At 51.7% G+C, this 57,671-nt stretch carries 50 protein-coding genes, 1 tRNA gene and 1 riboswitch (2 of these 52 only partly in view); of the genes, 28 read left to right on the top strand and 23 right to left on the bottom strand.

Translation table 11 applies throughout. The annotated features are described in order from the left end of the window. The 4 genes from ACYU8Y_RS19870 to ACYU8Y_RS19855 all read left to right on the top strand — a co-directional run. A protein-coding gene (locus ACYU8Y_RS19870; RefSeq protein WP_460939820.1) for an SPFH domain-containing protein crosses the window boundary here: on the top strand, nt 1-229 show its 3' portion. It extends 605 nt beyond the left edge of the window; only the last 229 of its 834 coding nucleotides appear in the window; its start codon lies off the left edge, out of view; the stop codon is at nt 227-229. A 197-nt stretch (nt 230-426) separates the two neighbouring features. Next, nucleotides 427-1,242 (top strand): alpha/beta fold hydrolase, encoded by an 816-nt coding sequence (locus ACYU8Y_RS19865; RefSeq protein ID WP_460939819.1) that lies wholly within the window; start codon nt 427-429, stop codon nt 1,240-1,242. Between the two features lie 6 nt (nt 1,243-1,248). Beyond that, nucleotides 1,249-2,484: a sensor histidine kinase gene (locus tag ACYU8Y_RS19860; RefSeq protein WP_460939818.1), complete on the top strand. Its 1,236-nt coding sequence runs from the start codon at nt 1,249-1,251 to the stop codon at nt 2,482-2,484. A gap of 314 nt (nt 2,485-2,798) precedes the next feature. After that, nucleotides 2,799-3,212, top strand: coding sequence for a response regulator (locus tag ACYU8Y_RS19855; protein WP_460939817.1), 414 nt, complete (start codon nt 2,799-2,801; stop codon nt 3,210-3,212). A gap of 124 nt (nt 3,213-3,336) precedes the next feature. Here the strand turns inward: ACYU8Y_RS19855 and ACYU8Y_RS19850 are convergent, their stop codons facing one another. Next, complete coding sequence (locus ACYU8Y_RS19850; protein ID WP_460939816.1) at nt 3,337-3,585, bottom strand: hypothetical protein; 249 nt, start codon at nt 3,583-3,585, stop codon at nt 3,337-3,339. A 134-nt stretch (nt 3,586-3,719) separates the two neighbouring features. Next, on the bottom strand, nt 3,720-4,058 hold the full coding sequence (locus tag ACYU8Y_RS19845; protein ID WP_460939815.1) for a hypothetical protein: 339 nt from the start codon (nt 4,056-4,058) through the stop codon (nt 3,720-3,722). 323 nt (nt 4,059-4,381) lie between these two features. On the opposite strand from ACYU8Y_RS19845, the gene ACYU8Y_RS19840 reads away from it, so the two are divergent. Continuing rightward, nucleotides 4,382-4,455 (top strand) — tRNA-Arg (locus ACYU8Y_RS19840). Nucleotides 4,456-4,650: 195 nt separating this feature from the next. Here ACYU8Y_RS19840 and ACYU8Y_RS19835 read toward each other — a convergent pair. The 3 genes from ACYU8Y_RS19835 to ACYU8Y_RS19825 all read right to left on the bottom strand — a co-directional run bounded on the left by ACYU8Y_RS19835 (nt 4,651) and on the right by ACYU8Y_RS19825 (nt 8,638). Then, on the bottom strand, nt 4,651-6,576 hold the full coding sequence (locus tag ACYU8Y_RS19835) for a glycoside hydrolase family 97 protein (protein WP_460939814.1): 1,926 nt from the start codon (nt 6,574-6,576) through the stop codon (nt 4,651-4,653). Nucleotides 6,577-6,847: 271 nt separating this feature from the next. Continuing rightward, nucleotides 6,848-7,735 carry a helix-turn-helix domain-containing protein gene (locus ACYU8Y_RS19830; protein ID WP_460939813.1) on the bottom strand — a complete coding sequence of 296 codons (888 nt, stop codon included), beginning with the start codon at nt 7,733-7,735 and terminating at the stop codon, nt 6,848-6,850. A gap of 84 nt (nt 7,736-7,819) precedes the next feature. Then, a complete protein-coding gene (locus tag ACYU8Y_RS19825; RefSeq protein ID WP_460939812.1) occupies nt 7,820-8,638 on the bottom strand; it encodes an SDR family NAD(P)-dependent oxidoreductase in 819 nt (272 codons plus the stop codon). Nucleotides 8,639-8,864: 226 nt separating this feature from the next. On the opposite strand from ACYU8Y_RS19825, the gene ACYU8Y_RS19820 reads away from it, so the two are divergent. Beyond that, nucleotides 8,865-9,842, top strand: a complete 978-nt coding sequence (locus ACYU8Y_RS19820; RefSeq protein WP_460939811.1) for an HD domain-containing protein — start codon at nt 8,865-8,867, stop codon at nt 9,840-9,842. Nucleotides 9,843-10,002: 160 nt separating this feature from the next. Here ACYU8Y_RS19820 and ACYU8Y_RS19815 read toward each other — a convergent pair whose 3' ends face one another. From ACYU8Y_RS19815 to ACYU8Y_RS19805, 3 genes are all read right to left on the bottom strand, one after another. Then, nucleotides 10,003-11,046 carry a hypothetical protein gene (locus ACYU8Y_RS19815; protein ID WP_460939810.1) on the bottom strand — a complete coding sequence of 348 codons (1,044 nt, stop codon included), beginning with the start codon at nt 11,044-11,046 and terminating at the stop codon, nt 10,003-10,005. Between the two features lie 100 nt (nt 11,047-11,146). Beyond that, nucleotides 11,147-12,850: an alpha/beta hydrolase-fold protein gene (locus ACYU8Y_RS19810; protein ID WP_460939809.1), complete on the bottom strand. Its 1,704-nt coding sequence runs from the start codon at nt 12,848-12,850 to the stop codon at nt 11,147-11,149. Nucleotides 12,851-13,160: 310 nt separating this feature from the next. Next, nucleotides 13,161-14,138 carry an NmrA/HSCARG family protein gene (locus tag ACYU8Y_RS19805; RefSeq protein ID WP_460939808.1) on the bottom strand — a complete coding sequence of 326 codons (978 nt, stop codon included), beginning with the start codon at nt 14,136-14,138 and terminating at the stop codon, nt 13,161-13,163. 112 nt (nt 14,139-14,250) lie between these two features. On the opposite strand from ACYU8Y_RS19805, the gene ACYU8Y_RS19800 reads away from it, so the two are divergent. From ACYU8Y_RS19800 to ACYU8Y_RS19770, 7 genes are all read left to right on the top strand, one after another. After that, a complete protein-coding gene (locus ACYU8Y_RS19800; protein WP_460939807.1) occupies nt 14,251-14,628 on the top strand; it encodes a winged helix-turn-helix transcriptional regulator in 378 nt (125 codons plus the stop codon). An 815-nt stretch (nt 14,629-15,443) separates the two neighbouring features. After that, a complete protein-coding gene (locus ACYU8Y_RS19795; RefSeq protein WP_460939806.1) occupies nt 15,444-15,833 on the top strand; it encodes a hypothetical protein in 390 nt (129 codons plus the stop codon). Between the two features lie 158 nt (nt 15,834-15,991). After that, nucleotides 15,992-19,852 (top strand): PAS domain S-box protein, encoded by a 3,861-nt coding sequence (locus tag ACYU8Y_RS19790; protein ID WP_460939805.1) that lies wholly within the window; start codon nt 15,992-15,994, stop codon nt 19,850-19,852. 291 nt (nt 19,853-20,143) lie between these two features. After that, nucleotides 20,144-20,539 carry a hypothetical protein gene (locus ACYU8Y_RS19785; protein ID WP_460939804.1) on the top strand — a complete coding sequence of 132 codons (396 nt, stop codon included), beginning with the start codon at nt 20,144-20,146 and terminating at the stop codon, nt 20,537-20,539. 172 nt (nt 20,540-20,711) lie between these two features. Continuing rightward, nucleotides 20,712-25,109 (top strand): CusA/CzcA family heavy metal efflux RND transporter, encoded by a 4,398-nt coding sequence (locus ACYU8Y_RS19780; RefSeq protein ID WP_460939803.1) that lies wholly within the window; start codon nt 20,712-20,714, stop codon nt 25,107-25,109. 23 nt (nt 25,110-25,132) lie between these two features. Continuing rightward, a complete protein-coding gene (locus tag ACYU8Y_RS19775; RefSeq protein WP_460939802.1) occupies nt 25,133-26,365 on the top strand; it encodes an efflux RND transporter periplasmic adaptor subunit in 1,233 nt (410 codons plus the stop codon). A gap of 524 nt (nt 26,366-26,889) precedes the next feature. Further along, on the top strand, nt 26,890-27,600 hold the full coding sequence (locus tag ACYU8Y_RS19770) for an outer membrane beta-barrel protein (protein ID WP_460939801.1): 711 nt from the start codon (nt 26,890-26,892) through the stop codon (nt 27,598-27,600). Nucleotides 27,601-27,647: 47 nt separating this feature from the next. Here the strand turns inward: ACYU8Y_RS19770 and ACYU8Y_RS19765 are convergent, their stop codons facing one another. After that, nucleotides 27,648-28,184 carry a hypothetical protein gene (locus ACYU8Y_RS19765; RefSeq protein WP_460939799.1) on the bottom strand — a complete coding sequence of 179 codons (537 nt, stop codon included), beginning with the start codon at nt 28,182-28,184 and terminating at the stop codon, nt 27,648-27,650. A gap of 244 nt (nt 28,185-28,428) precedes the next feature. Between ACYU8Y_RS19765 and ACYU8Y_RS19760 the strand changes: the two genes are divergently transcribed. Further along, a complete protein-coding gene (locus tag ACYU8Y_RS19760; RefSeq protein ID WP_460939798.1) occupies nt 28,429-30,912 on the top strand; it encodes an outer membrane beta-barrel protein in 2,484 nt (827 codons plus the stop codon). A 162-nt stretch (nt 30,913-31,074) separates the two neighbouring features. On the opposite strand, the gene ACYU8Y_RS19755 is transcribed toward ACYU8Y_RS19760, so the two are convergent. Further along, the gene (locus ACYU8Y_RS19755; protein WP_460939796.1) at nt 31,075-31,374 is read right to left on the bottom strand and encodes a hypothetical protein; all 300 of its coding nucleotides are present in this window, start codon (nt 31,372-31,374) and stop codon (nt 31,075-31,077) included. A gap of 268 nt (nt 31,375-31,642) precedes the next feature. Between ACYU8Y_RS19755 and ACYU8Y_RS19750 the strand changes: the two genes are divergently transcribed. The 3 genes from ACYU8Y_RS19750 to ACYU8Y_RS19740 are packed head-to-tail and all read left to right on the top strand — an operon-like array spanning nt 31,643 to nt 35,984. Continuing rightward, the gene (locus ACYU8Y_RS19750; RefSeq protein ID WP_460939795.1) at nt 31,643-34,096 is read left to right on the top strand and encodes a TonB-dependent receptor domain-containing protein; all 2,454 of its coding nucleotides are present in this window, start codon (nt 31,643-31,645) and stop codon (nt 34,094-34,096) included. A gap of 50 nt (nt 34,097-34,146) precedes the next feature. Next, on the top strand, nt 34,147-34,728 hold the full coding sequence (locus ACYU8Y_RS19745) for a hypothetical protein (protein WP_460939794.1): 582 nt from the start codon (nt 34,147-34,149) through the stop codon (nt 34,726-34,728). A 38-nt stretch (nt 34,729-34,766) separates the two neighbouring features. Next, on the top strand, nt 34,767-35,984 hold the full coding sequence (locus ACYU8Y_RS19740) for a helix-turn-helix domain-containing protein (RefSeq protein ID WP_460939792.1): 1,218 nt from the start codon (nt 34,767-34,769) through the stop codon (nt 35,982-35,984). A gap of 115 nt (nt 35,985-36,099) precedes the next feature. On the opposite strand, the gene ACYU8Y_RS19735 is transcribed toward ACYU8Y_RS19740, so the two are convergent. From ACYU8Y_RS19735 to ACYU8Y_RS19720, 4 genes are all read right to left on the bottom strand, one after another. Beyond that, entirely contained in the window at nt 36,100-37,722 is a 1,623-nt protein-coding gene (locus tag ACYU8Y_RS19735; RefSeq protein ID WP_460939791.1) for an amidase, read from the bottom strand. A 65-nt stretch (nt 37,723-37,787) separates the two neighbouring features. Then, complete coding sequence (locus ACYU8Y_RS19730; protein ID WP_460939790.1) at nt 37,788-38,387, bottom strand: YbhB/YbcL family Raf kinase inhibitor-like protein; 600 nt, start codon at nt 38,385-38,387, stop codon at nt 37,788-37,790. A 76-nt stretch (nt 38,388-38,463) separates the two neighbouring features. Further along, nucleotides 38,464-39,288, bottom strand: a complete 825-nt coding sequence (locus ACYU8Y_RS19725; RefSeq protein ID WP_460939789.1) for an SGNH/GDSL hydrolase family protein — start codon at nt 39,286-39,288, stop codon at nt 38,464-38,466. A gap of 361 nt (nt 39,289-39,649) precedes the next feature. Continuing rightward, nucleotides 39,650-40,450 carry a rhamnogalacturonan acetylesterase gene (locus tag ACYU8Y_RS19720; protein ID WP_460939788.1) on the bottom strand — a complete coding sequence of 267 codons (801 nt, stop codon included), beginning with the start codon at nt 40,448-40,450 and terminating at the stop codon, nt 39,650-39,652. Nucleotides 40,451-40,617: 167 nt separating this feature from the next. Between ACYU8Y_RS19720 and ACYU8Y_RS19715 the strand changes: the two genes are divergently transcribed. Together ACYU8Y_RS19715 and ACYU8Y_RS19710 are read left to right on the top strand one after the other, a co-directional pair. Further along, nucleotides 40,618-41,094: a RidA family protein gene (locus tag ACYU8Y_RS19715; RefSeq protein WP_460939787.1), complete on the top strand. Its 477-nt coding sequence runs from the start codon at nt 40,618-40,620 to the stop codon at nt 41,092-41,094. Between the two features lie 3 nt (nt 41,095-41,097). Further along, a complete protein-coding gene (locus ACYU8Y_RS19710; RefSeq protein ID WP_460939786.1) occupies nt 41,098-42,213 on the top strand; it encodes a D-TA family PLP-dependent enzyme in 1,116 nt (371 codons plus the stop codon). Nucleotides 42,214-42,285: 72 nt separating this feature from the next. Here ACYU8Y_RS19710 and ACYU8Y_RS19705 read toward each other — a convergent pair whose 3' ends face one another. Together ACYU8Y_RS19705 and ACYU8Y_RS19700 are read right to left on the bottom strand one after the other, a co-directional pair. Further along, on the bottom strand, nt 42,286-43,059 hold the full coding sequence (locus tag ACYU8Y_RS19705; RefSeq protein ID WP_460939785.1) for a LytR/AlgR family response regulator transcription factor: 774 nt from the start codon (nt 43,057-43,059) through the stop codon (nt 42,286-42,288). Further along, nucleotides 43,056-44,165 (bottom strand): sensor histidine kinase, encoded by a 1,110-nt coding sequence (locus tag ACYU8Y_RS19700; RefSeq protein WP_460939783.1) that lies wholly within the window; start codon nt 44,163-44,165, stop codon nt 43,056-43,058. The genes ACYU8Y_RS19705 and ACYU8Y_RS19700 overlap by 4 nt, the downstream gene beginning before the upstream one ends. Nucleotides 44,166-44,891: 726 nt before the next feature. Here ACYU8Y_RS19700 and ACYU8Y_RS19695 point away from each other — a divergent pair. Continuing rightward, entirely contained in the window at nt 44,892-45,764 is an 873-nt protein-coding gene (locus tag ACYU8Y_RS19695; protein ID WP_460939782.1) for a PfkB family carbohydrate kinase, read from the top strand. Between the two features lie 51 nt (nt 45,765-45,815). On the opposite strand, the gene ACYU8Y_RS19690 is transcribed toward ACYU8Y_RS19695, so the two are convergent. The 4 genes from ACYU8Y_RS19690 to ACYU8Y_RS19675 all read right to left on the bottom strand — a co-directional run bounded on the left by ACYU8Y_RS19690 (nt 45,816) and on the right by ACYU8Y_RS19675 (nt 48,587). Further along, nucleotides 45,816-46,091 carry a hypothetical protein gene (locus ACYU8Y_RS19690; RefSeq protein WP_460939781.1) on the bottom strand — a complete coding sequence of 92 codons (276 nt, stop codon included), beginning with the start codon at nt 46,089-46,091 and terminating at the stop codon, nt 45,816-45,818. A 257-nt stretch (nt 46,092-46,348) separates the two neighbouring features. Continuing rightward, on the bottom strand, nt 46,349-47,572 hold the full coding sequence (locus ACYU8Y_RS19685) for a glycosyltransferase family 9 protein (protein WP_460939780.1): 1,224 nt from the start codon (nt 47,570-47,572) through the stop codon (nt 46,349-46,351). Nucleotides 47,573-47,748: 176 nt separating this feature from the next. Beyond that, nucleotides 47,749-48,261, bottom strand: a complete 513-nt coding sequence (locus tag ACYU8Y_RS19680) for a hypothetical protein (protein ID WP_460939779.1) — start codon at nt 48,259-48,261, stop codon at nt 47,749-47,751. 80 nt (nt 48,262-48,341) lie between these two features. Continuing rightward, nucleotides 48,342-48,587 (bottom strand): hypothetical protein, encoded by a 246-nt coding sequence (locus ACYU8Y_RS19675; RefSeq protein WP_460939778.1) that lies wholly within the window; start codon nt 48,585-48,587, stop codon nt 48,342-48,344. 375 nt (nt 48,588-48,962) lie between these two features. Here ACYU8Y_RS19675 and ACYU8Y_RS19670 point away from each other — a divergent pair, with 375 nt between their 5' ends. The 8 genes from ACYU8Y_RS19670 to moeB all read left to right on the top strand — a co-directional run bounded on the left by ACYU8Y_RS19670 (nt 48,963) and on the right by moeB (nt 56,172). Then, nucleotides 48,963-49,361 (top strand): hypothetical protein, encoded by a 399-nt coding sequence (locus tag ACYU8Y_RS19670; RefSeq protein WP_460939777.1) that lies wholly within the window; start codon nt 48,963-48,965, stop codon nt 49,359-49,361. A 520-nt stretch (nt 49,362-49,881) separates the two neighbouring features. After that, the gene (locus ACYU8Y_RS19665; RefSeq protein WP_460939776.1) at nt 49,882-50,133 is read left to right on the top strand and encodes a hypothetical protein; all 252 of its coding nucleotides are present in this window, start codon (nt 49,882-49,884) and stop codon (nt 50,131-50,133) included. Between the two features lie 125 nt (nt 50,134-50,258). Continuing rightward, nucleotides 50,259-50,350, top strand: a riboswitch (TPP riboswitch). Between the two features lie 123 nt (nt 50,351-50,473). Further along, nucleotides 50,474-50,677: a sulfur carrier protein ThiS gene (thiS, locus tag ACYU8Y_RS19660; protein ID WP_460939775.1), complete on the top strand. Its 204-nt coding sequence runs from the start codon at nt 50,474-50,476 to the stop codon at nt 50,675-50,677. 2 nt (nt 50,678-50,679) lie between these two features. Next, nucleotides 50,680-52,557, top strand: coding sequence for a phosphomethylpyrimidine synthase ThiC (gene thiC, locus ACYU8Y_RS19655; RefSeq protein WP_460939774.1), 1,878 nt, complete (start codon nt 50,680-50,682; stop codon nt 52,555-52,557). Between the two features lies 1 nt (nt 52,558). Continuing rightward, nucleotides 52,559-53,221, top strand: coding sequence for a thiamine phosphate synthase (locus tag ACYU8Y_RS19650; RefSeq protein WP_460939773.1), 663 nt, complete (start codon nt 52,559-52,561; stop codon nt 53,219-53,221). Further along, nucleotides 53,190-53,969: a thiazole synthase gene (locus ACYU8Y_RS19645; protein WP_460939772.1), complete on the top strand. Its 780-nt coding sequence runs from the start codon at nt 53,190-53,192 to the stop codon at nt 53,967-53,969. The genes ACYU8Y_RS19650 and ACYU8Y_RS19645 overlap by 32 nt, the downstream gene beginning before the upstream one ends. After that, the gene (gene thiH / locus ACYU8Y_RS19640) at nt 53,966-55,102 is read left to right on the top strand and encodes a 2-iminoacetate synthase ThiH (protein WP_460939771.1); all 1,137 of its coding nucleotides are present in this window, start codon (nt 53,966-53,968) and stop codon (nt 55,100-55,102) included. Before ACYU8Y_RS19645 ends, thiH begins: the two co-directional genes overlap by 4 nt. Further along, the gene (moeB, locus tag ACYU8Y_RS19635) at nt 55,099-56,172 is read left to right on the top strand and encodes a molybdopterin-synthase adenylyltransferase MoeB (RefSeq protein WP_460939770.1); all 1,074 of its coding nucleotides are present in this window, start codon (nt 55,099-55,101) and stop codon (nt 56,170-56,172) included. The genes thiH and moeB overlap by 4 nt, the downstream gene beginning before the upstream one ends. Here the strand turns inward: moeB and ACYU8Y_RS19630 are convergent. The 3 genes in view from ACYU8Y_RS19630 to ACYU8Y_RS19620 are tightly spaced (at most 55 nt apart) and all read right to left on the bottom strand, a layout consistent with a single transcriptional unit that may run on beyond the window. Beyond that, nucleotides 56,141-56,743, bottom strand: a complete 603-nt coding sequence (locus ACYU8Y_RS19630; protein WP_460939769.1) for a thiamine phosphate synthase — start codon at nt 56,741-56,743, stop codon at nt 56,141-56,143. The genes moeB and ACYU8Y_RS19630 overlap by 32 nt on opposite strands. Nucleotides 56,744-56,757: 14 nt before the next feature. Continuing rightward, on the bottom strand, nt 56,758-57,567 hold the full coding sequence (locus tag ACYU8Y_RS19625; RefSeq protein ID WP_460939768.1) for a class I SAM-dependent methyltransferase: 810 nt from the start codon (nt 57,565-57,567) through the stop codon (nt 56,758-56,760). Nucleotides 57,568-57,622: 55 nt separating this feature from the next. Continuing rightward, nucleotides 57,623-57,671 carry the 3' end of an aldose epimerase family protein gene (locus tag ACYU8Y_RS19620; RefSeq protein WP_460939767.1) on the bottom strand. The gene runs 1,115 nt beyond the window's last position, so the window shows 49 of its 1,164 coding nt (coding positions 1,116-1,164); its start codon lies off the right edge, out of view — the gene reads right to left on this strand; the stop codon is at nt 57,623-57,625.

The raw sequence follows: 57,671 nt of genomic DNA, 5'->3' as shown, positions 1-57,671 counted from the left end.
GATTGCTTCCGAGAAGGCATCGGCTGAAATTGCCGTCACTAAAGCAAACGGGATTGCCCGCGCCAAAGTAATTGAAGCGGAGGCAGAAGCCCGTGCTAACGAATTAAAGCAGCGAACGCTTACGCCCATGCTGATTCAGCAGCAGTGGATTTCCAAATGGAATGGGCAGCTTCCAACCACCCAACTGGGGGCTAATAGCGCGACGATGGTTCAGATGCCCTTGAAGTAAGATCCCTGCTGTGGGGTCAGCTCATCCAGTTTAATCGGATGCTACGCTACTTATTTTTGATTGACATAGTCGGTGGGTTGTCCTGGTTACTATTTTTGTTTATCATAAATAAAATTAGTTAACTTGTTGGCGATTCATTTTCGGAAAAATCACAGGAAGTCCGCTGGCTTCCTATGGTGGACTAAGCCTGAAAGAGCATGAACCAGGATGTTCTGAAACGCAATAACGTAACGATAATTGGCGAGGGAACTCAACCTATGGTGTTGGCTCACGGATTAGGCTGTGACCAGCATATGTGGCGTTATATTACGCCCGCTTTCAAGGAACGGTACCGACTGATTCTATTTGATTATGTTGGCTCCGGTAAGTCAGATCGGGCAGAGTACGACCCAATCCGCTACAACGAACTGAACGGATACGCCCAGGATGTGTTGGAAATCTGTCAGGCTCTGGCACTGACGAATGTGCTATTTGTGGGCCATTCGGTTAGTTCAATGATTGGTCTCCTGGCGGCTATTCAACAGCCGCAGCTATTCGACCAGCTCATCATGATTGCTCCCTCTGCCCGCTACCTGAACGAGAAACCTGATTATATGGGTGGTTTTGAGCTGGCTGACATCGACCAGATGCTGGATATGATGGATCAGAATTACATGAGGTGGGCTACGACGGTAGCGCCCGCTGTAATGGGTAACGCCGATAAGCCAGCTTTGAGCCAGGAGCTAGCGCAAAGCTTTTATGCCGCAGACTGGGTAATCATGCGGCAGTTTGCCCGGATCACCTACCTTTCTGATTTTCGATTTGACTTGCCTAAACTGAACGTACCAACCCTGATTCTGCAATCTTCCCAGGATATTGTTGCGCCTTTGTTTGTTGGTGAATATATTCATAAACACTTGCCCAACAGTACATTGCGCTATATGCAGGCTACGGGGCACTACCCACATGTGAGCGCTTCCGCTGAAACAGTTGCTTTGATAAACGAGTATTTATCCTCTATTCAGCAGAATTAGTTTATTATGGATGAGTTGATCAACCAACTGCCCTGTGGGGTCATACGGGTTCGTGAAGATAGCGCAATCATTTACATTAATTCGACCGCTGAACAGCAGCTGGGCTACGCGCCTTCTGAACTATTAGGAAAGCACATTAGGCTGATTCTGACAAAAGCGAGTTTACTGTTTTACCAGACTAATTTCTACCCGCTTGTCATTCATACTGGGCGTGCCGATGAAGTCGTGTTGACCTTGTTGACCCGGCAAGGTGAGCAAATTCCTGTACTATTGAACGCCGTTGCTCAGGAAGCCGAAAATGCGGGGGCGATTTACTGCGCTTATTTGCCAATCGGGCAGCGACAGAGCTACGAAACGGAGCTGATCCAGGCCCGTACATTGGCAGAGCAGGCGCGGTTTGCCGTCGAGCGAAGCGAGGCCAGGTACAAAGCGTTAGCTACGGCGCTCGAAATACGGGTGGCCGAACGAACCCAGGAGTTGCTTGTCGCTAATACGGACCTTACGGACCTGAATGCTGAATTGAAGCGCTCCAACGAAAATCTGCAGCGCTTTGCCTACGTCGCCAGCCATGACCTGCAGGAGCCGGTACGCAAAATTCAGGCCTTTGCTGAACTGCTCAAAGATCAATACGCCGATCAGCTTGGTGAAGGCATTGGCCTCCTGGAGCGGATGTACTCCGCGTCTGGGCGGATGTCGACGCTGATCAGCGATCTACTGGCTTTTTCAACTATTTCGACTAAACAGGACTCCCGATCGCAGGTTGATCTGTCTGAAGTGGTCAATCAGGTTCTAATCGATCTGGAGGTACGTGTTCAGGAAACGGGGGCCGTCATCCGGGTTGATCCATTACCCACCTTACTGGGTGATGCTAGCCAACTAAGCCAGCTCTTCCTGAATCTGATAAGTAACGCACTAAAGTTTCAGCGGCCTGGCGTAAGTCCGGTTATTCAGGTAAGCGCGCAGCACCTTACGGCGAAACGCTTACCGGATACTGTCAGGCCGGTTCGCACCGCCCGGACTTACCACTGCCTGACCGTGGCGGATAATGGAATTGGCTTCGATGAAAAGTATACTGACCGCATTTTTCAGGTGTTCCAGCGACTGCATCGCAAAAAAGAATACACGGGAACGGGCATTGGTCTGGCTATTTGCGAAAAAGTAGTAACGAACCACGGAGGAGCCATCACGGCGAAAAGCCAGCCTGGGCAAGGGGCTACTTTTTATGTGTATTTGCCGGTATAAAGATCGTTAGCTGTCATCTGGACTTATGGTATGTTAAGGCTGCTTGATCGATCCGGCCCCCGTAATTAGCTACCAGAACCTGGTCAAACTCGCCCAAAGCTATATTGCCAGAAAACAACGTCCTCTTCATCCAGAAGAGCTACCCAATACCTTTGTGTGCTCATTCGTTCGACCAGGTTTCAACAAACACATATACACGTAACAGAGGATAATTGCTTACTTCAGCCAACCCCTGAATTCCATGTAGGTAAAGGATAATTGAGTTGGTTGATGTATCTTGGTTGCCGCAAATACCGTAATGATCAACCAAATCAATGAAAGATTCTCCCTCCCACAGTGTATTTATTGCAGACGATGATGAAGACGACCGGATGCTTTTGCGATACGCGTTTGCTGAGCATAGCCCTGAGTGTCATTTGCTGTTTGCCGAAGATGGGTTAGCCCTGCTCGATGCATTGTCGGAGGCTGAAACGGAACCCTGTTTAATTATTCTTGATCTGAATATGCCCCGCATCAATGGGCTGGAAGCGTTGCAGCTGTTGCGTCATAGTCCTTTATACGCCAATAAACCCATTGTGATTCTCACCACATCCAACGAAACCGTCGATCGCCAACGTGCTTTTGCCCTGGGGGCAAATGAATTTTTGACCAAGCCACTTTCGATGGACCTATTGGGCCAGATGGTTCTGAACCTTCGCAAAACATGGCGGCTGGATCAGTGTATTTAAGCCGTATCGGAGCAACTTCCTGAAGAATTCTAGCCTTGCCGTGTTTACAACAAAGCCTGCCAATTGTTGGCAGGCTTTGATTTGTTATTTCTGGAATAGCTGACTAGGGAGTGTACTTAACCTATTAACCAGCCACAATTGGTGGATTGCTCTGTTTGGCCTTATCAATAATAGAATACACAAAACCCGCGATGTCAGGAGCTCGTTTAAGCGCACTGACAACCTCCTGATAGGTTTGTGCTACGTTGAATGGCTGGGCAATGCCTACTACATAAACATAGCAACCCGCGGCCATATCCATCACGCTCGCGATATGACTTGCATCGAATAAGGTATTTCGCTCACTAACAGTTACTTCAATGAATCTAGCCATAGTTAAGGTGTTTTGCCTAACCTACAAGGTAGCGATTTTTGATGATGAAACACCTTATGTCTATATGAATGTAGTAAACTACTCGTCAGCCTGCGGCAATTTTTCAGGCTTACTACAGCGTCTACGTGTTCGTATCAGGCATGAGTGCCGACTACATTGGGGAATGCTGAGATGACGTTGGCCGACGGAGAAATCAATGAAACCGAGACAACAAGCGTAGCAAGGGCTTCTTTTGTTTGTTCATCAATCATCATCACCCAGTCTGTCTTGACGATTTGGTGGGTTTTGTACCCAATCGGATCATGCACAGCTTCATTGGCTGTCTCTTTGCGGGAGAGGGCAATATTTATTTCGTCGCCTTCTTTAAACGTAGGGACGAAGCTAAAATAGGCATCAGCGATTATACAGCCTGCCTTATTTTCAGAGGCTGGTTCGAAAAAAATAACCTTCAGATTTTCGGAGTTACTGCTCATTGGTTTATCAGTGGGATTAAGAATACCGATGGGTAGATAACTTTCCTGCTAAGCAAATGTTCTTCAAGTACGTTAATTCGGTTCGTCTGCGTTATACATCCTGACTAGTATCTCCAGGCTGTAAGATGACTCGGCTCATTTTGAGAGCTTCGATACTGGCTAATCGGTTACTGGCAAAGTTAAAATGATTTTCGGGAGTCAGTTTTTTGCATTCTAGTGTCAATGAGCGTAATTTTGACGCTTCTAAATGCTCGGTGCAGCATACGTTCTGTAGAGTATTCAGAAAATGGATCGGGTTGCTAGAGCAACTGGTCCGGTAATTTGGTCCCGTAGCTCAGCTGGATAGAGCATCTTCCTTCTAAGAAGGCGGTCTTTGGTTCGAATCCAAACGGGATCACGTTGGTAATCAGCTAGTTAGCTTTATTGCTGGCTAGCTGATTTGCGTTTAGGTACAGCAAACGTTTTATTCCTTACGGTATGAATGAAGAAGCAATACAAAAAAGAGGGTTGACATAACAGAGCACAACATGGTCTCTACCAATGCCGTACCTTATCGATGGTCTGCCCGGGGAAATTACCAACTCGACCAGTCTTATTCATTAACAAACTGAATGATAAAGCCTCCTTTGGGCGCAAAAGCATACTGCCAGGTAGACGTGATGGGGTAGGTTTCCGTCTTGAACGTCATCAGTGCATTTTCGCCTTCCCTGATGATTCTAAATTTGGAAAAACCCTTGGCGTATTTGGCCAGATTTAGCTTGACGGGTACTACTTTATTCGTACCATTTATGCCTACAACGTAAGAAAAACGGTCCTTCTGACGAGCGAGTATGAGTTGTTCCCCCGGTTCAGCGATAATACTTTCCGTTTTATCCCAGGTGGCGGGCATGTCTTTCAATAACTGTCGAACCTGCACCGGCAGGGAGTCAAATATTTCTTTGGAGTCCGCAAAATGAATAATGCCCGATGTATAGATCATCGCCGTCGCCAGCTCATGAACCGCTGTGTTCAACCGGGGGTATTTTCGGATGGTTAGGGCAAACGGTGTGTAGTCTGTGGGGCCAGCTACATTTCTGGTGAATGGCAATATGGTATTCTGTTCAGCGGCTAAATCAGGGTATCTGGATTCATAAAAATAATGTTCCGTTCCTAGAACAGCCTCGGCTGTCATGAAATTGGGCCAGGTTCGATGCCAGCCTCTGGGAACGGTAGTGCCATGAAGGTTGACCAGTAAATGCTCTTTCGCGGCATCCTCAAAAAGTGAGGGCAGACAGGCCATTACCTCCTGCCGGTCTGAGCACCAAAAGTCGATTTTAACCCCTTTGACGCCCATAGCCGCCAATTCTTTAAACCGCGCTCTTCTTTTCTCTGGGTCGAAATACGAAGCCGAATAGCCCCATACCATTGGTTTGATGCCCTGAGCAGTAGCCTTAGCAATAATTCCCCCTTCTCGGTCGGCTTTCTCCCAGCCCGCGTCAAACAGCGTATAGCCGAAATTGAAGGAAGCCGCAAGCGTAGTGAACTGGTTATACATGTCAGGGGAGTGATCCTCGGGATGGGACCACCATGACCAGGTGGCTTTTCCCCCTTCGATCCAGGACGTGTCGTCAAATTTAGAGCCAGGAGCTAAATCGGTGATCAAGGTCGACAGCAGGATGTCCCCCGCCTGTTCACCAATGATGATCACCCGCCAGGGCATAGTCCAGGGAAGACTGAATGCCGGCTGATTCGTTCCGCGCAGGGGAAGAGTATATTTTTCGTCTGTTTCGGCAAAGGCAATTTTATACAGTCCACCTTTCGAATCGGGTTGTAAATGACAGCCTGGAAACGAACCATCCGTTCCCGACTCCGCCAGTAAAACCCAGTTTTTACCTTCATTTACCTGAAATAGGGCAGGCATACACCAACCCACAGACGGGTTACGGGGATTACTGATTGAATCGCCGGGATGTATGTTGACGTAAAAATCTTCATAGCCTGGGGTAACCTTTCCCGCTTTATTATACGGCTGCAACCAGCCCCTCGCCTTTTTCTCAATCTGAAAGCCTGTGCTCTCCAGGCTGATCACCCGTGTCGTTTTATCCAGATCCGGAAACCGGTACCGGAAAGCCACGCCCTCTTTTCCGGCTACCAGATCAATGATCATCAGCGCGCCCGCCCTATTTTTTAGCGTTATGCTCTTCGTCTCAAAAGTATGATCGATCGTTTTGACATTCCCCACCTTCAAGTCGTACTGCTCTCTTCTTGCGCCGATGGGTGAGACAGTAACGACTGCGAGGCCAGACGTAAAATCCTGATCGTCACGGGTCAGGCCCAGGGGAGAGTCGGCGATAATGATTTTATCCTGATGGGTTACGCTGTAACGCAGTTCTCCCTTTTTGGTCAAAGACAATGTGATTTTGTTGGCTCCAAGTTTTGACCGTAGAGCCATCGATTGACTGGCTGCTTTAACGCTCCAGAAAAAAACAAGTACGCCCGCTAAACAGGGAAGAACTTTGTAAATCAATACATTTCTCATATGACTGGTTGTGGTTCATCGTGCTTACGCGGGCAACCCATAAAAAAAACCGCTTGTCACTACAAGCACTTATTTTCATTGGCGTGCGCTGGCTGCGAGCCTTACGTACTCATAAAAAATGGTCAGCATCTTGATGATACTGACCATTAAAGTCGTGCTTATCGAGTTTCTATTGATGGTTGGCAATTTTTGTGAAATAGGTGGCCCCTCTTGACTGAGCAATCTCCCGGTCGGTGTAAAGTTTCCGGCGATATCGGCTATTCGTCCTTTACTATTGAGGTTGCTTTTTAAACAGGAGCGGACTAAGGCCAACTTCTTTTTTGAAGAGTCTTGAAAAATAAGACGGGTTGTCAAACCCAAGCGAATAGGCGATTTGGGAGATACTCAGTTCGTTCAGACGGAGCCGGTTTTTGGCTTCGGCCATCAGGCGCATGTGAATCAGCTCGATGGCCGTTTTGCCCGTTTCCTGCCTGAGCAGATCGCTCAGGTAGCGCGAGGATACGTTGAGCTGAGCGGCCAACTGATTGACCGTAGGTAATCCGTGGGTTTGGCCCGCTCCGTCTTGAAGGTAACTCCCTAAAGCCTGGTTGAACCGGGACACCGTTTTGCCCGATAGTTCGGCGCGGTTGACAAACTGACGCTTGTAAAAGCGCTGGCAATACGTTAGCAGAGCATCCAGTTGGGTCAGGATAATCGGTCGGCTGTATTCGTCGGTATTGCTGTAATACTCGGTTTCGATCTTCATAAACAGGTCCCAAATGATTTGTTCTTCCCGCGGGGAGAGATGCAGCGCTTCGGCCACTTCGTAATCGAAGTACGAATAGTGTCGAATCTGTTCGTGCAGCGGATGGCCGTTGAGGTAATCCTCATGCAGAAACAGCAGGAAACTGTCTTCCTCCACGTCCAGGTTTTGAAACTCGATCCGTTGGCGGGGTTTCACAAAAGACAGCGAGCCATTGGTATGGTCATAGGCCGTACGGCCATAGAGCATGACGCCAGCCTTGAGTTTTTTGAACATGATCCCGTAACAATCGGTGGTGAAGGCCTGCCCATCCAGGGGGCAGCGTCGCAGGCCCCGTTCCAGGGCTAGCTGGGGATGCTCGGGCGGGGTTAGACCCAACTCACGGCGCATCGCGCTAAGGGTATTGAAATGGATCATGTGTCAGGGCAAGGAACATGAGACGATCGTACCCGGTAAAGCTACACCCAAAAATAGTGTAGTTTTACCGGTATGGTTAGTTGGTTAAACGCCATGGGCCGCTCTGGCGACCTGGTCCCAGGCGTCCCACTCAGCAAACCGGCTATTATAGCCTTGTTTAATTAAGGAATAAGCGAGTTTACCCAGTAGCAGCCTAAGCGGTGGTTGTTCGCTTTCAATGAGTTTGAGGATCGCTGCGGTGGTAGCTTCGGGCTGACCCATCGAGAGGTCGGCGTATTGAGCCTGCAAACTCGCCTTTAAGGGGTCATAGGCGGGTAGCGGTTGGGTGCGTACCGCCGAAGAACCGGCATAGTCGGTAGCATAGGGGGCGGGTTCTACCAGACTGACCTGAATGCCAAAGCTTTTGACCTCCGAGGCCAGCGTTTCGCTGAGGCCTTCGACGGCAAACTTGGAGGCATTGTAGAGCCCCACGTTCGGCCAGGTGATCAGCCCCAGCACGCTCGATACCTGGATGACGTGGCCGTGACCCTGCTCGCGCATGATGGGCAGAACGGCCTGGGTCAGCCAGAGCAGGCCAAAGAAATTGGTTTCCATCAGTTCGCGCGCCTGTTGCTCCGAAGTTTCTTCCACGCTGCCGAAGAGGCCATAGCCAGCGTTGTTGATCAGCACATCCAAACGGCCAAACTGCTGATGGGCCTGTTGTACGGCCTGGATGGCGGCTTGCCGGTCGGTTACGTCTAAGGGAAGGGGCAGCAGTTGGCCCCCAAATTCGGCTTTCAGTTCAGCCAGACTGGCCACGTTTCGGGCGGTGGCGGCTACCTGATAACCTTGTTGCAGAAAAGCTTTGGTCCACAGTTGGCCAAAGCCACGGGAGGCACCGGTAATCAAAATGGTTTTGCTCATGACGTTTAGTTGCATCGTTTGGTGAGGCAAAGTTGGGGCCGGGGCGGGGCTCTGGACGGATACAAAAGTGGGGAAAGCTGACACATTTTAACGTAGTGCTGCGCATGAGCGGTCGCTGTCCGATAAGTTAATCATCAGGCATCCCTTCCGTTGGCCAACAAACGCCTGAAGTGCTTAGTTTTGTCCCTGACTAATTACAGAAGACGGTATACCCTGACCAGTCCCTATGCACTATACTGATTCCGTTTACGGCCCGGTTACGATCACCGAGCCCGTGTTGATTGATCTGATGGCCACCCAGGCGGTTCAACGTCTGAAACACATACTACAACATGGCATTACGGGCTTTTTGGGGATCACCCAGCCCATCACCCGCTTTGATCATTCGGTAGGGGTTATGCTGCTGGCTCGGCAGCTCGGTGCCCCTCTGAAGGAGCAGGTTGCCGCTTTACTGCACGATGTGAGCCATACCGCTTTTTCGCATGTGATGGATCATGTCTTTTCCGAACCCACGGGGCAGAGTTACCACGAGCGGATGAAAGCCGCCTATCTGGAGCAATCGGACATTCCCCCCGTTTTAGCCCGGTATGGCTACGACTGGCGGGAGTTTGTTCACGAAGCCGCTTACCCCATTCTGGAACAAGACGCCCCGGCGCTGTGTGCCGACCGGCTGGACTACTTTTTTCGGGATGGACTGGCGCTGAGTTTATTGACCGCTGAGGAAGCCATAAAAGCAGTAAGTCATTTGCGGGTGCAGAATGAGCAGATCGGGGTCGATGATCTTCCAACGGCTCAATGGCTAGCCTACACCTACATGAAAGCCGATGAATCAAGTTGGTCGAATAGCCAGGCGATTGGCTTATATGAATTGATGGCTGGGCTCATTCGAACAGGCCTTCGGCTATCGGCCATCAGCGAAGCCGATGTGTGGCTCACCGATCAGGCGTTCTGGAATAAACTCGTGAGTTGCCCGGATCAGGCCCTGCAGCGTCAAGTAATCCAGCTTACGAGTCCCATTCGGTTTATCGAAGCCAAAACCAACCCCTGGCGCGAACTAAGGCCTAAAATTCGTACGATTGATCCTATCGTGTGGGGTGAGGGGGCGGGCATTCGCTTATCGGATCTGGATGCGGATTATGGTCATGCCTTGGCCGCTTATCACCAGCAAAAGCGAGGGATTCTATCGCTGGCAATCGGTTCGTAGGGTTTTGCCAAGTACACCATCTTCCGTCCAGCTGTGCCTCTGTGGCCATAACGATTGGCAAGTTACACCCCTGATTTTACCCCCTCTTATACTAAAAAAGTGGGTTACTACACCTGGCAGGGCTTTAAACCAAAGCCGCACTAATCCGCGTCCGTATTGCTTACTTAAACCCAATGGTGCTGTAGCTGCCCACTAGTTGTACCTTCGAGCCGGTCCCTTTTCCGACTATGCCCGAATAGCGTTTGATGGCATTTGCTTCACTTGAAACAGTCGATTGAGTTTGTAGCACAATGGATTTATTGGCTGGATAGGAAAACCCGCTATTAGTCAGGCTGGCATTAAAATTATAGTTCGACTTTCGATCCACTGGCAGGACGACGGAGGAATACGAGAGGGCCATATCCAAGTTCGTCAAGCTTTCCGGCCAATGCTCCATATGGAATCGGTTCGAGAAGCTGATCGTCATCAAAGCGGATTGGTGAATCTGACCAATCTCCATCTCCGAGTAGCTCGCCATGGTGGTCAGTTCATCCGCTCGGCCCAGTTGTAGTTTACCCATCTTGTTGTTCAACTTCACCTTTTTAGCCGATTTGACCGCTAGGTTGCCAAAAGATACATCGACTTCCCCATCATCCATCGTCTTGATGGCGACACTTCCATACTCAGCTTTAATGCTTGTTTCGCTGTGAGTCAGCGTGTTCGCAGTGAAGTTTCCATTTTGGACAAAAACCGTCAGGGGAGCCTTAAAGCTGGGAATGACGGTATTGCCGAACTGATTGGTCAGGGTTAGCTTGTTTTCAGCAGGCATCAGGATGGTGTAATCGACCTGTAAACAGCTACTCAGAATACTGTCTCTGCTGGCAGAGAGGGCTGATGGAGTTAGTCCTTCCTGTGACTCAATACTTGTGTGGATGGTAATCTGGTTGTGCTCTCGTTGTTCCCTGATCAAAACCGAATTCAGATACCGGTCAACAACGGCTGGGTCATCTGAGTGAGCCCGTATCCGGACGGTGACTTGAATTTCGGGTCTTCTCCAGAGTTCGACTTTAACCTGTCCAAATTTATTATGGATAGCCAGTTGATCCTGAGCGTAGGCATCATACAGTAAAACAATGGTTTTTTTGCGATCCGGGGGAGTGGTCCACTCACCAGCGAACGAACAAAGGGTGCATAAGCAGATCAGACAGGTAAAGGCTGCTTTCATAAGCGAATCAAGGGTAAGGTGCAATCAGGTCAATGACAGCCAAACCGACAGGAAGTTGCATCAGAGCTTGCACATCCACAATAAATCACATTTCGTTTGATCACCTCACCTGAAATGTTAAGCGGTTGACCCATAAGGCTTGATGATCCAGTTCCTTGTCAAATTGCGCTAGTAAGAAAGCCCGGTTATACTGAACAGGGCCATTGTATACCCGCTTGCCATTGATGACCACCTTAAGTGGTTTACTGAAATCGACCATTTCCGGCGACAGATAAATTGTCAGCGATCCGACCTTTGAGGTTGTCAGGTCAAATTGATTTCGAGCATACCGGCCCTGCACTGCTCCCGATTGGCGAGGGAAGACAAAAGCCTGAGAGGTACTATCCAACACCACCGATGGATCATTTACACTACGCCATCCACGAACGGACACATTAAGGGGAAGTGCCTGGTTCGCCTTCGTAGGCAGGGTATCCAACTCCGTAATGTCAAGCCAGTCGCAGCGCCCATGCTGCACATCATCGCACTCCCAATAGAGAGTAGCCTGGAAAGGGTTACGTTGTTTCGTCAGCATATGGGCAAAAAGCCGACGGTACACTTCCGTTGTGGTACTGTCTTTCGCGGAAATCAAAAAACCATGATTGCGATGGCCTGCCACCTCTTGGTTTTGCCAGTCGATACCCAGCGTTTTGGCTAGGTTGGTTAAAGAACGATGTCCTTCCAGGGGGAAGTAGTAGTCGTAGTCAGTGGCCACATTGTAAAACGAACGATTCGTCGCGTTTTTCAAAAAGCTGCCACCCGTGCGCACCTGGGGTCGATTATTGATGCCCGAAAAGCCCGCAAACAAACTGGGTTGTTTCATCAAATACGAGAAAGCACCGGTAGCTCCATTCGAGTGGCCCGTAACATAGACTCGACGGTCATCAATCGAATACATGTGTTTGATTTCCCGTACCAGCTCAGGTACTATTTCAAATCCATCATCGGGCACCATCCAGTTATACCGACGGGTACTGTAAGGAAAGACCGCAATCAAATCCGATTGAGCCGCTTGTTCCATGAATAAACGACCGAAGAAAGCCGTCGTGCTGTCGGCGACATCCGGCAGGGTCGTTTGGCGGCTAACGGCACCGTGAAGAACCACAACTAGCGGGTAACGTTTAGCGGCATCAAAATGAGGGGGCAATTGAACCAGATAAGGAAATTCGAGCGAATCAGTCAGTCGTAACCAGGCGTATTGATACTGACCCGTTCGCGAATAGGTATGCGTAGGGGGCGCTTTTTGGAACTGCTGGTAAAGCTGACGGGCGGACGCTGTTTTTGCCCACGAAGCCAGTTGCTGATTGGTTTGGGCGACCAACTCTTTTTGATACGAACGAAAGGGGAGATTCGCCTGAATACGCTGTTGGCGTTCCCGCTCGCGCGCCAGCGCCACTTTGCTCATGAGTTGCTTCCAGCGCGGATCGTCGCGCAGCCAATCGAAACTTTTGCCAAAGTAAGCGTTGGTCGCCATGTCGGAATCCACGACCAGGGAGGCATAGTGAATAGCTAACTCGGCGTTCTTGTCGCGGCTGGCGAAATCAGCTGCATTCAGATAACGCCAGAATTTTTCTTTCGGGTCGGCTTCCCCCGCTTTCAAGGCCCATTGGGTAGCGGCTTTCCAGTTTTGTTTGCTTATACTGGCTCCCATGCTGTCAAGAGCCGGGTTTTTCGATTGAGCCTGAGCAGCGTATTCACTTAATATACTAAGCGCTAAGCAGATCAGCCATTGACAGAGCGAGACTGAATGGGTAGAGGTTTTCATAAGGTAGATTGGAATAGTCCTCTATAGAGTATACCAGGCCAGTTAAGTTTAACGGCAAGGCTATTATGTCTGCACTAAAGAGTGTAGTAGGGCTAGAACGTTGCCTGGGTGATTCTCCTTTTTTACTTTATCTGAATATCCCCCGTTCACCCTGAGACAGCAACAGTCAGAGCGATAGCACGTTAGGCTAAGGCGTGGATGTTCGGTTGCAGCGCAATTAGAAACAGGCTGATGGTGAAGGTCGGCGAAACGGATTAATCCAACGGGCTGATGATTTATGGGCCTCGAAACCGCTGCGAAAAGGTTGAATTTAAAACGAACGCTTCTGGCCTAGCCAGCCCGTCGTACGCAAGAACTGCTCCCAGCTAAGGCTGTTCGGATTAATTCGTCGACTCCACAACAAATCGCGGTTGCTGGCGAAATAGCCATAGTCAACGGCATAGTGAGTCATGCCCAGGATCTCATCGACCAAAGGCTCATTCGCTCTGAATTCGGGGAAATAACGTAGCAAATCGTCACGATCGAATGCCGCGTCATAGACTGCTTTTTTGCCGGTAACCTGAACGAAGGTATCCACCATTTCCTGGGGTGAGATAATATCCCCGATTACCGGTAAAGACTTACCCGCGTAGTGGCTTGGATTCGAAAAAATTTCTAAAACAGCGGGTCCCGTAGCCGTCAGCGGATCCACAAAAGGTGCCCGAAAATCCTGGGGTAGGTAAATTGGAAAAACCAGCGTATCTCCTTTCGGAACAGGGGTGTAAAACTCCAGCAGATTGGTGTAAAAAAAAGCCAGGTAAATGAATGAGCTTGTTATGGGAAGCGTACGGATATACTGTTCAATGTTGGCCTTGTCGGTGAAGTGGGGAGCGAACATTTTGCCGGCCGTGATCTTCTCCACATTTTCCAAACTGCTGAAAATAATATGGGGTACGCCCGCTTCAACCGCGGCATCGGCTAGCTGTTTACCCAATGCCAGTTCGTGGGTTGCCGGAGGAGCTATGTTGGGTGTCATCATGAAAAGACCCGCAGAGCCACGAAACGCCTTGACAAACTCCTTCTGATAGCCTGGCTCGAGTGGCAGATTAATTAGTTCAAGGCCTTGCCGGGCCAGGCTGATTGCCTCGGGGGAGTCGGTACGGCGCGTAATGCCGCGCACACGATACTGACCGCTTTGTAATAACGTACGCGCGGCACTGCTTCCCTGTTTACCCAAAACACCGATGATCGTAATGAGTGGCTTCGCTTCTTCTGCGCTCGACTCATTCCCTGCGAAACTAGTTACCATGTTTTTGTACCTCCTTTAGGATTGAACTATAAAAATTAGAGTTACAAAACTATTGTGAGCCAATTGTCGTTGCAATATCTATCGAATTGGATAGGTTCAAAGAAGGGCACGTATGGTAAAGACCGAATGTAAGAGTCAGTCCGTGAGTTTACTGGGTAAGCTATACCCCTGCACGGTTAGTCTGACAATGAATTTAGTGGGTGGAAAATGGAAGGCCGTCATTCTCTATCATTTGAAGGATATGGAAAAGCGGTATAGCGAACTCAAACGAGAGATGCCCGATATAACCGAAATGACATTGAGTATTCAGCTCAAACAGTTGGAAAAAGATGGCTTTATCGTCAGGAAGGTATACGGGGACAAACCGCCAATCCGGGTAGAGTATAGCCTCACTGATTTTGGTAAAACCTTTATTCCTGTCCTTGACGCGATTACAGCCTGGGGAAATCGCGTTATTGAGGAGAAAGGAGAATTTATAAATGGTATGTAGCCCCCCGTAGACAATACCGATCTCTCTCAAACTACCCCTACGAGCGAACGGGCTTTATCCGTAATAGCCGGTACGTACTCGTTCGTACGTGTGCACATGCGCTGTACCTGATTACTTAAAAGGGGTAATTTGCCCCGCTTTAATCGGGTCTTTTTCCCCGCCGGGGAAAAAGACCCGATTCCTATTTTTGCCGCCTATGGCTGCCGACTCCAATCACATCTCTACGACAAATACTGCCAATCGACAGATTGAGGCCAGGCTTACCGCTTACATCAAAAGTGTACAGGCACAGCACGCAAAAAGTCTGTCTACGCAGCACGTGACGGCCAGGCTGCTGAAACGGCTACATTCGATTCGTAAGGTTTGAGTCACGAACCAGGCGTTAGGTTATACTTCTTTAAGTAAGGTAGCAACTGATTTATAACCAGCGTTTCGGTTTCTCTGGTGAAGGGTGAATAGGCATGCGGCTTGCCCTGGCAGAATTGAGGGCTTTTGGCTGATAGAACTTCCGTTTACCGGTGTAATGTGCCGTTCCCTAAATTGCCTGCCCTGGCTATTCTTAATTTTATTTTATTCGCCAGGCAGCTTCTTCTGCTTTACTGAAACACCAGTTGGCGACCAAGGCCAACTTAGGTTAGTGCAGTGCTCTTCTGCCCGTTTATAAAACAGTATAATCTTCTGCCAGCAGTCAGGCCGGATGTCGGGTGTAAGTGGTTGATGCCTACTTTTTATTCAACTAGAAAAGTCTAATTAGTACGGTTCTCACCCGGTCATGGAGCCCAGTTAGGGATACCAGGTCAAACGACGTAGATGTGATGGCTACCCCGTCGACACCAGACGATTCATCCAATGATGCACATGGGCCTGAAAAGGTACTGGAGAATTGGCTCAAAGCGACATCCGATTTCTATACGTTTTACCAGCGCTTAATGGACCTGATAAACCAACAGGATCAACAAGTTCAGGTAGACCATACAGGGATTTCCTACCTTGGCCAATGTCCGGTCGGTTCATTACTGACGCTTGTTTTAACCATGCAGGCTGAGTTAGAGAAATTAGTGTATGAAATGGACCAGCTTGATGAATTCAGCGAAACGAATGCAAACCAGCATCTTAGCCGTTTTGTCTCTCACACCAGCCGGTTGAACCGATTGAATCGTAAAGCGCGTATCCTACTCAATCTGGCCTTAGCCTCTTCCAGCTAGCAAATCCGCGATGGTAACCTCTTTCCTGACGCTGTGAAAAAAGGCGATACCGATGTTACTAAATATAGTGTAAACCAACGCCAATCGGGCGTTTACTTGCTTTTGTTTGCTTAACTTTAGGCCTGGGAGCGTTTTAGCAAGATTGCGGAGATAGACAGTTGACGAACGATTTAGTGACAACCAGCGAGTTATTCGAATTGCTTGCCAAAGCCACGAGTGATGCGGTTTGGCATTGGGATTTGAATACAGACACAATCTGGTGGAATGAGGGGCTTAAGACCTTATTCGGCCACGCGGTACAGGAAAATACAAGTGGACCGGAGTTCTGGTATGCCCACATCTATCCCGATGACAGAGAACGGGTTGTCGATGGTATTCATCGGATTATTGACGAGGGCGGGCTAAATTGGGCGGCTGAGTACAGGTTCCTGCGGGCCGATGGAACCGTTGCTACGGTTCTAGATCGGGGCTATATCGTGCACCGCGATGGCCGGGCCAGGCGAATGGTCGGTGCGATGCAGGATATAACCGAGCGGGTCGCTTTGCAACAGGAACGGAACGAAAGTGAAGAGCGACTTCGCTTCGCGCTGGAGTCGGCGCAGATGGGCACCTGGTCATTCGATCCCGTCCGTAATCTGGCTAGCTGGGACGAGCGTTGCGAACAGTTACTGGGCTGGGTTAAGGGCAACGTCAGTTACGAAGATTCACTGCGTAACATCCATCCTGATGATAGAGATCGAGTCGATAAGGAAGTACAGTGGGCGCTAAACCCATTGTCTGGGGGACGATACGATACGACATTCCGGACCATCAATAGTCAGGATGATCAACTACGCTGGGTGCGGTTTATTGGTCAGACTCATTTTGCCGAGACGGGGCCGGTCCAGCGCTTTTCGGGAGTAGCGCAGGAAATAACCGCCCAGGTGCTCGCTCAGGAGCAGGCTGCGCTGATGGAACAACAGGCCCGCATGGCTATCGAAAGCTCGGGTTCCGGCTCATTTTCTATCGACGTCGATACCGGCCAGATGCTCTATTCGCCATCGCTCGCCCGAATATTTACGGGTGAAGAGCGGAGCCTGATAACCAGAAGCACCTTCATCGATCACCTTCATCCCGACGATCGCCCCATTCGGGATCAGGCTTATGAACGGGCGAAGCAAACCAACACCGTAAATTACGAAGCCCGCTTTATCTGGACAGACAAATCTGTGCACTGGGTTAAGGTCATTGGGCAATATTTGTTTGACTCAGCCGGCAAGCCCGTATCCCTTTCGGGCATTGCCCTGGACATTACTGAACAAAATGAACAGAAAAAGGCACTTCTTGAGGCTGAACAACGCTTTTCTGTTGCCTTCAACAACGCGTCGGTAGGGATGACGTTTACCGACGAGGCCGGTAAGTTTACCCTGGCCAACACGGCATTCATACAACTATTGGGGTATTCGGCCTCGGAGTTGTATACACTTAATTTTCTCGATTTAACGCATCCTGATCACCTGGAAGAGAACCGTCGGCTGTTCGGAGAGCTTATGCGGGGTGAACGGAATTTTGTTAATCTGGTTAAGCGTTACATTCGTAAAGATGGATCTGAACGCTGGGTGCAGGTAAATGTTACCCGCATTGCCGAAGCCCGCGAGCAAGCCTACGGCCAGCTGGTCATTGCCAACGACATCAGTGCCGAAATGGTCACGCGTAAAGCCCTTTCCGAGAGCGAAGCCCTGTTTCGTAACATTACCGACGCGTCAACGGCAGCGCTCTGGATCACCGACGAATACCTGGCTATTTCGTACGTAAGCCGAAAGTGGATCGAGTGGACGGGTGCTCCGCTTGCGAATCACCTTGGTGACGGATGGCTGAAGTACGTAGTAGAAGCCGACCGCCAGCGAGCCGCCGAAAACCTGCTGGCCGACTTTACGGCACGCCGGTATCACGAAATCCAGTTTAGGGTAACGCACAGAGAGGGGACTGTTCGATGGGTTGTCTGTACGGGCACGCCCCAGTACAACGCCAACGGAACGTTTACCGGTTATATTGGCGCCATTCTGGATATTAGCGACCGGGTTGAGGCCGAAGCGAAACTCAGAGCCAGCGAAGAGCGCTTTCGGAGTATGATCAATCAGGCACCTGTGGCCATTGGTATTCTCAATGACCGAAATATGGTCATCGAAACGGCGAATGTACCCATGCTGGAGATATGGGGGAAAGATGCATCGATCATTGGGCGTCCCTTACTCGACGCGCTCCCCGAAATTAAGGAACAGGAATTTCCCCACCTGTTGGCGCAGGTTTTCGAATCAGGCCATACCCATTACGGCTTCGAAACGCTGGCCTGGCTGCACCGAAAGGACAAACTGGAAGAAGCGTATTTCAACTTTGTGTATGCTCCCGTGCACGATGTTGCCGATGCTACAGCAGGTATCATCGTTATTGCTACCGAAGTTACCCAGCAGGTAAACGCGAAAAATGCATTGCAGGACAGTGAGCAGCGGTTTCGTAACCTGATCGAAGAGTCGCCCGTTGCCATGAATTTATTTGTTGGCCCGGATCTGGTCATCGAACTGCCCAACGAGCCGATGCTCAAGTTCTGGGGCAAAGGCAGCGCGGTTCTCAATAAACCCCTGCTCGAAGCCCTGCCTGAACTGGAGGGCCAGCCATTTGTGGACATTCTAAACCGCGTTTATGCGAGTGGAATTCAATACTCGGCTCAGGAGGCTGCCGCCGATATTATGGTCAATGGCCGGCTGGAACGCTACTACTTCAACCTTACCTACAAGCCCCTGCGGGATGCCCATGGCCAGGTGTATGCCATCATGAATATGGCGATCGACGTAACCGAACAGGTAATGGCGCGTCGTGCCATCGAAGAAAGCGAATTACGCTTCCGTACGCTCATGGAGGCCATTGCGCAGATGACCTGGACCAACATGCCCGACGGAGAAATGAATTTTTTCAACCAGCGCTGGTATGACTATACCGGGCTGAGCGCCGGGCAGGCAACATCCATTAGCTGGGAAGCTGTTGTGCACCCCAACGATCTGGGGTATACGCTGGAAGCCTACGCAAAGTCTCTCGCTGACGGAACGAATTTTGTGGTAGAAAACCGGTATCGGAGAGGCTCGGACGGGATGTATCGCTGGCATTTGAACCGGGCTATCCCAATCTGGGACGAAAACGGGGCAATTACGATCTGGGTTGGCACAGCAACCGATATTCACGAGCAGAAAGAGCTGGCAGCCAATCTGGAAGAGCAGGTACTGATACGGACAAAGGAGCTGGAGGCTTCCAATTATGACCTCCGTCGCTCCAATGATAACCTGGAAAAGTTCGCCTACATTGCTAGTCACGATCTGCAGGAACCGCTTCGGAAAATTCAGTCTTTTGGCGGTATTCTGCAAAGCCAGTATGGCGGCCAACTAGGCGAGGGTGCTGACCATCTGGAGCGAATGCAGGTGGCGGCTGGTCGAATGTCTCTATTGATCAAAGACTTACTTTCCTTTTCCCGCATTTCTACCCGGCAGGAAAAAACCGCTCCCGTGCGGTTGGACAGGCTGGTTGCCGAAGTAATAGACGATCTGGAAGTGGCTATCGAGCAGGCTGGTGCCCATGTTCTGGTCGATGAACTGCCGACAATTCCGGGCGATGCGTCGCAATTGCGGCAACTGTTTCAGAATCTGTTGAGCAACGCGCTGAAGTTTCGAAAGCCGGGCGTTACGCCACACATTCAGGTTCAGAACCAGCGCGTTCCGGCGCAGCAGGTACCCGCTTCGGTTAAGCCCGCCCGTGAGGCTACCGCCTATCACTGTATTCAGGTGATCGACAATGGAATTGGGTTTGATGAGAAATACATCGACCGGATTTTTCAGGTATTCCAGCGGCTGCATGGGCGTAGTGAGTATGCGGGTACGGGTATTGGCCTCGCTATCTGCGAGAAAGTAGTTGCCAATCACGGCGGAGCCATCACGGCGGTTAGCAAACTGGGAGAAGGGGCTACCTTTCTGATCTATTTTCCCGTCAGTTGATTGACTATCGGCGATTTTATTCTTAGTCGTACCCTTGGTCCGTGTCCTCACGGACCACCCACGCCGGTCCGCCGGTGCGGTCAGCCAAATCTGCCTGTCGGATGAATGGTCCGTGTCCTCAAGGACCAAGGAAACAGCTGACGCGTAAGTGGTTCGTGTCCTCACGAACCACGGAATACAATCGGCCCTAAGTCCCTATAAACCATTGGACTCGTTCTAAATTAGCGCGCGCCAATCCGGTTTAGAAACTTTGACGCCGAATCGGCGTTATTGGGTTGAAAGGTACTTTATATGAAGTCAATCGTTGCATTAATCCTGGCTGGTCTGATATTGGGAAGCAGTTTGCTGCCCGGTTTCAGTATTGACCAATCGGCCAAGTGGGTCGAGTTAATGCAGCATTACAAACAGCACCGCGAAGCCGATGCGCAGCTAAGTTTTCTAGATTTTCTGGCGATGCACTACGGCGCTAATTCAGAACACCAGAAACATCCTAAACACAGTCACCAAAACCTGCCGACGGGTGGCCATACTATCCCCGTCTTTTCGCCTACTACCGTTCGACTCCATTTTTCTTCAGCCGTTGGGGCCATTCTGGCTAACAAAGCGGCCTTTTTTCGCAAAGCTGACCTGTACTCGTTCCTGTCGGTTTTCTCGCTCATCAATCCCCCCCGAACAGCCATCGGTTGATTCTGTAAGCCCCATTGTGCCCATACGGATGCACACATTAAGTCGTTTGGGCTGATTTTCCTTTTTCTGCAGTCTGTGCTTAACGCCATCGGGTGTTGGTAGGCTTTGCGCCGTATACACTTTCGGGCCAGGCAGGCCAGGGCTGTTCACTTCTTATGCTGCCGTCTTTCTCATGCTAAATGCCATTATTCGGTTTTCCATCCGCAATAAGCTGATCATTGGCCTATTCTCCCTCGCCCTGGTGGGCTGGGGTGGCTGGTCAGTTACCCAGTTGCCGATCGATGCCGTTCCCGATATTACCAACAACCAGGTTCAGGTGATCACGAGTAGTCCTTCTCTGGCTGCCGAAGACATCGAACGTCTGGTAACATTTCCTATAGAAGTCAGCTTATCCAATATCCCCAACATCACCGAACTGCGTTCCTTTTCGCGCTTTGGCTTATCCATTGTGACGGTGGTTTTTACCGATGCGACCGATGTGTACTGGGCTCGACAACAGATTGCCGAACGACTCCAGAACGTAGCGGGCCAGATTCCTCCCGGTGTGGGTACGCCCGTAATGGCCCCCGTTACAACGGGACTGGGTGAAATTTTTCAGTACACTGTTGCTATCAAAAAAGGGTATGAAGCAACGTATTCTTTGATGGACCTGCGTACCATTCAGGACTGGACAATCCGGCGGGGGCTGCTGGGAACGCCCGGAGTGGCCGATGTCAGCGGGTTTGGGGGCTTATTAAAGCAGTATGAAATCGCGGTAGATCCCGACCGGCTTCGGAGTATGGGCATTACGATTACCGATATTTTTACGGCCCTGCAGCAGAATAACCAAAACACAGGCGGGGCGTATATCGATAAAAAGCCGAATGCGTATTTTATCCGGTCCGAGGGGCTGATCACCTCACCGGGTGATATTGGCGACATCGTTATCCGGCTAAGTGCACAGGCCTTACCCATACGCGTTCGGGATGTGGCCACGGTACAACTCGGGTCGGCCGTTCGGTACGGGGCCGTCACCCGCAACGGAATGGGCGAAACCGTTGGGGCGGTGGTGATGATGATCAAGGGCGAAAACTCATCGGCGGTGATCAAACGGGTAAAGGCCAAGATCGCCGAAATCCAGAAAACGTTGCCAGAAGGTGTTCAGATCGTACCCTTTCTGGATCGGACAAAAATGGTTGACAGCGCCATCGGCACCGTAGAACGTAACCTGTTGGAAGGGGCCACCATCGTGATTTTTGTACTGGTCTTATTGCTGGGTAATTTCCGGGCCGGGTTTGTCGTCGCTTCCGTTATTCCCCTGGCGTTGCTGTTTGCCATTGCCATGATGAACCTCTTTGGCGTATCGGGCAATCTGATGAGTCTGGGCGCTATCGACTTCGGCTTGATTGTCGACGGAGCCGTTATCATCGTGGAGGCCACACTTCACCACATCACTCTGCGCAACAAGGACAAAACCCTGACGCAGGACGAAATGGACGAGGAGGTGTTTCTGTCGGCAGCCCGGATTCGCTCGTCGGCGGCCTTTGGCGAAATCATCATCCTGATCGTGTATCTGCCCATTTTGGCGCTGTCGGGCATCGAGGGCAAAATGTTCCGGCCAATGGCCCTGACGGTAGCTTTCGCTATTTTGGGGGCCTTCATTCTGTCGCTGACGTATGTGCCCATGATTTCGGCGCTGCTGCTGAATAAAAAGATCGTTCATAAAGAAACGTTTTCGGATAAGATCATGAACCGGATTTATCGGTTCTACGAGCCGGTACTTTTGCGCGCGCTCAAACATCGGTTACTTATTCTATTGAGTGCCGTGTCGTTGTTGGGAATCGCCATCTTCCTGTTCAGCCGGATGGGAGGTGAATTCATTCCGCAACTGGACGAAGGCGACTTTGCCGTCGACACGCGTACGCTCACGGGTAGCTCACTCTCCGAAACCGTGGATGCGACGTTGAAAGCCGAGCGCGTGTTGCTGAAGCAATTTCCGGAGGTCGAGCAGGTGGTCGCTAAAATCGGCTCCGGCGAAATTCCCACCGATCCGATGCCCATTGAAGCGGCCGACCAAATGGTCATTCTGAAACCCCGACGTGAATGGACATCGGCGAAAACCCGCGATGAACTGGCCGCCAAAATGGCTCAAGCGCTGTCCGTCATTCCAGGCGTTACGTTTGGGTTTCAGCAGCCGGTTCAGATGCGATTCAATGAGTTGATGACGGGTGCCCGGCAGGATGTAGCCCTCAAAATTTACGGCGAAGACCTTCAGGAGCTGACACGGCTGGCAAACAACGTGGGCCGGATTGTTCGAACGATCGACGGAGCGCAGGATCTGTACATTGAGCAGGTGGGTGGCCTGTCGCAGATTCTGATCAGGCTCGACCGGGCGCAGATTGCCAAGTTCGGCCTTAACGTTTCGGACGTCAATCGCGTGATCAACACCGCCTTTGCCGGTCAGTCGGCGGGTCTTGTCTTCGAAGGAGAGAAGCGGTTTGATCTGGTCGTGCGGTTAGCGGCCGACAAGCGGCAGAACCTGGATGACATTCGCAACACCTACATTGCCACATCGACGGGTCAGATTCCGCTCAGCCAGGTGGCTACGGTGACCATGGAGCAGGCCCCCAACCAGATTCAGCGCGACAACACCCATCGACGCATCACCCTGGGTTTCAACGTCCGGGGTCGCGATGTAGAGAGCATCGTGGCCGAACTGCAGCAGAAAGTTGGTCGGCAGATCAAATACCCGCCGGGTTATTACATCACCTATGGAGGGCAGTTTCAGAACCTCGTCGACGCCAAAAAGCGCCTGACCATCGCCGTTCCCATTGCCCTGGGTCTCATTTTCGCCTTGCTGTTTTTTACGTTCGGCTCCGTTCGGCAGAGTCTGCTCATCTTTATGGCTATTCCGATGGCGGCTATCGGTGGCGTTTTTGCCCTGCTGTTGCGTGATATGCCGTTTAGCATCTCGGCGGGCGTTGGTTTTATTGCCTTGTTCGGAGTATCTGTCCTGAATGGAATTGTGTTGATTGCCGAGTTTAACCGACTCCGGCACGAGGAGGGCCTGACCGATATGACCGAAATTATCCGGCAGGGGGCCGAGGTTCGTTTGCGCCCCGTTATCATGACGGCACTGGTCGCTTCGTTTGGGTTCATTCCGATGGCGGTTTCCAATTCGGCTGGCGCGGAGGTACAGAAGCCGCTGGCTACCGTTGTGATTGGCGGCTTACTCACCGCTACGCTGCTTACCCTTATTGTGTTGCCCATACTGTATTCGCTGATGGAAAAGAAAGCGCTGGAGCAAGAAGCGAAAGCCGCCACGAAGAAACCGTCTATCGTGGCTACAATTAGCCTGCTGATGCTCCTGTCGACGGGGGCCTGGTCACAACCCGTTGGCCGTATTGGTGCGCCGATGCAAACGATCACGCTGGATCAGGCAGTACAGCAGGCCGGGAGTCGGAATGCGCAGGTACAGATTGCGGGGCTGGGCGTAAGTCAGCAGCAAGCCCTGCGCCGAACCGCCTACGATGCCGGCCGGTTATCGGCCACGCTTTTGCTCGGCCAGTACAATAGCCGCCGATTCGACAACAACCTGACCGTTACCCAAACGATTCCGAACCCAACGCTGATGCATCGACTGGCCGACCTGAACGATCAGACTGTTGCCAGTCGGGAAGTAGGGGTGCTCGTCACACGAAATGATATTCAGTATCAGGTCAAATCGGCGTATTATGAGTTGAATTACCTGGGTCAAAAAAGTCATTTGTTTCGGCAGCAGGATACCTTGCTGCGTGAGTTTGTGCAGGCCGCCAATTTGCGGTTTCGTACGGGCGAAACGGGTAGTCTGGAGAAGGCAACCGCCGAAAGCCAACGGGCCGATCAGCAGGTTCGACTGGCGCAGAACGAAGCCAATCGGGTAGGGGCCCGGACTCGCTTGCAGACGTTGCTCAATAGCGCTTCTGCCCTTGATGCAGCCGATCAGCCCTTGGTCAAACTGACGCTCCAGATGTCGGGTGATACCGCTAGCCTGAAGCAAAACCCGTTATTGCGGCAATTGACTCAGCAAATCAGGGTGGCCCAGCAAACCCGACTGGTCGAACAGGCACGGCTAAAGCCAGACTTTCTGGTGGGGCTGTTTACACAAACACTCGTTGGTAGTCAGCTGATTAACGGGCAGGAACTGTATTTCGGGCCGGGCTACCGTTTCCAGGGCGGCCAGGTTGGTATTTCGCTACCCTTGCTTGGACAAGCGCAGAAAGCACGCATCAGTGCGGCCCGGATTGGTGAGCAAATTGCCCAGACGGAATTGCAGCAACAGCGGTTTGCCCTGAGCCAGCAACTGACGCAGGCGGTGGAGCAGTATCAGCAGTACCGGGATGCGCTGACGTATTATGAACAGAACGGATTGACCCAGGCAGGCCTGATTCAGACCAATGCCCGCCGGGCGTTCAGCAGTGGCGACATTGGCTATGTCGAGTTTTCGCTGGCGCTCCAGCAAGCGCTCACCATCCGGTCAAACTACCTCGATCTGCTGAATCAGTACAATCAATCGGTTCTCTATATCAACTACCTACTGGGCAATCCGTAGCCCATTCGATTCTCCCCATTTGTATGAATTCTCAACTAAAATCAACGCGTTTACGGCGCTTGTTTGTCCTGTTTATCAGTGTTTTCGTCGGTTCGGTAGCCTGTCAGTCTGGCGGGAAATCGGAGGAAGAAAAGACCAAAACCGACGAGTCGCAAGCAGTTAAAGCAGATTCCGGCGGGGTAAAACCGTTATCGGGACCCGTCGTCGTTTCGCTGACGCAGGCCCAATACGATATGGCTTCTATCGCGTTGGGCCAACCCACGCTTCGGCCACTGAGCACCACGTTAAAAGTGAATGGGGCCATCGACGTACCCGCTCAGAATATGGTGTCGGTATCGGTGCCGGTCGGCGGATATATCCGCCAGATTCAGCTTGAGCCAGGTATGCGCATTCGGAAAGGTCAGACGCTGGTTGTGCTCGAAAACCCCGAGTATATTCAGCTTCAACAGGATTACCTGGATACCAAAGCCAAACTGGAATTTGCTGATCTGGAGTTTGCCCGTCAGCAGGAGCTGAGCCGTGATAATGTCAACGCCCTGAAGGTTTTTCAGCAGATTCGATCCAATCGGCAAAGTTTACAGGCGCAACTGGCGGGCATGGGGCAGCGGCTGGCGATTCTTCATATCAACACCGCCACCCTGAGTCCGGAGCGAATGACCCGGACCATTGCGGTGCCAGCGCCCGTATCGGGCTATGTGACCGACGTGCCCGTGAACAACGGTCGTTTTGTGAATCCCGCCGATGTGCTGGTGCAGATTACAAATGTCGACCACCCGCACGTTCGGCTGAATATCTTCGAGAAAGACATCAGCCGCATTCGTAACGGGCAGGCCGTTCGTTTTGGCATGGGGAGCGATGCCGCCCTCAATCGGCAGGGAACCATCTTTCTGATTGGCAAAGCCATCGCGGCCGATCGAACCATCTCGGTACTTGCCCACCCCGAAGGCACGGCCAGCGATTATATTCCCGGAGCCTACATATCGGCGCAGGTTGATGTGAAAACGCAGCCGCTGCCTGCCTTGCCCGAGGCCGCTATTATTGCTTATGGCGGCAAGTCATACGTGTATGTGCTTGATCGTAAGGATGCTAAAGCCGCTGTGTATCATTTTCGACAACTAGAAGTAAAGACGGGAGTGCATGAAAACGGGTACATCGCTGTTACACTGCCCAGCGACATCGACCCCCAAAAGACACCCATCGTGATTCGGGGTGGCTATGGGCTGCTGGCTAAACTTAACAATAGCGAAGAGGAGTAGGCTTACCTCACCCGACTAGCCTTCTCCATGGTCCGTGTCCCCACGGACCACCTGGCCGGATGGTGTTGCTGACGCGCGTGTGGTCCGTGAGGACACGGACCATGGAAACAGAGATGTTTCGTGAAGTTAGTTTCTTAAATCTGACTCGTGAGGTTTCTTAAAACCGGACAATTTGAACCGTTCGGTTTTAAGAAACCTCACGAGTCGGTTGTAAGTAACCAACCCCACGAAAAGCTACTCCGTGGCTTCAATTAAACTGACGATCCAGAGACTGACACCATCTCAAACGTTCGATACGTTAGGATAACCTCTTTTTTAGGAGGTTATTTTTTTTGTCAAAACTCTGATAACGAACTGGTTGAGGTAAATTAATTCTCTTGTCAACCAACTAAATATTATTTTTTTTTAAGGTTCGTGCAACCTGAACACACTGTCTTTACATCTTCCTGTCAAATACCACAAAGAAGACAACCTGGAAAAAAAAGCAACATCAACTTTCCTAAACCCTACACTTAACTACAGCTATGAAAACGATCAAACACCTCCTCACCTCAGCGTTACTGGTTACCTCAGCCGCTACGTTTGCTCAAACGACGACGGTGATCATCACCTCGGATTCTACAGTGTCAACGACCCGCCATCGGAGAACTATGGATCGTATCACCTCTGATTTCAGCATCTACCTGGGTTTTAATAATTTCGGGGGATCGCTGCCCGCGGGCTACGATTTTCGGCCCATCGGCTCACGTTTTGTAGCCCTGTCCTGGCAGAAACGAATTCCGCTTTCGGTGAAAGGAGCTACCAAACTCCGGCTGATCACCGGCCCCGAAGTTGCCTGGAATAACTTCATGTTTGAGGGGAGGAATACGCTGGTCGACCGGAATAACCAGCTGACTATCGAACAGGCCGATGTTGATCTGCGTAAATCGAAATTTGTAACGGCCCAACTGAATTTACCGGTGATGATTAACGTGGCGTTCCGGTCGGGATTAACGTTGGGGGTGGGCGCGTATGCCGGTATTCGACTGGATAGTTATACCAAAGTGAAGCCCGAAGGCGGGTCGGCCCTTCGGACACACGGTTCCTACAACCTGAATCCCGTACGCTGGGGACTCACCACCGAACTGGGTTTCCGGGGTAGTTCAAAACTGTTTTTCCGGTACGAACCGACAAGTCCATTCCGCGCCGGGCAAGGTCCAGATGCCAGCGTATGGGCCGTGGGCGTCAAAATCTAAACCAGAATAAATCTGATTTTGCTGACCGGCTCTGATGTTCGCGAGCATCAGAGCGTTCGCAAACTGTCAACAGGTACGCTGCCTATGAACTGCTGCAATTGATTGTAAAGAGGCAGACCGAGCAATCGCCATTCCAGCGTACCAGCCGCACTATAATGAATACGTCGATCCAGGCCAACATTGGCTGATGCGCCGATGGGTTTCCATAGAATACCTGCTGTGAAGCCGGTCAGGTAGACGGTAGTGGTTATTTGGGTCGAATCGGATTGGTTTTTCCGGTATAGCGTCAAGTGCTGATTCAGTTGGAATGAACCAAAATCAACTAAGCGGGCTCGATACGGCTTTAGCCACTCAGGGGAAAATTCGGGAATAAGAACCGTTGTCGTCGAAATACCCTGAGTGGATTGCATAGACTGGTTATTACCCGGCGAGTGGCACATGGATGCCGTCAGTAGAAACAGAATTCCGGTAGCCAGTAACCCGTATCGTTCCGAGAAAAAACGGAAGTTTCGGTAAGAAACAACAAACAGCGTAATACCCAGCCCGATGTTTAGTAACCCCCAAATTGTGTACAATACGGCCATGAACGATGTAAAGTGATGGTGTTGCCGGAAAGTACAAATAAAAAGTGTAGGGCCATGCAACGATATGATTCGTCCCGGTGTCTTTCGTCTGAATTCCCTCGCCAAAAGTTAATCCCGCATTAAAATCCGCTTATCCTGCCGTTCAGACCGCTTGTGTAAGAACAGGTACTTTGCGATGCCTACTACCTACCTTTGCCATGTACTTCTGCAGAGAAGAACGCAACCTCCCGAAAAGTCTACCATTATGAAAACTGTTTTATCGGCCTCTCTCTTAACGCTATTTGCTCTGTCAACAGGGTTTGCACAAATCCTGACGCGGGGTACCGTAAATGGGCAAGTAGGTTCCGCAGCCGGGAAACCTCTCGAATTTACGACGATGATGCTGCTGAAAGCCAACGATTCTACCCTGGTGAAAGGGGCCATCAGTGACGTCGATGGAAAATATGCTTTCGAGAATGTCGGGGCCGGTAACTACTTGATCGCAGCGCAGCAGATAGGCTACCGCAAAACGTATAGTGCACCGTTCGCCGTTGACGAAGCCCATCCGGCGGTTAGCGTTCCTGCCTTGGCCATGAGCGACGAAACCAAAAGCCTGACCGAAGTAAAGGTTGTTGCGCAGAAGCCCTTCATCGAGCAACAGGTAGACCGTACCGTAATGAACGTGGAAAACAGCATTGTCGCCAGTGGTAACACTGCACTGGAAGTGCTGGAAAAAGCGCCCGGCGTCACCATTGACCGGCAGAATGACCAAATCCAGTTGAAGGGAAAGGCCGGTGTGATCGTCTACATCGACGGCAAACAAACCTACCTCTCGCAGCAGGAAGTGTCGAACTTACTCAAAAATACGCCCAGCGATAACATTGCGAGTATTGAGATCATCACCAATCCCGGCTCTAAATATGATGCGGCCGGCAACTCGGGGATCATCAACATCAAGATGAAGAAGAACAAGAACTTCGGTACCAATGGTACGTTCATTCTTGGCACGGGCTACGGCTGGGTAAATAACCTGGTTGGTGCCCGCGACGATCTCCCCAAATTCAACACCTCCCTGAACCTGAACCACCGCGAAGGCAAGGTCAATGTGTTCGGAAACTACAGTTACGTAAATCGGCAGAGCGCCCAGACAAACGAGATCAATCGGGCCATCCCGTATAATGGCAAGACGACCTACTTCGACCAGTACTCGTTCCGGCCGAACCAGTTTACCGGTCACTCGTACAAAGCCGGTTTGGATTATTTTATTAGTAATAAAAGTACGGTTGGCGTATTGTTCAACGGATTTACGAACGACTGGCGTTCGAACGGGCTGAACAATACATTCATCCGCGATCAGAATCGGCAGCTTACCAGTCGGCCGACGACCAAAACCGACGCCCGTGAACTCATGTCGAACGTGACGGGTAATGTGAATTACAAATATGATTTTGACGGGAAAGGGCGTGAGTGGACAATTGACGCCGATTATGTTCACTACGGCGGGAAGAACTCGAACAACCTGAGCACGATCTATTACAATCCCGACAATACGCTGAACCGCCCCAATCAGGACGTTCGCAACAACATGCCGTCGGTGATTAACATCCTGGCCTTCAAGACGGATTACGTGCATCCTATGAAAAATGGCAGCAAGGTCGAGGCCGGTTTGAAAAGCAGCTTTGTCGATGCCGACAACAACACGATCTACGATACCCTGCAACAGGAAATTCAGCAATGGTTGCCCGATGCCAGCCGCTCGAACCAGTTCAAATACAATGAAAATATCAACGCGGCCTACATCAACTACGCGGGTAAAATTGGTAAGCTGAAAATCCAGACGGGACTGCGGGCTGAACATACTCATTCGACGGGAACATCGGTCACGCTGAATCAAACAGTCGACCGCAACTACCTGAATCTGTTCCCGACGGTGTTTCTGTCCCGTCAACTAGATACCAACAACGTGTTGAACCTGTCGTACAGTCGCCGAATCGACCGGCCTGATTATCAAAACCTGAATCCATTCGTATTCTATCTCGACCCCTATACCTATCAGAAAGGAAACCCATTTCTACGGCCTCAGTACACCAACTCGGTTGAACTGACCCACGTGTTCAAGGGCGCTTTTTCGACAACACTTGGGTTCAGCCGGACAACGGATTTTATTAACCAGGAAACACCCCGCCAGATAGCCGCTCAGAACATCACCTACGTAACCCCCGAAAACCTGGGTCACCTGGATAACCTGAGCCTGAACATGAGTTTCCCGGTGCCCGTTACGAAGTGGTGGCGCATGCAGAACAACATTAGTACCTATTACCAGAACTACCAGACAGTGTATTCAGACACGCCTTACCAGGTGAAGCTGGTGGCTTTCAATCTGTACACATCCAACAATTTCACCCTGAGCAAAACGGTGTCGGCCGAGGTGTCGGGCTGGTACAATTCGGCCTCTCAATATGGCTTCTACCGGGCACAACCCATGGGCGCGTTCAGCATCGGTGTTCAGAAGAAACTGATGGATGGAAAAGCCAATCTGAAACTGAACGTGAATGACCCCTTCTGGATGAATCAATTCAGAGGTCGGGCTGCGGTGCAGGACATTGACTTCCGGGTTGGATCGCGTTGGGAGAGCCGCCGGATTATGCTGACGTTCACCTACCGCTTCGGGAACCAGAACGTAAAAGGAGCCCGTCAGCGGAATTCAGCCACATCGGCCGAACAGAACCGGGTAAAATCAGGAAATTAGAAAGATGCAGAAGGTAGACGGCATGATCGATCATACCGGAACCTATAGCCTACATCATACACAATAACGGACTTAGTTTAGGTTAAGAAAATGCGAAAGCCATTCCCGCCTTGAGGAATGGCTTTTTTGTTGGTTAACCGATGGCGCTATACATATTGACCATCAGGCAAACTTACGAACTGAACCGATCATGAACTCGCCGTTGGGTAATCGCTCCACAACGATCTTATACTGACCGTAGCCTTCCGTAAATTGGATCGACTGCATCTCAAACCGATTCAGCCCTAGCAGACTCTCCCGATCGGTCGTCAAATCCCGAATCATCCTGAAATTATCGAACAGGAAGTCGGCAAATCCTTCTTTCTGCATCAAGGTGTGGCTTACTGCTATGTACCCTGTGAAAGGTTTGTCAGGGGTACGTATGTCAAGTACAGTTGCGGAGGGTAAACGTTCGCTGATCATAGCATATAGTTTTTAACGTCAATATACACTCCATGTAGAGGCCGCGCAACTTCCGTTGCGCTGAATTGTTTACAGCTGGGCATTATTTTTTAGGCAAAGGTCCTGTTAATGGTAAGGGAGCATAAAACTTGTTTCTAGCGCAGCGAAGCCCGGCGGATGCGTGCAAACGGCTCAATTCATCATTTGGGGCGTCTCAAATCTAGTTTGGGGCGAAACAGTGGGTGCTGATCGAGCACCTTTGGAGGGTCAATCACAAACGGCCAACCCCATGACACGATTTTTTACCCTCTCGCTATTGCTTCTGAGTACGGTTTTGTCAATCGCCCAATCCGTAACGGGTTCTGTACGGGATGCTACCCGGCAACCGGTTCCATTTGCGGTTGTCAAGCTGCTGCGAGCGGCTGACTCTACGCTCGTTAAAGGAACGCTCGCCAACGAAGCCGGACAGTATGGGTTTACGGCGGTAGAGGCCGGTCTCTACCGGGTTCAGGTATCTATGGTGGGGATGGCGAATACGACGAGTCAGACCGTGTCGGTGCAGGGCGTAGAGCCTCTGGTACTGGAGCCGGTCGTGCTTAACACAACGGAGCAAACGCTGACGGATGTGAGCGTGCGGGCGCAGAAGTCATTGGTCGAGCAGCAGGTGGATAAGACCGTACTCAATGTGGCTGCCGATGCCACGGCCCAGGGAAAAACGGCTTATGAACTGTTACAGCAGGCCCCCGGCCTGGTCATCGACCCAAACGACAACATACGGATGGCCGGAAAACAGGGCGTAACGGTGTTTATCGACGGAAAGCCCACCAACCTGTCGGCGGCTGACCTGGCCAATTTGCTCCGGGCGACGCCCGCGTCCAGCATTGATAAGGTCGAATTGATTACGAACCCATCGGCCCGGTTCGACGCACAGGGTGGGGCGGGCATTATTAACATCAAATTTCGGCGGAACAAGAGCCTGGGTTTGAACGGAAATGCATCGGGTGGGTATGGCCAGAGCGATCATCATCGTGCCAACGCGGCTCTAGACCTGAACTACCGCGCTAACCAGATAAACCTGTTCGGGAATGCCGCCGTTAGTGATAATTTTCAGATTACCAACGTTCTGCTGGACCGGAAGGCAGGCGGTTCGCAGTTTCTTCAGCGCGGCTACGACTCCGACGGAACGCGGGCCATCGTTTACAAAGCCGGGGTCGATTACACGCTGGATCACCGGAAGGCGCTGCCCCGGCAAACGATTGGTCTGGTCGTATCGGGTAACGCGTCGGGCAATCGCTTCGGAACCTATACCACAACGAGGATTATCGACAGCCGGAATACACTGGATTCGAGCCTCACCAACCAATCGACAACCGGAACGGCAGAACGACCCGCCCGGAACAACCGGATCAATGCCGCGCTGAACTACCGCTATGCCGATACGCTAGGTCTGGAACTCAACATCGATGCCGATATGACGCGGTTTACGAACACGGCCCCCAGCACCATCACCAGCGACTATGCAGACCGAAACGGGCAACCGCTGTTTCGGCGGCAACGACGATTCGATGCGGCCACCGACATTACCATCGTTACGCTGAAAGGCGACTTTGTCAAGGAATGGAAAAGCCGCCATCTGAAACTCGAAACCGGCCTCAAACGCACCGATGTAGCCACCGACAACGATCTGCTGGCGTTTACCGGACCCGATAATGCCGAAACGGCGGAACAAGCCGACAGCAACCGAACGAATCGGTTCACTTACCGGGAGATCGTCAGTGCGGGGTACGCATCCTTGAACCGGTCGGTGGGTAAATGGTCGGTGCAGGGCGGACTTCGGGTCGAACACTCGAATGTAAAGGGGCGTTCCGTCGATTTACGTCAGCAAACCATCAATTCGCCGGATACAACCTACCTGAATCTGTTTCCAACGGCCTTCGTGCAGTATCGCGCTACCGATAAAAGCCAGTTCTCCGTCAATTACGGCCGCCGGATCGGGCGACCTAACTACCAGGATATGAATCCATTCGTGTACCAGATGGATCCCTATACGAGCCAGCGGGGCAATCCTTACCTGCGCCCCACCTATACCCACAATGTCGAATTCAGCTATACCTACAAATGGGCGTCGACGATCAAACTGGCTTACAGCCATACCAACGATTTTTCCACCGATGTAATCCGACAGGAGGGGCTTGTTGCCTACCAAACGGTTGCCAACGTGGGTCGGGTCAATGCCCTGAACGTCTCGATCAGCACCCCGTATCAGTTTACGAAAGGATGGAGTGTGTATGCGTATGCTGGTGGTACCTGGAATCAATTTCAGGGCAATCTGTCGGCGAATGAACCATTCGATCAGCGGACATTTGCCTTCGAGGGCTACATGCAGCATTCGGTTAAACTCGCCAAAACCTGGTTGGCGCAAGTGTCGGGCTTCTGGAGTGCCCCCACCCAGCAAACGGTTTACCACATCGGCGGGCTGGGTGCACTGAATATGAGTCTTCAACGGAAAATCATGCAGGAGCGGGGTAAGATCACCTTCGCGATCGACGATGTCCTGAACACCATGCGCTGGAAACAGTCGGCGGATTTCCTGACACAGCAGTTCAACATCGACCGAAAATGGGAAAGTCGCCGGGTCTCGATCCGGTTCACGTATCACTTCGGCAGCAACGACGTGAAAGCGGCCCGTGAGCGCCAGACCGGCGTAGAGACAGAGCGAATTAAAGCGAAAAGCAATCTATAAACGTACCCGCAATGAACAGAAAACCTATTTGCCTCGCCCTACTAGCGCTTATGCAAACCCTTTCTTCTGTTGGGTTTGCTCAACATACCGAGTCAGCCGAAGCCGTTGCGCGCGTGGCCTTTACCCTCCGAAACAACCTTGGGTATCATCGCATGTTTCGCGCCGAAGGGCCGGGTATGGCCTATGGATTCACCATGAACCGCAACGAATCGACGCCCAAAAACTGGCCGATAGGCAGTAAACTCTACTTTAGTCAGGACGGCGAAACAACGGAAGAACTCATCCTGACCGTAACGGCTGCCGACGCGGGCAAGACACTATTGACCGATCCCGAAACGACAACCCATTCATCCATACCTATCGTGACCCTTCGCTTCCGAAATAACAGTCTGTTACCCCGTAAAATTATGCTGATTACCTACCGACCCGACGAAACGGGCAACGGCACGCAGGGAATCATGCTGATGCCGCAGGGCACTACCACACAAAAATTGCCCATTGGCACGAAAGTCTACTTTGCAGACGATAAGCAGGTTGACATTGTGATGAGTGGTCAGCGAATTGACGGGAGCAAGCCGTTTCTGGTCGTCAGAAAAGAGGACAAAGGCAAAACCATCAATATCTTTCGGTAAGGAAACCGGCTGTATCTTGCCAGTAAATCCCTGCATTCATGACGTTTGAGTTCAACGCTTATTCATCGCCCCTGTTATTTGGCTTCATTCAGGGCTGGATTTATGCCGTGTTGCTATGGGTACGGGCCTGGCGCGAAGAACGCCTGTCCGACTGGCTGCTGGGCTGGGTCTTGGTTGGGCTTAGTCTGAATATTTGGGAGTATATGCTGGGCTTTGGCGGCATTGAACTACTCTGGCGTGAACTGGAGTTTTTTCCCCGGACGCTCGGTTTTCTGTTCCCGGCTCTATGCTACTTCTACCTCAAAAGCCAGATCAATGCCGATTTTCGATTCACCCGGCACGACAGCTGGCACGCGGTTCCATTTTTGCTATACGTCGTTTACCATGTCAGCGTGTTTTCGATGGGGCCAGCTTTCGTTGAGCGGTGGAAAGCAACGGTGCATTACCCATACCATATCAATGATTTAGAGACGATTACAGGCATCGGTCTGAATGTTTATTACCTGGTGCTGTCCTTACGGCTTTACCGGCGCTACAGAGCCTGGATAAAAACGCAATTCTCGGATACAGAGGTTATTAGCTTTCGGTGGTTCCGGAATTTCCTGATCGCCTTAACGACTACATTCCTATTTAGCTTGTTCATGTTGATTCTCGATCTGACCTTCGATCTTACGTTTTGGCAGGACTGGTGGGATGAACTGGCGGGCGTTATTATGATTTATTACGTTAGTATTCACGGGTACGCGCAGATGCAGCCGGGTCGTCGGTTAACGTTTGCACAAACACCAGCCCAGATTACACAGGCCAATTCACTGCCCATTGGTGCAGGTGCGGAGCCGGAAAAGATCGCGGAACCCATGCGGGAGGCTGGCGGATTGGTGCGGCAGTTGAGTAAAACGACCACCGCCTTAGCCTCTGATCTGGTGCCCTGGCGCGACACGTTACTGGCGTATATGGAGAACGAACGTCCTTACCTGGACCCGGACCTGTCGCTCAGCGACCTCGCCCGGCGGCTCAAAACGAACACCTCCGTACTGTCGCCGGTGATCAACGCCGGAACGGGGAAGAACTTCAATGATTTTGTCAATCAGTACCGGGTCGATGCGTTCAAACGACAGGCGCTTGACCCGGCCAATGCACACCTAAGCTTATTGGGCATTGCCCTCGATTGTGGCTTCAATTCGAAAGCGACCTTCAACCGAGCCTTCAGGAAACTGACCGGGCAGTCGCCCAGAGCGTTCGTGGAATCGCAGTAGAGGGCTGTACTAGCCCACAGCTAAAGCGGTGGGCTAGTACGGTTCAATCAGGTGGTTATTCGGAGCTGGGGAGAACCTCCTGAAGGGTATAAGTAGTTAAAACAACGTTCTCAACCTAAGCCGGAATGAGTGATTCGATAAACGCGGGCCGTACCCGCTTCTTCGACGCCTGCTCGTAGGCATATCCAAGTGATACTAAAGCGCCTTCCTGATATGCACCGGCAATGAACGAAAACCCAACGGGCAGACCCTGAACGCTGCCCATTGGAATCGTGATATGCGGGTAACCCGCCATAGCCGCCGGTGGACAGAAGTAGAAGCCCGTATCATAATCGCCGTTGATCAGGCCGATGCAACCCGCAAACCCAATGCTGGTTCCGCAGATGGCGTCCAGTTTGTTGTCCGACATGAGTTTATCGATAAGCTGGCGCGAACTTCGGGTTTTAGCCAACGCATCGGTATATTCCTTGCTGTCGAGTCCGCCTTTAGCCTGGCTGCTTTCCAGGGTTTCCTGTTTGAAAAAGGGCATGACGTTGGCCGCGTTCTGCCGGTTAAACGCAATCACATCGGCCAACGTCCTGACGCGTGCGTTGGCCGTTGACAGATAGTGGTTTACGCCGTCCTTGAACTCGTATTGCATGACCGTAAATTCGGCCCCGCTGATGGCGTCGAGCGATTTGAGCAGATCGACTTCCACGATACTCGCGCCCTGTTTCTTGAGTACCTCAATGGCCTGTTTGTATAAGCCAACCACCCCTTCATGGCCCGTTAAGAATGATTTCTCAATGCCAATGCGCTTGCCCGACAAACCGGCTGCGTTCAGAAAGGGCGTGTAGTCTTTGGCACTTTTACCGCTGCTTTCGCTGGTGACGGCATCGGCCGGATCGATGCCTACCATAGCCCCCAGTAAGATGGCCGCATCGGTTACGGTTCTGGCCATTGGCCCGGCGGTATCCTGCGTTTTCGAAATGGGAATAATGCCGCTGCGGCTGACCAGCCCAACCGTTGGCTTTAGGCCGACTATGCCACAAAATGAAGACGGTGCAATGACCGAACCGTCCGTTTCTGTACCTACGGCCACCGCGCACAGATTGGCGGCTACGGCCGAGCCTGACCCTGAACTGGAGCCGCACGGACTACGATCCAGCACAAATGGATTGCGGGTTTGACCGCCCCGGCTGCTCCACCCGCTGCTGGAACGGGTTGACCGGAAGTTGGCCCACTCGCTGAGGTTTGTTTTGCCCAGAATGACCGCCCCGGCTTCCCGTAATTTAGTGATGACAAACGCATCTTTAGCGGCCTTATGGCCTTCCAGCGCCAGCGAACCCGCGGTTGTCATCAACTGATCGCCCGTGTCGATATTATCTTTGATCAGCACCGGAATGCCGTGTAGCGGGCCCCGAGTCTTCCCCGACTGGCGTGCTTCATCCATCGCCTTCGCAATGGTCAGCGCGTCGGGATTGACCTCAATGACGGCATTCAGGTTGGGTCCATTTTTGTCAATGGCCTCAATACGGTCCAGGTAGAGTTGAGTGATGGCGACCGAACTGGACTGACCCGACTGCATTTTCTTCTGGAGATCACCGATAGTCAGTTCATTTAGTTCAAACTCATCAGAGAAGGTTTCTGCGTCGTTTTCTGCATGTGTTTTTTGGGGAGCGTTGCAGGCGGCTACCGTAAGCGACGCAGCCGATACACTAGCCACGGAGCTACTCTTGATGAAATTCCGTCTGTTCATGACGTGTTTGTGAAGAAGATAGGAGTAAGAAAAACGGGGAATCGGGCAACTCGGTAATCCCTGCGTTATTGAGGGCGCTTGAACAGGCCGACATAGGCCGCTTTGCCCAACACGTGGGCCTGAATGGCGTTCAGCACGGCTGTCCGTGTGGCCGACCCATCGGGACCCGGCTTAACGTCGAGTTTGGTATCCAGGGCATACAATTCAAAAACATAATGGTGCAACGGCCCCGAAGCAGCCGCACCCGGTCCCCGATAGGAGGGAGTCAATACATTTACCTGGTAACTACCATCCGGCAACTGTGCCCCAGCGGGAATGGCTTCGGGTAGCCCGGTCGAAGTAGCCGGAATATTCCAGACCAGCCAGTGCAGATTATCGTCAATCGTTTTATTTCGACTCACATCGACATCGTGCATGTGCAGCACAAAACTCTGCGTTCCGGCTGGTACATCGGTCCAAGTCAGTGCCGGAGAAGCGCCACCGCCCGGTGCAGCGCCCGGAGCCGCCTGCGTAAACTTGATCGGAATGAGGCCCCCATCCGGGAAGGCCGTGGTGGTTAACCGCATCGGCAGGGCTGCGGTTGGTGCGGCCGGGGCTGGTTGCTGGGCGAGCGAAACTGAAACCGAACGGATTAGTAGGGCAGCGGCAAAGAGTATGCGTTTCATGTCTGGCGATGGTTAGTTTGTTTCTGTAAATTGGCTCTCTTCGAAAGGAAAAGCCGACAACTGAGCTAAAGCTGACTCAGTATTTTTTAAGAATTTTGACCAGCTGGCGGCTAATCACCTCATACCCCTTATCGGATGGATGCAAGCCGTCGTAAGTCATATCGATAGCCTCCACCGGATACGGGTACTCATCGGTTTCTGGATTAAATGGAATGTCGATGAAATCCGGATACGGGTAGTTGGTGTACTGACCGCTTTTCGGGTCTTTCAGCCGTTTGAATTTAACGAGTTTCTTTACCCGCAATGCTTTCGTATGGTAAAGGTCCAGCACGGGCAGGTGCTCTAATTGGCCGATGGAGTCGATGGCGTTGGCAAACGCTTCAAGATACTGGCCGTTTTTGGCTTTGTAGGAGCCATAGGCGTTGTTCTTGAAATTCGTCAAGTACACAAAATCAGCCCGTTGCATGGGTGTGATCAGGACGATCGGGGCCTGTGGGTTCAGTTGACGAAGTTTGTTGATGATGATCCGGAAGGAGCCATACACCGTCGTATTGCCGGCATTGGCCTGATAGTCGGCCAGACGGCCCAACGGTCGGCTCGACCACCAGTCATTGGTGCCCAGAAAGATGGAGTATATATCTGCTTTGACCAGCCCCAGCTTATCAATTTCTTTGGCAATGCCACCCGACGTCCAGCCATTATGCCCCTGGTTTGTGAAGTGGATATACGGGAGCCGTTCAACGACCCGGGTCATGTATCCTTTGGTGACGCGATTACCGGTTTCGTCCAGATGGTCATTTAAATACGTGATCGAGTCACCAATGGCGACCCAGCTAACCTCCTCGTGTTTGATGGAACCGGTTAGACAAATCAGGGCCAGGAGAATGCAGAACTGTTTCATGCGCTTGATTATGGTGCTGGCTGGAAAAGAAAATCGACGAAGCTGTTTACTGTCCGTCGGGCAAGCATATCCTGATTCGGGCTGCGCGAGTTTATTTAATCTCGCTGGGTAGATAGATTTATATTAACTAAACGCCGGATAATTTTTTTATCAGCCCCCGGTTTCAACTGGGGGAAACCGCCGACAAATACCCACTTTCTATCAACCGTTTCAACGGTTTTCCGGATGCCCAAACCGTTGAAACGGTTGATAGAAGGCGATTTTATTCTGGAAACCCACCGCTAAAGCGATGGGCTAATAGAGGGTCGATTTGGCGCTTAGTTAATTCAAACCATTTTGCTCGACGAGAATGAAAAACGGTTTACTCCCTCAAAAATTTGTTCAACGGGCAGGACTTCATTTCCTTAAGCCCGTCTATCACCGACGATGCGTTGACTTTGGCTCCGGCAGCGTTCGTATGCGTGTTGTCTTTCACAAAGTAGGTGGCCTGTAGCAGGGTCGAATCGCCCACAACGTCGTATTTTCGGGCAACCAGCTCATTCAGGTTGATGAAGTAAGCCCCGTTTTTGCTACCCTGCTCTCCGTTGGCTATCTCGGCGGCCCATTTGCCGTAATCCGTATCGCCACGGATCACTTTTCCCTCTTTCCAGACGTTGCGCGGCACCAGCGATAAGACAATGGGCGTGGCTCCCTTCGCTTTGGCGTCTGTCACATATTTGCGGATGTACCAGCCGTAGCTGTGTACGATCTCGTGCTTTTTGGTCATCAGGTTGTCGATTTCCTGGGTCTCATTGCCCGTCCCTTTTAGCGTTCCCCGGGCGCGGAGGGTATCGTTGATGGCTCCGGCATCGTTATGCCCGAACTGGATCATGACGAAATCACCAGGTTTCAATCGGGTCATTATCTTATCCCAGCGGCCTTCGGTCAGAAAGGTGCGGCTGCTTCGCCCTCCAATGGCGTGGTTCTCGACATGAATGCGCGTCGTATCGAAATAAGCGTCGATAAAATGTCCCCAGCCCCACATGCCGCCTTCACCCTTGTCGTTGGCATTCCTGACGGTCGAGTCGCCGATGAGGTAAAGAGTGGGGCGTTGTACCTGGGTAGCGGCTATCCAGCAAAGAGCAGTAAGGAAAAACAACAGGATGGGTAATCTCTTGTTCATAAACGTCGATACGATAAATCTAACGGAATTTCGGCCTGCTGGCCGCTTAACCCGATAGTTTCGGTTAAGTTTGCGAATGTACGGCTTCAGTTGTTGTCAGACCAGCGCAGTCGTTGACATTGACCTGAACCGATCCATTTTTTGACTAAATGTTGTTTTCATCTCCTATGCAGCTTAACCCTATGTCGCCCGAAAAAGCCTTTGCCGACACCGGTCTTTCGTTACCGCCCGCGCCCCAGCCTCTGGGTGTTTACAAACCATATCTGATTGACGGCAAATACCTGTACGTATCGGGGCATGGCCCGGTGCAGGACGATAAAAGTCTGATCATTGGCCGGGTTGGAACCGATCTGGACATTGAGCAGGCCAAGTTAGCGGCCCGGCAAGTGGGCCTTACCATCTTGTCGACCATCCGAACGAACCTGGGTAGTCTCGATCGGGTCAAACGCGTTATCAAGGTGCTCGGCATGGTGAACTGTACGGCCGATTTTGGTCGTCATCCCTACGTTATCAACGGATGCAGCGAACTTTTCGCGACCGTTTGGGGACCCGACAACGGCATCGGTGTTCGGTCGGCGGTGGGCATGGGTTCGTTGCCCGATAACATTCCGGTTGAGATAGAAGCCTTATTCGAACTGGTTTAGGTTATGGAACAAGCGCCCTGGTACTCGATTGCCGACATAACCCAACTCGATACACCCGCCCTGGTGGTGTATCCGGATCGGGTAAAACAAAACATTGCGTTCCTGCTAAAAGCGGTCGACAACGTAAGCCGGTTGCGGCCCCACGTGAAAACCAATAAATCGCGGGAGGCCTGCCAGTTGATGCTCGAGGCCGGTATCCGGAAGTTTAAATGTGCCACCATCGCAGAAGCCGAAATGCTGGCCATGATCGGAGCGCCCGATGTACTGCTGGCTTATCAGCCCAACGAGGCCAAAATGCACCGGCTGCTCAAGCTGATCAATACCTATCCCGAAACGGAATTTTCGTGTCTGGTCGATAACCGCGCCACCGCTCAGCAACTCTCCGATATAGCTGTCGCGGCTGGTCGGGTGGTGCCGGTCTATATTGACCTGAACGTGGGCATGAACCGCACCGGGATTGCACCGGGGGGCAGTGTTCTGGCGCTCTATGCGGAGCTGGATCAGTTGCCGGGCGTTCGGCCCGTGGGCCTGCATGCCTATGACGGACACCTGCGCGACCCGGATATTACGGTTCGTACAACCCAGTGTGATGCGGCTTTCTGGCCCGTTCAACTCCTGCGCGATACGCTAGTTTCGCAAGGTTTTGCCAAACCCGTTCTGGTGGTGGGCGGGAGCCCGACGTTTCCGATCCATGCCAAACGGCCGGATGTGGAGTGCAGCCCCGGTACGTTTATTTACTGGGACAAAGGCTACCAGATTGTGCTGACCGAGCAGCCGTTTTTGCCGGCGGCACTGGTTGTCTCGCGGGTGATCTCGCTGCCCGATGCGACAAAAGTATGCCTCGATGTTGGCCATAAGTCAGTGGCTGCCGAGGGCGAACTTTCCCAGCGGATTACGTTTCTGAATGCACCGGAACTAAAGGCAATTGGCCAGAGTGAGGAACATCTGGTGGTAGAAGCCGGAGCGGGGCACCCGTATCAGGTTGGCGATATCGTTTACGGAATACCCAACCATATTTGCCCGACGGTCGCCCTTTACGAACGGGCTTACACCATCGAAAATGGTCATGCAACAGGCGAATGGCGAACCATCTCCCGCGACCGCCTGATTTCTGTATAATAGACGAAACTTGTCTGGGTCAGGCCGTAACGGTGCGCCGTTGCACCTTGGCCCAGACAAAGATGCTATAAATCAACGGCCCAGCCAGTCCTTGAATTCCGATTGGCGGCTGGTGCTGACAAATACGTCCTGGCGGGGAACGGGCAACAAGTCCAGTTTGAGCTTTCCGGCCGAATAGGCATGAACGGACTGGATCGCGGTGCGGGCAATGATAATCTGGCGGTTCACCCGAAAGAAATGAGCCGGATTGAGCAGACCCGATACCTGATCCAGACTGTATTCGAGCGGCAGCAATTGCCCTCCTTTCGTGATGAGGAACGTGGCTTTTTCCTCCGAATAGAAATACGCAATGTCGGACACCTCCACACTATGAATTTTGGTGCCAATGCTGACCATAAAACGCTCCTTGAAACTGTTCGACACGGGGTTTTGCATCAGTTGGACCAGTGCCTTCAGGTCGGGCAGGGCTGGTTGGCTTCGGGTCGATTTAAATTTCTCGATAGCGGCTGCCAACTCGTCATACTCAACCGGTTTGAGCAGGTAATCGACGCTGTTCACCTTGAAGGCTTTGAGAACGTACTCATCGTAGGCGGTCGTGAAGATGACCGGCAGGCTCAGATTGATCTGATCAAAAATGCGAAAAGCCAGTCCGTCTTCCAGATGAATATCCATGAAGGCTAAGTCGGGCTTTGGCAATTGGCCGCTGCTGTGCTCATTAAACCAGGCAACCGCTTCTTTTACCGAAGGCAGCTGGGCCAGAATATGAACCGAGCCATCATACTTTTTCAGCATTCGCTCCAGTTGGCGGGCCGTTCGGGCTTCATCTTCAATAATGACGACGTTCATGCGAGTAAAGGAAGTTTAACAATAAATAAATCAGCCTGATGACCATACCATACCGGGCGTTTGGTGAGCAGGGCATAGCGGTTTACAATATTCTGTAAGCCCAGACCCGTTGAGTGTTCGGGCTGATCGCGGGGTAGCCAGGTATTTTCGATGATCAGCCCGTCATCCTGGCAATGGATACGCACGCGTAGGGGCTCGTCGATGGCCATCCGGTTGTGTTTGACGGCGTTTTCAACAAGCAGTTGTAGCGATAACGGCGCAATCCGATAGTGGCTCTGCTCGTCGGGGCTGAGCTCAATGATAACCTCAAATTTGTTCTCGAAACGGATCTGGAGCAGAAACGTGTAGGACCGAATGAAATCGACCTCCGTTTTGAGCGAAACCAGTTCCTGATCGCGCTGTTCGAGGATATATCGGTAGACCCTGGCTAACTGCTTGATGTATTGCTCGGAGAGATCAGCATCCTCGTGGACCATAGACGTGAGAATGCTGAGGCTGTTGAACAGAAAATGGGGGCTAAGTTGACTCTTTAACGCTTCTACCTGGCTTATCGCGGCTTCTTTCTCCGATTTTTCGGCCCGGAGCTGCACGTGCTTTAGTTGCTGATACGAACGGGAAATGATGGTCAGGTAGAAAGCGGAAAGCATAACGACCAGGTTAAATACACTATTTACCCGCTGCAAATACGCGAAAACGTCAGGGCTGAACGGTAAGTCCTGGGCTGACTGTTTTTTCGTCATTCCGTCTTCAAAAAACAACCAGAACAACGTCGTTATGATCAGCTTAAAAACCTGAGCGTAAAGCAGGGCTAATCCGAGCGAAATAAGCATGGTCAGCACTATCGCCCGCCAGTTGAACTCAAGAAGGAAGTCTTCGCCAAACCTGCGGAATAATTGAATCTGTATCCAGTCGGTAGCCGTAATCCAGATGAAGTATAAACCCAGCGCAATCAGGATGAAGACCGCTATAAACGGCGATATTTCCAGCAATTTTGCCGGGTGACGGACGGAGTCCGGCAGGTTGATATACAGCAGGAGCGGGGAGTATAACAGGAGCAACCGAAAAGCCACCTGCCATTTTTGTTGATACGTCAGCTTTTCGACCATTGTCTATTTTTAGTAAAAAGATAAAGAAACCCGTTGGCTACTAGCTTACGGAAAAGGTCTGTATCCGCAGCCTGTTGGGTTTACTTTAGTTGTGCTTGGTTGCCCGCCTTTAGTTGAAAAATCAAAAATAGATTCCGAATCAGCGTGCCGAAAATCAAAGCTACTGAAAGGCCGCGTCGGGTTGACGAGTGAAGGGTTTGGCGCGATGAAGCGACGCCTGCGCGATCTCGTACCCTGGACTGGTCGTTGCCGAAAATCGGCTCCCTTTCTGCGCATAGGGCTACGGCCCTGACCATTCCCTTCTAAAAGTGATTACCACAACGAACGAATGGGCCGTTGTAGCGGTTTAAAATTTTACCGACCCTGAAAAGTTCATTTGGTAGGCTGGAGTAGGGCGTGCGAACGTCCGATGTGCATCGTACCTCGATTGGTTTGGATTATCAACGATCAATCGACCGTCGGGCGACGAGAGCATGGAGTCTTCCGACGCTGGTTTGTCGTCAGAAAAGTCGACCGTACATCGCTTCGACCGCTGCCGAAAACAATAATGACAGGCTTGACAGGATCGTGTTATAAATTTTCGGTTGTGTCTGACAAAGAGAACCATAGGCGAACAGTGGCTTTACTCCTATACCTGAATCGTGGAGATACAGGAGAGAAACGGCCGTTGCCTGCATACTCAACTTTGGTTAGCTACTAGCTGTTACCATTTCGATTCCCTACATAATGCTCGATCTCTGCATAATAGGCCATATATCGCTGGATAAAATAGTTACGCCACAATCGGTGGCGTTCAAGCCGGGCGGTACCTCTATTTACATGGCCAAGTCTCTGCTCCATTCCGGTTTAAAGTATAAACTGGTAACGGCTTTATCGTTTCAGGAACATCAATTCGTCGACGATTTGCGGGCGGAGGGCGTTGAGGTCGATGCTTTGCCCAGTCCGCATACGGTTTATTTTGAAAACATCTACAGTGAGGATCAGGACCACCGCGACCAGCGGGTAGAGCAAAAGGCGCTACCGTTTCGAGTTGCCAACATACCGCCAATCGATGCCAAAATTGTTCATCTGGGGCCGCTGTTGTACGATGATATACCCGTAAAGCTGATCGAGAAATTATCGAAAAAGAGTCTGGTGTCACTGGATGCGCAAGGATATCTGCGGCATGTCAGGCAAAAAAAGGTTGTCTACCAGGATTGGTCCGACAAAAAGAAAGTGCTCCCTTTTGTGCACACCCTGAAAGCAAATGAGCACGAAATGAACGTGCTCACGGGGCAGCGAGACGCGCGGGAGGGCGCCCGGTATTTAGCTGATCTGGGCGTACAGGAAGTAATCATAACGCTTGGCAGCAAAGGGTCCTTAATTTATAAGGATGGCACATTTTACCCAATTATGGCCGCACGACCAACGGCAGTAGTCGATGCAACGGGTTGCGGAGATACCTACATGGCTGGCTACCTTTGGAGACGTTTGCAGGGCAGTTCGATTGAAGAGGCTGGCGAATTTGGTTCCATTCTGGCCGCCCTCAAAATCAGTTCATCAGGCCCTTTTTCCGGCTCTCCGGCGTTAATTTCGTCGCTGTTAAATCAGGAAGTATAACCAGCCCAATAGACACGGTAGCCGTGGGTAAGCGGCTCTACTCAGACGCAGTTACTCGTACCAGTCCTGGTAGTAACCACCCAGCTCAAGCAAGGTATAGAGGGTTGCCCGCACGATATCCGTTTCGGTTCCTTCGTTGATCAGTAAAAGGCAACTGTCTCCTTCTGGGTATAAGCTGAACACATCGTTTGAATCGAGCGGGTTAGCCAGAAGCCACTTGCTGGCCAGGTAAGTAACATCAATGCCGGTGCGCTGACGAACTCGTTCAATAATGTCTGGAATCGAAGGCGTTCCGCCTTCAAAGCACACTTGCCGACTGTTTACCATTCGGTCTGGATAATTAGCGATTTAGATCGCTAACTTAGCCGCTCGAAGCTGGGGGGGCAAATGAAGTAAGCGGAATCGCCTTTTGGGTAGGCTGAATACCCTGATTAGGCAGTTAAACGCTATGGCACGTGGTAGACAGGAGCAGTGAAGCAGGGGTCGGCGAGGGGTTTATATAGGTCGGCAACCCTTCCCCTGAATTACCGGTAGGGTGTATACTCCGTTGGCTACTCTATAAAGGGTTATCCTCTGACCGAAGGCTATTCAGAGATTGTCTGGGCCTGGCCTTCGAGTGCCCAGAACCACTGCAAAGCCCTGTCCAATACCGTCCCATCAAAAATTGTCACATAGTCGCTGGTCGATTCAGGACGGTCGAGCTTCAGCAGACGGCTCTGATAATGGTTATGAATCACCAGCGTCGGGTAATTGCCTATCGGGAAAAACTGAATTCCCATACCATTTTTCTGAAACGAGATCGTGGGGCACCCTAAACAGCATAAGTGCATGGGCAATGAATCAAGCGTAAAGGCGGCCAATGCCTGTTCGCTTAAACTGGTCAGGTCTTCGAGCGTTAACCGACCGACAACCGAATACAACCGATCCGCAGCGGCTGGGTTTTCCTGACGAACACGTTCGTAGAGCGCACTGGTGAATGCGGTCTGGCCGCTAAATACCAAGCCATGCGGACTTTCCTGTAAGAGTCGGGTAGCCAGCTGGCACCAGTAATCAGCCGAAAACATTCGAACGGCACTGCCCGATTCCGGGCAGAGCAAAATTGGTTTCCGTTCCGGAGCCCGTTGGCCTAGTTTATGCCACAACTGCTGCGGTGGCTGGACCGGATGAAAAAAATAAGGTTTAACGGTGCGTAGTTCGCCCTCAATTCCCATTGGCTTGAGCAGCATAAGCAGCAAATCAAAATTATTCGTTTCCTGATCGGGTAGAAAAAATTCGTCGTCCAGTAAGCCACCCAGGCCGCGCGAGCCAAACCCAATTTTACGTCTGACCTTTAGAAAAGGCAGGATAAAATGCATAGGTGAATCGGAATAGCGGATATCAATGGAGTAGTCATAGACCGTATCCTCCAGAGACTTGATAGCTGAACGGGTTGAGTTGAAAAACAACTGCCATTTTTCCGTTCTGGAGCGGGCACTTCGGTTTGTTGAAACATGATCGAGGTGAATGACTCGCCCGATGTATGGATTATGCTTCCAGATCGGATCGCACCAGCTACCTGCCAGAATATCGATCCGGGCATTGGGGTAACGTTGCCGAATAAGGGGAAAGGTGTAGGACAGAACGAGGGCATCGCCCAAATGACCCGCCGTCATGAATAAAATTGCCGGACTGTCGGAATCGGATGAATGATTGGACCCAAGCCCGACGGTTGGCCGAACCCGTACATAAGCATCTACAAATAGATCAAGGAGTTGTAAAGGATAGGCAATACGGCGGGGTGCACAGTAGTTACGGACTTTACCAGGCATGTGTTTACAGAGTTTTCAGTAATGGGCAGAAACTGATTTCGCCTGATCAGAAGTTAGTTTCCAACAAAGCTACAGTAATCCAACTACGGCCGCTGTAACTTTGTTGAAAACTAATTCCTGATTAGAGATGAAAGCAGCTAAGTAGATGTACCTACTTGATCTGTTCATTACGGCGCTTAGTCCATCGGTTCGGGCTGAACCTTATAGCTGATTACGCCATGCAGTGATGGCTGGAGTTTGTGAGCTAACTCACTGAGATAGAGGAAACCCATCCGTGCGGATGTTGATTTGTTTTTCTCTTTCTGGTATGCTACGGAAACGACTTTGGCGAAAGCCAGTCCGTCAGTATTTTTGGCTGGGGTACCCCGCCGTATGGTGCCCGTTAATCTGACCAGGCCAGCATGAACCGATATCTGGCCGATCAGGGTAGGCTCCGCAGAGGTGGCGTACTGAGGTGATTTAAGCGGAACGCTCAGTTGCAAACAGTCGTCGGTGACCTCGAATGAAATATGTTGCTCCATCAGTACCTGACTAATGGTCAGGTAAGCTTCCTTATCCGCTAAGTCGGTAGTAACGACAATGACATTCGCGCCTTCAAACGCAACGGGCTGGGCTTTTACTATAGCGCAAAGCAGCAGCAATAATAGGGTCAACCGGTAATGAATTGAAAAATAGGAGATGTGTTTCATCAGCTCAGGGGAATAAGGTAATGAGTGGAACAATCAATCAACTCACGGATCAACAGGGATTCTGACATAGCCGTCGTTAGTTACAACTCGACACGATCGGCCTTGTTCGTGGGGTTATTCTGATGCGTAAGCCGCCATTTGAAAAATTTTAGACCCAGCCACGAGTAAATAAGAAGACCAACGGCTTCCAGCCCGGCCTCCGTGGAATGGCTGGCGAACATGCCCGTCTGGTAATGGTGAAGACAGTTAACCAGGGCGGCACCGTAGAGAAATAGGCTAAGCATACCTGCTATAAGCAGACTAACGAATAGGAGCGACTGTCGCATGAAGGGAAGAAGTCGTGGATGATTGAGGGTGTGTATACAGCTTTATGCCTAGCAATTTGTCTGCCAGCCAGATAACATCAAAACTGTATCCATCTGTCAGGCTATAAACAGTAAGTTTAGTAACCTGAATAGGGGATAATAACCTTGAACAGGACGCAAATGATGAATCGGGGTTATTTGATTAAATGGGTCAAGATAGCTGATTTGAAGAGGATTTGTTGCCGGAATTATTCTTCGATACGGGGGCTGGGGTCGCTGGTTGAGCCGCTATTCCCAAAAGTATCAGCGATTGACTCATTTGTGACAGGGCTTGCTGGTCCGTGTGCCGACCTTTGATCTATCAAAACAGATCATTAATTATAAAGCACATACATCATGAAAGCGCTCATCAATCCCCTCGTCATTGCCTTGTCCTTAACCATTGCTACGTTCCAAACGGCCTTAGCCGACACCAACCCCGGCGGACGCCCTGCCACGGTGGCCAGCTACAAAACGGGCATGTACACCACGGCGGAAGGTAAACTGCAGATCGCTCTGGATAAAGAAGCGACGGGCGTGGTCGATATTCAGTTGGTAAATGCCGAGGGCAAAGTGTTGTTTGCCCAACGGGTGGCCAAAAGAGAGACGATGGCTCGTCTACGGCTGACATTGAGTGATTTGCCCGACGGGTCCTACCAGGTTCGGGTGAGCAATGGAGTGGACACGACGACGCACGCGGTGACGTTATCGACCAACCAGCCCAGCGCACCCAGTCGGCTGGTAGCCATCAACTAAGCCAACGCGTCTGAACCAGCAAAAGGCAGCCATTCGAAAGAGTGGCTGCCTTTTTTATGGGGAATCGCCAGCGGAGTACGTTGATAGAAAGAATCAGTGGGAGGCATGGCTGATGGAATTAACGCTTCAGGCCACCGCCTTGGCCATCACAGGGCTTATAAAAGTATACATAGGGGAGAAAGACAATTCCACAAAACCGTGTAAGTGATGTACATACTGTTAGACTATTTTATTCTTTTTGCTTTTTTGTAAATTTTTTTAATAATATGACAGTCAGATTGTTATGTAAAATGTACACACTTTGTCTATGGTTTATTTTTAGGATATTGTTCTGATACATTGTTAGTTTGTTAACGAACAATGTGTAACGCTTTGCCAACTGAATAATTTTCTATGATTCTTGCTCATTTATAAGTGGTTCGATTGCCTTGTTTTACATTGCCTGATAGATTCAGGTCTGATGCAACCCTGATGCCAGCGCCTGGCCGGAGACATATTCGTTTATGCTAACCCTTGCTCAATGTATATTACACGTGAAGCCTATGATCTGAAACCCCTGTTTATAAAACAGGGAGCCTTATTCCTGTGGGGAATACACCTGACTAAATGGACCGATAGTGGTGCTATTTATCACCTTTACCGATTCAACGATTTTTATGTGGAAATGTGTTGTGACAAACACACCAGCAGCTTGATCCGCATCGCTACATTCAGCAGCCTCCATCGGCTCGTTTCCAAGCTGGGTAAACGTAACCTCTTTCAACTTGACTAGTCGGTCTTTTTAACCAGAAGTCTTGACAGGTGAGTCAGGTGTACAGCATCACTTGACCCGCAAAATAATTCAGGCCAGTGGCCGGGTTACTAAAAAACCTTTTCTACATTTGCCTTGCTAACAAGCACAAGCTTTAGGGGTGCCCATCCGGGCTGAGAGATCACCCTTTGAACCTGAACAGGATAATACCTGCGGAGGGAAAAGCGAGCATGTAGACGTTGACAGTGGTCCGTGTGGTTTCCCGCCCGACCTGTCGGCTGCCATTCGTTATTTTCTTCCCTGTTTTCTTCTTCGGATTTCCCTGTAGCTGGTGCCTGTGGCGTAACCATGCACGCAGTTTATGACCGTATTCGTCAATAACCAGTCTGTTGAAACGCACTCGGCGGCCTCGCTCACGAGTTTGCTGGTCGAGCTGACCATTGCCGACAAAAAAGGCATTGCCGTTGCCGTTAACAATAGCATCATTCCCCGCACAGCCTGGGATCAGTTTGCCCTGGCCGGAAATGAGAAAATAACGATTCTACAAGCTACCCAGGGAGGATAACCATGAGCCAGAAAGCCGAGCAACTACCAACCGAGCAAACCATTACGCGGCAACCACTAACGGGTTCCCGGAAAATTTACGTATCCGGTCAACTGCACCCTATTCGTGTTGCCATGCGCGAAATTAGCCTGTCGGATACGGTGTCTTCTGGTGGCAACCGCCAGGATCGAAAGCCCAATGCACCCGTTACGGTTTACGATACCAGCGGGCCCTACACGGACCCCGACGTTACGATCGACCTGGAACAGGGCCTTCCCCGCCTGCGCGAAGCGTGGATTATAAACCGGGGCGATGTGGCACAACAGCCTGCTTTTTCGTCTGCCTACGCCAATCAGCGACTGGCGAATCCGAATCTGGACGCCCTGCGCTTTGCGCACATCCGTCATCCGCTCCGGGCCAGGGAGGGCCATACCGTTACGCAGTTGCATTACGCCCGGCAAGGCATTATAACCCCCGAGATGGAGTACATTGCCATTCGCGAAAACCAGCGAATCGATACGCTGAACGATGGTTCCTCCCTCTGGCAGCAACATCCGGGCAATAGTTTCGGCGCAAACACGCCCAAAGGATGCATTACCCCCGAATTTGTCAGGCAGGAAGTGGCCGCCGGACGCGCCATCATTCCCGCCAATATCAACCATCCGGAAGTTGAGCCGATGATCATTGGCCGTAATTTCCTGGTCAAGATTAATACCAACATCGGGAATTCGGTCGTCTCGTCGAGCATTGAGGAGGAAGTAGAAAAAGCCGTGTGGAGTTGCCGCTGGGGGGGCGATACGCTGATGGACTTATCGACGGGAAAGAATATTCACGAAACCCGCGAATGGATCATCCGCAACTGCCCGGTACCGGTAGGAACCGTGCCTATTTACCAGGCGCTCGAAAAAGTGAACGGCAAAGCGGAAGCGCTGACCTGGGAAATCTTCAGAGACACCCTCATCGAGCAGGCCGAGCAGGGTGTCGATTACTTCACCATCCATGCCGGTGTCTTGTTACGTTACATTCCGCTGACGACCCGTCGGGTAACGGGAATCGTATCGCGCGGGGGGAGCATCATGGCTAAATGGTGCCTGGCGCACCATAAAGAGAACTTTCTCTACACCCATTTTGAGGAGATCTGCGAAATCATGAAGGCCTACGATGTCTCGTTTTCGCTGGGCGACGGCCTGCGGCCTGGCTCCATCGCCGACGCGAACGATGCCGCGCAGTTTGCCGAACTGGAAACCCTGGGTGAACTCACCAAAATTGCCTGGAAACATGATGTGCAGGTAATGATCGAAGGGCCGGGCCACGTGCCGATGCACATGATCAAGGCCAACATGGATAAGCAGCTACAGCACTGTGACGAAGCGCCCTTTTACACCCTCGGGCCGCTGACGATGGACATTGCCCCTGGTTATGACCACATTACGTCGGCTATTGGCGCGGCCATGATCGGCTGGTTCGGTACGGCCATGCTGTGCTACGTGACCCCGAAAGAACACCTTGGGCTGCCCAACAAAAAAGACGTAAAAGACGGGGTTATTACCTATAAAATTGCGGCCCACGCGGCCGATCTGGCCAAGGGGCACCCCGGCGCGCAATACCGGGACAATGCGCTGAGTAAAGCCCGGTTCGAGTTTCGCTGGGAGGACCAGTTTAATCTGTCGCTCGACCCCGATACAGCGCGGGAATTTCACGATGAGACATTGCCTGCAGAAGGCGCCAAAACAGCTCACTTTTGCTCGATGTGCGGCCCCAATTTCTGCTCGATGAAGATCACGCAGGACGTTCGCGACTATGCTGAACAAAACGGAATGGCCGACGACGAGGTACTGGAGAAAGCCATGCAGACCAAGTCGAAGGAGTTTGCCGATCAGGGTAACCAGCTTTATTTATAGTATGAAAATCAGTTCCTTACACTACATCGTTACCCAGCCTGCGCAAGCCAGTGTGGCTTGCGGGGCTGGGGCCGACTGGATACAACTTCGGGTGAAGAACAAGCCCTATGCCGACTGGAAAGCGCTCGCCCTGGAGACGCTGGCTGTATGTCGCCAGTACAACGCCCGCCTGATTATCAACGACAATCCCTACCTGGCGGGTGACATTGGGGCGGATGGCGTGCACCTGGGTCAGGATGATATGCCTGTTGCCGAGGCCCGCGCTTTGTTGGAAAAGCATTTTGTGATTGGCGGAACGGCTAATACCGCCGAAACCATACGGGCCCACCATCGCGACGGAGCCGACTACGTGGGGCTGGGGCCTTTCCGGTTCACCGCGACGAAGGAAAACCTAAGCCCTATTCTCGGTCTGGACGGGTATCGACGCATTCTGGCAACGCTGGAAAATCAGGCTATTTCGCTACCTATTGTGGCTATCGGGGGAATCACCCTTGCCGATGTGAACGACTTACTACAGATTGGGTTTCAGGGTATTGCCGTATCGTCGGCCATTACGAATGTGGCCGATCCGGCTGCTCAAACGCGCCTGTTTCTGACGCAGCTCGCCCCTTCAACCGCTAAACGCAACGGAAATGAATACGCAACCTTTGGTAATAGCCGGTAAACCGTTTGGGTCCCGGCTGTTTACGGGAACGGGTAAATTTGGATCTGCCCGCCTGATGGAAGAAGCCTTGCTCGCTTCGGGTACAGAGCTGGTAACCGTAGCCCTTAAACGGGTTGACGCTCACAATAGTCAGGATGATATGCTGGTGCATCTGGCTCATCCACAGCTTAATTTGTTGCCCAATACGTCCGGCGTTCGCACGGCCAAAGAAGCGGTGTTTGCGGCTCAGATGGCTCGTGAAGCCCTGGAAACAAACTGGCTGAAACTGGAAATTCATCCGGACCCTAAATACTTGCTGCCTGATCCTATCGAGACATTGAAAGCTGCCGACGAACTCGTGAAGCTTGGTTTCGTGGTCCTTCCGTACATCCATGCCGACCCCGTTCTGTGTAAACGGCTGGAAGACGTGGGCGTGGCCGCCGTAATGCCCCTGGGCGCGCCCATCGGTACCAACAAAGGGTTACGAACGATTGATTTTCTGGAGATTATCATCGAGCAGAGCCGTGTTCCGGTGGTCGTCGATGCGGGTCTGGGCGCACCCTCCCACGCGGCTGCGGCTATGGAACTGGGTGCGGATGCCGTGCTGGTAAACACGGCCATGGCTGTCTCCGACGACCCCGTGCGCATGGCGCTGGCGTTTAAACTGGCGGTCGAAGCGGGCCGACTGGCGTACGAAGCCCGGCTGGCCCGGCCCTCTACAATGGCCCAGGCCAGTAGTCCACTAACGGCCTTTCTGGATGAATTATGATGAAAAATAGCTGGTTTGATGCGCACGACTGGGACACCATCCAGCGCGCTATTTATGCCACGACGGCCCGGCAGGTTGAACGGGCGTTGGCAAACACCCGGCGGACACTCGACGATTTCAGAGCCCTGATCTCTCCAGCGGCTCAGGCCTATCTGGAGCCGATGGCGCAGCTTAGCCATCAGCTTACGCAGAAACGATTTGGTAAAACGATTCAGTTGTACGCGCCCCTTTACCTCTCCAACGAATGCCAGAATATTTGTACCTACTGCGCGTTTAGTCTCGATAACCGAATCAGTCGGAAGACGCTGACTGATAGCGAGATCCGGCAGGAGGCCGACGCCCTGAAAGCGCTGGGGTACGACCATGTCCTGCTGGTAACGGGTGAAGCCAATCAGACCGTTGGTGTGCCCTATCTGAAAAACGCCATTCGGCTTCTGCGACCGTACTTTGCCCATATTTCGATGGAAGTGCAACCCCTGGATCAGCCGGACTACGAAGCGTTGATGGCCGAAGGGCTGAACACGGTACTGGTTTACCAGGAAACCTACCACCAGGAAACCTACCGAACGCATCACCCGAAGGGCAAAAAATCGAACTTTCTGTACCGGCTCGAAACCCCCGACCGGCTTGGTAAAGCGGGTATCTATAAGATTGGGCTGGGTGCTCTGATGGGCCTTGACGACTGGCGCACCGACAGTTTTTTTACGGCTGCTCATCTGCAATACCTGGAACGGACTTACTGGCAAACGCGCTACAGTATCTCCTTTCCGCGCCTGCGCCCCATCGACCAGTTACAAAATAATACCATTACATCGAAGTCCTTCGAGCGGTGTATGTCTGATCGGGATCTTGTGCAGTTGATCTGTTCCTATCGCTTGCTCAATGAGGAAGTCGAATTGTCCATGTCCACGCGAGAAACGCCCCACTTCCGCAACCATGCGTTGAAACTGGGTATTACCAGCCTGAGTGCCGGGTCAAAAACGAATCCGGGCGGCTATGCCGTCGAACCGCAGTCGCTCGAACAATTCGAAATCTCGGACGAACGCAGTCCCGACGAAATGGTAACGGTTATCCGGCAACAAGGCTACGAACCCGTCTGGAAAGACTGGGACAAAACACTGATGGGTGTATGACTGACGGCGAACGGAACCGATACGACCGGCATATCCGGCTGCCAGAGATAGGGCTGGCCGGGCAGCAGCGGCTGAAACAAGCCCGTATTGCCATCGTTGGGGCGGGTGGGCTTGGCTGTCCCGTGGGGCAATACCTGACGGCTGCGGGCGTAGGTACGTTAGGCTTTATCGATGGGGATGTGGTGGAAGAGAGCAACCTGCAACGGCAGATTCTGTTTTCGCCCGCGCATATTGGCCAGCGAAAGGCGGACGTGGCCGCGCGGCTACTCGCTCGCCAGAATCCCTACAGTCAGGTGGTGAGCCACCCTATTTTTCTCGACGGGACGAATGCGCTGTCCGTATTAAATGCCTACGATATTATCGTGGATGGGTCCGATAATTTTGCTACGCGCTACCTGGTCAACGATGCCTGTGTGTTGCTGAAAAAACCGCTGGTGTTTGGGTCGATCTATAAATTCGACGGACAGGTAAGCGTCTTCAATCACGAGGACGGACCCACCTACCGCTGCCTGTATCCCGAACCCAGTGAGTTGGAAGCCTGCGGTGAGGTTGGGGTGCTGGGTGTGTTGCCGGGTCTGACGGGTTGCCTGATGGCGAATGAGGTTATCAAACTCATTACCGGCATTGGCGACCTGCTCAGCGGTAAACTTCTGGTGTTTAATGCCCTAACACTCTCGTTCAACACCTTTTCGTTTGCGGCTAATCCTGCGAACAAAGTCTTAACTGAACTGCCTGCATCGGCTGTGGTATGTGCGGCTACGATTCCGGAAATCACCGCTGATGAGTTACGCGCCTGGATGGCTCAGGCCGATGCTCCGCTGCTGATTGATGTACGCCAACCCGAGGAGTACGCGAAAGCCAACCTGGGCGGGCTGCTGATACCGCTGGCCGAGTTGAAAACGAAGCCGCAACTGGTGCCGACGGATCGCCCCGTGGTTGTGCATTGTCAGTCGGGAGGGCGAAGTCGGCAAGCCGTCGAATGGCTGATTGCCCACGGTTATCAACACGTTGTCAATCTACGCGGGGGACTCAATGCCGTCAGGGGGCTTCAGCACGGAGGTTGGTCCTAATTTTAATCAATGCATCGACGGGGTCAGAAGCTTGCCAAAGGGCACCCATCAGGGCCGCTCCATCGAAACCGGCCTGTCTCACCAACTGTATCGTATTTGCCTGTACGCCCCCTAAACCGATTAGCCGGGGTAACTGAACGGACTGTTGACGGATTGAGTCGATCTCCGACTTGATCGTATCCAGACTCACTGTCGGCCCGTAGCCGGGTTTACTGATGCTGGCAAAAACCGGGCTATAGAAAACAAGCTCGGCCTGACCGGCTAGGGTAGGCCAGTCGCTAAGTTGATGAATACTGGTAGAAAATGACTGGCTGCGACCGGACAACCTGCCCCGGTCGGACTCTTTCAGATGCCACTTAAATGGCTGGTGAACGTCGTCAGCAGCAGGCGCTGACACCAGCAAGGCTTTCTGAACGGCAGGCGGTAAGCGCATCGCATCCGCCGGGTCGGCGGGTGTACGCCAGTAAATATAGTCGAGCCCATTCGCCAACAGGGCAGCTAGCTGCTGGCCATCCTGGCTTTGTGTGCTGCCATCGGTTATTCCAATGAGTAAAAATGGGTTTCTTGACATCGAGAAAACAGGACTCATGCAGGCTGCTGCGCTTCGACGGCTAATAAATAAACAGTCATCGACTCCCCGACGGTCGCAATCCAGTGGTCGTACTCCGTAATGGCTTGCAGACGCTGGCTTTCGCTAATATACCCGGCATCTACCAGTTGAGGCCCGCGCAGTTCGGCTACTTCTGCCCATAAGCGGCTGGATACGCTAAAATCAGGTTCGCTCCGTTGCGTTCGCTCAACCTGTTCGGTTACCTGTACCGTAGGAAAGCCGATACCGTACATCAGTTCCTGAAGGTTATCGGCGATGGCGTTATCGAAACCCGCATCCTGCCGCCAGCGTAGAAAGGCATCGTAAAAGAGTTTCATGGCGTTGGGCGGTTCGGGTGTCCAGGCAATTTTCTCATGGTTGAAATCAAGAATGGCCAGATAACCGCCCGGTTTCACAAACCGTTTCATGTTAAGGAGGGCCGCTTCGGGCTGGGCCAGCCATTGGAGCGTCCGGGCGCAGGTTACCAGGTCGAATCGCTCAACCGTATCAAACGAGTACACATCGGCTTGCTGAAAAGCCAAGCCGGGGATTGTACGCGACTGTTGCGTTGCCTGCTCAATCAGGGATGGGCTCGGGTCGATGCCAAGCACGCGACCCGTAGCGCCGGTTTTTTCGGCGATGCTACGCGTAATAGCGCCCGATCCGCAACCTACATCGAGCACAGTCAGGCCCGGTCGTAAGTAGGTGAGCAAGTTGCGGTTAGCGTTCTCGACGGTTCTACGCTCCAGAACGGGGTTGTGGGCAACCGGCATCTTCGCCCGGTCAGTAAGGGATTGATCAGCCATAAATACGGGATACAAAAACGGGTCGTTTTTTACACGACCCGTTTTTGTATTGCTATTACTTCTTCGTGGAGAATTGATAAATCGTTGTGGTCTTGTAGGTTTGA

It is taken from the genome of Spirosoma humi, assembly GCF_054776575.1.
The sequence above is the reverse complement of the archived record's forward strand: the minus strand, read 5'-3'. Positions and strand labels throughout refer to the sequence as shown.

Excerpts from the sequence above, each read along its gene's own strand:
- ACYU8Y_RS19865 (WP_460939819.1), top strand. The coding sequence starts at position 427 with ATGAACCAGGATGTTCTGAAACGCAATAACGTAACGATAATTGGCGAG.
- ACYU8Y_RS19860 (WP_460939818.1), top strand. The coding sequence starts at position 1,249 with ATGGATGAGTTGATCAACCAACTGCCCTGTGGGGTCATACGGGTTCGT.
- ACYU8Y_RS19855 (WP_460939817.1), top strand. The coding sequence starts at position 2,799 with ATGAAAGATTCTCCCTCCCACAGTGTATTTATTGCAGACGATGATGAA.
- ACYU8Y_RS19850 (WP_460939816.1), bottom strand. The coding sequence starts at position 3,585 with ATGGCTAGATTCATTGAAGTAACTGTTAGTGAGCGAAATACCTTATTC.
- ACYU8Y_RS19845 (WP_460939815.1), bottom strand. The coding sequence starts at position 4,058 with ATGAGCAGTAACTCCGAAAATCTGAAGGTTATTTTTTTCGAACCAGCC.
- ACYU8Y_RS19835 (WP_460939814.1), bottom strand. The coding sequence starts at position 6,576 with ATGAGAAATGTATTGATTTACAAAGTTCTTCCCTGTTTAGCGGGCGTA.
- ACYU8Y_RS19830 (WP_460939813.1), bottom strand. The coding sequence starts at position 7,735 with ATGATCCATTTCAATACCCTTAGCGCGATGCGCCGTGAGTTGGGTCTA.
- ACYU8Y_RS19825 (WP_460939812.1), bottom strand. The coding sequence starts at position 8,638 with ATGAGCAAAACCATTTTGATTACCGGTGCCTCCCGTGGCTTTGGCCAA.
- ACYU8Y_RS19820 (WP_460939811.1), top strand. The coding sequence starts at position 8,865 with ATGCACTATACTGATTCCGTTTACGGCCCGGTTACGATCACCGAGCCC.
- ACYU8Y_RS19815 (WP_460939810.1), bottom strand. The coding sequence starts at position 11,046 with ATGAAAGCAGCCTTTACCTGTCTGATCTGCTTATGCACCCTTTGTTCG.
- ACYU8Y_RS19810 (WP_460939809.1), bottom strand. The coding sequence starts at position 12,850 with ATGAAAACCTCTACCCATTCAGTCTCGCTCTGTCAATGGCTGATCTGC.
- ACYU8Y_RS19805 (WP_460939808.1), bottom strand. The coding sequence starts at position 14,138 with ATGGTAACTAGTTTCGCAGGGAATGAGTCGAGCGCAGAAGAAGCGAAG.
- ACYU8Y_RS19800 (WP_460939807.1), top strand. The coding sequence starts at position 14,251 with ATGGTAAAGACCGAATGTAAGAGTCAGTCCGTGAGTTTACTGGGTAAG.
- ACYU8Y_RS19795 (WP_460939806.1), top strand. The coding sequence starts at position 15,444 with ATGGCTACCCCGTCGACACCAGACGATTCATCCAATGATGCACATGGG.
- ACYU8Y_RS19785 (WP_460939804.1), top strand. The coding sequence starts at position 20,144 with ATGAAGTCAATCGTTGCATTAATCCTGGCTGGTCTGATATTGGGAAGC.
- ACYU8Y_RS19780 (WP_460939803.1), top strand. The coding sequence starts at position 20,712 with ATGCTAAATGCCATTATTCGGTTTTCCATCCGCAATAAGCTGATCATT.
- ACYU8Y_RS19775 (WP_460939802.1), top strand. The coding sequence starts at position 25,133 with ATGAATTCTCAACTAAAATCAACGCGTTTACGGCGCTTGTTTGTCCTG.
- ACYU8Y_RS19770 (WP_460939801.1), top strand. The coding sequence starts at position 26,890 with ATGAAAACGATCAAACACCTCCTCACCTCAGCGTTACTGGTTACCTCA.
- ACYU8Y_RS19765 (WP_460939799.1), bottom strand. The coding sequence starts at position 28,184 with ATGGCCGTATTGTACACAATTTGGGGGTTACTAAACATCGGGCTGGGT.
- ACYU8Y_RS19760 (WP_460939798.1), top strand. The coding sequence starts at position 28,429 with ATGAAAACTGTTTTATCGGCCTCTCTCTTAACGCTATTTGCTCTGTCA.
- ACYU8Y_RS19755 (WP_460939796.1), bottom strand. The coding sequence starts at position 31,374 with ATGATCAGCGAACGTTTACCCTCCGCAACTGTACTTGACATACGTACC.
- ACYU8Y_RS19750 (WP_460939795.1), top strand. The coding sequence starts at position 31,643 with ATGACACGATTTTTTACCCTCTCGCTATTGCTTCTGAGTACGGTTTTG.
- ACYU8Y_RS19745 (WP_460939794.1), top strand. The coding sequence starts at position 34,147 with ATGCAAACCCTTTCTTCTGTTGGGTTTGCTCAACATACCGAGTCAGCC.
- ACYU8Y_RS19740 (WP_460939792.1), top strand. The coding sequence starts at position 34,767 with ATGACGTTTGAGTTCAACGCTTATTCATCGCCCCTGTTATTTGGCTTC.
- ACYU8Y_RS19735 (WP_460939791.1), bottom strand. The coding sequence starts at position 37,722 with ATGAACAGACGGAATTTCATCAAGAGTAGCTCCGTGGCTAGTGTATCG.
- ACYU8Y_RS19730 (WP_460939790.1), bottom strand. The coding sequence starts at position 38,387 with ATGAAACGCATACTCTTTGCCGCTGCCCTACTAATCCGTTCGGTTTCA.
- ACYU8Y_RS19725 (WP_460939789.1), bottom strand. The coding sequence starts at position 39,288 with ATGAAACAGTTCTGCATTCTCCTGGCCCTGATTTGTCTAACCGGTTCC.
- ACYU8Y_RS19720 (WP_460939788.1), bottom strand. The coding sequence starts at position 40,450 with ATGAACAAGAGATTACCCATCCTGTTGTTTTTCCTTACTGCTCTTTGC.
- ACYU8Y_RS19715 (WP_460939787.1), top strand. The coding sequence starts at position 40,618 with ATGCAGCTTAACCCTATGTCGCCCGAAAAAGCCTTTGCCGACACCGGT.
- ACYU8Y_RS19710 (WP_460939786.1), top strand. The coding sequence starts at position 41,098 with ATGGAACAAGCGCCCTGGTACTCGATTGCCGACATAACCCAACTCGAT.
- ACYU8Y_RS19705 (WP_460939785.1), bottom strand. The coding sequence starts at position 43,059 with ATGAACGTCGTCATTATTGAAGATGAAGCCCGAACGGCCCGCCAACTG.
- ACYU8Y_RS19700 (WP_460939783.1), bottom strand. The coding sequence starts at position 44,165 with ATGGTCGAAAAGCTGACGTATCAACAAAAATGGCAGGTGGCTTTTCGG.
- ACYU8Y_RS19695 (WP_460939782.1), top strand. The coding sequence starts at position 44,892 with ATGCTCGATCTCTGCATAATAGGCCATATATCGCTGGATAAAATAGTT.
- ACYU8Y_RS19690 (WP_460939781.1), bottom strand. The coding sequence starts at position 46,091 with ATGGTAAACAGTCGGCAAGTGTGCTTTGAAGGCGGAACGCCTTCGATT.
- ACYU8Y_RS19685 (WP_460939780.1), bottom strand. The coding sequence starts at position 47,572 with ATGCCTGGTAAAGTCCGTAACTACTGTGCACCCCGCCGTATTGCCTAT.
- ACYU8Y_RS19680 (WP_460939779.1), bottom strand. The coding sequence starts at position 48,261 with ATGAAACACATCTCCTATTTTTCAATTCATTACCGGTTGACCCTATTA.
- ACYU8Y_RS19675 (WP_460939778.1), bottom strand. The coding sequence starts at position 48,587 with ATGCGACAGTCGCTCCTATTCGTTAGTCTGCTTATAGCAGGTATGCTT.
- ACYU8Y_RS19670 (WP_460939777.1), top strand. The coding sequence starts at position 48,963 with ATGAAAGCGCTCATCAATCCCCTCGTCATTGCCTTGTCCTTAACCATT.
- ACYU8Y_RS19665 (WP_460939776.1), top strand. The coding sequence starts at position 49,882 with ATGTATATTACACGTGAAGCCTATGATCTGAAACCCCTGTTTATAAAA.
- thiS (WP_460939775.1), top strand. The coding sequence starts at position 50,474 with ATGACCGTATTCGTCAATAACCAGTCTGTTGAAACGCACTCGGCGGCC.
- thiC (WP_460939774.1), top strand. The coding sequence starts at position 50,680 with ATGAGCCAGAAAGCCGAGCAACTACCAACCGAGCAAACCATTACGCGG.
- ACYU8Y_RS19650 (WP_460939773.1), top strand. The coding sequence starts at position 52,559 with ATGAAAATCAGTTCCTTACACTACATCGTTACCCAGCCTGCGCAAGCC.
- ACYU8Y_RS19645 (WP_460939772.1), top strand. The coding sequence starts at position 53,190 with ATGAATACGCAACCTTTGGTAATAGCCGGTAAACCGTTTGGGTCCCGG.
- thiH (WP_460939771.1), top strand. The coding sequence starts at position 53,966 with ATGATGAAAAATAGCTGGTTTGATGCGCACGACTGGGACACCATCCAG.
- moeB (WP_460939770.1), top strand. The coding sequence starts at position 55,099 with ATGACTGACGGCGAACGGAACCGATACGACCGGCATATCCGGCTGCCA.
- ACYU8Y_RS19630 (WP_460939769.1), bottom strand. The coding sequence starts at position 56,743 with ATGTCAAGAAACCCATTTTTACTCATTGGAATAACCGATGGCAGCACA.
- ACYU8Y_RS19625 (WP_460939768.1), bottom strand. The coding sequence starts at position 57,567 with ATGGCTGATCAATCCCTTACTGACCGGGCGAAGATGCCGGTTGCCCAC.